At 45.1% G+C, this 55,715-nt stretch carries 73 protein-coding genes (1 of these 73 running past the window's edge); 57 read left to right on the plus strand and 16 right to left on the minus strand.

The genetic code is table 11. The annotated features are described in order from the left end of the window. The coding region (locus EAE91_RS17485) for a transposase (protein WP_214089593.1) at positions 1-230 on the minus strand (230 nt) is incomplete at its 3' end. Between the two features lie 253 nt (positions 231-483). On the opposite strand from EAE91_RS17485, the gene EAE91_RS17490 reads away from it, so the two are divergent. The 13 genes from EAE91_RS17490 to cdiI all read left to right on the plus strand — a co-directional run bounded on the left by EAE91_RS17490 (position 484) and on the right by cdiI (position 6,671). Further along, complete coding sequence (locus EAE91_RS17490) at positions 484-756, plus strand: hypothetical protein (RefSeq protein WP_214089594.1); 273 nt, start codon at positions 484-486, stop codon at positions 754-756. Then, the gene (locus EAE91_RS17495; RefSeq protein WP_214089595.1) at positions 753-1,097 is read left to right on the plus strand and encodes a hypothetical protein; all 345 of its coding nucleotides are present in this window, start codon (positions 753-755) and stop codon (positions 1,095-1,097) included. The genes EAE91_RS17490 and EAE91_RS17495 overlap by 4 nt, the downstream gene beginning before the upstream one ends. Before the next feature lie 46 nt (positions 1,098-1,143). Continuing rightward, positions 1,144-1,668, plus strand: coding sequence for a hypothetical protein (locus tag EAE91_RS17500; RefSeq protein ID WP_214089596.1), 525 nt, complete (start codon positions 1,144-1,146; stop codon positions 1,666-1,668). Beyond that, positions 1,658-1,858 carry a hypothetical protein gene (locus EAE91_RS17505; protein WP_036783417.1) on the plus strand — a complete coding sequence of 67 codons (201 nt, stop codon included), beginning with the start codon at positions 1,658-1,660 and terminating at the stop codon, positions 1,856-1,858. Before EAE91_RS17500 ends, EAE91_RS17505 begins: the two co-directional genes overlap by 11 nt. Positions 1,859-2,179: 321 nt before the next feature. Further along, complete coding sequence (locus EAE91_RS24330) at positions 2,180-2,803, plus strand: hypothetical protein (protein WP_244868910.1); 624 nt, start codon at positions 2,180-2,182, stop codon at positions 2,801-2,803. After that, complete coding sequence (locus tag EAE91_RS17520) at positions 2,796-3,173, plus strand: hypothetical protein (protein WP_214089597.1); 378 nt, start codon at positions 2,796-2,798, stop codon at positions 3,171-3,173. Before EAE91_RS24330 ends, EAE91_RS17520 begins: the two co-directional genes overlap by 8 nt. 234 nt (positions 3,174-3,407) lie before the next feature. Beyond that, the gene (locus tag EAE91_RS17525) at positions 3,408-3,686 is read left to right on the plus strand and encodes a hypothetical protein (protein ID WP_244868911.1); all 279 of its coding nucleotides are present in this window, start codon (positions 3,408-3,410) and stop codon (positions 3,684-3,686) included. Beyond that, on the plus strand, positions 3,679-4,056 hold the full coding sequence (locus EAE91_RS17530) for a DUF6853 family protein (protein WP_214089598.1): 378 nt from the start codon (positions 3,679-3,681) through the stop codon (positions 4,054-4,056). The genes EAE91_RS17525 and EAE91_RS17530 overlap by 8 nt, the downstream gene beginning before the upstream one ends. Before the next feature lie 130 nt (positions 4,057-4,186). After that, complete coding sequence (locus EAE91_RS17535) at positions 4,187-4,564, plus strand: hypothetical protein (protein WP_214089599.1); 378 nt, start codon at positions 4,187-4,189, stop codon at positions 4,562-4,564. 312 nt (positions 4,565-4,876) lie between these two features. After that, positions 4,877-5,089, plus strand: coding sequence for a hypothetical protein (locus tag EAE91_RS17540; RefSeq protein ID WP_214089661.1), 213 nt, complete (start codon positions 4,877-4,879; stop codon positions 5,087-5,089). 5 nt (positions 5,090-5,094) lie between these two features. Further along, positions 5,095-5,640 carry an immunity 42 family protein gene (locus tag EAE91_RS17545; RefSeq protein WP_214089600.1) on the plus strand — a complete coding sequence of 182 codons (546 nt, stop codon included), beginning with the start codon at positions 5,095-5,097 and terminating at the stop codon, positions 5,638-5,640. Positions 5,641-5,770: 130 nt separating this feature from the next. Further along, positions 5,771-6,088 (plus strand): Imm42 family immunity protein, encoded by a 318-nt coding sequence (locus EAE91_RS17550; protein ID WP_247983031.1) that lies wholly within the window; start codon positions 5,771-5,773, stop codon positions 6,086-6,088. Continuing rightward, positions 6,030-6,671, plus strand: coding sequence for a ribonuclease toxin immunity protein CdiI (cdiI, locus tag EAE91_RS24610; RefSeq protein ID WP_247983030.1), 642 nt, complete (start codon positions 6,030-6,032; stop codon positions 6,669-6,671). The genes EAE91_RS17550 and cdiI overlap by 59 nt, the downstream gene beginning before the upstream one ends. 360 nt (positions 6,672-7,031) lie before the next feature. On the opposite strand, the gene EAE91_RS17560 is transcribed toward cdiI, so the two are convergent. From EAE91_RS17560 to ompR, 10 genes are all read right to left on the minus strand, one after another. Then, entirely contained in the window at positions 7,032-7,775 is a 744-nt protein-coding gene (locus EAE91_RS17560) for an amino acid ABC transporter permease (protein WP_214089601.1), read from the minus strand. A 1-nt stretch (position 7,776) separates the two neighbouring features. Next, positions 7,777-8,514 (minus strand): amino acid ABC transporter permease, encoded by a 738-nt coding sequence (locus EAE91_RS17565; RefSeq protein ID WP_214089602.1) that lies wholly within the window; start codon positions 8,512-8,514, stop codon positions 7,777-7,779. A gap of 79 nt (positions 8,515-8,593) precedes the next feature. Next, a complete protein-coding gene (locus tag EAE91_RS17570; RefSeq protein ID WP_214089603.1) occupies positions 8,594-9,430 on the minus strand; it encodes an ABC transporter substrate-binding protein in 837 nt (278 codons plus the stop codon). A 167-nt stretch (positions 9,431-9,597) separates the two neighbouring features. Continuing rightward, complete coding sequence (gene phoU, locus EAE91_RS17575) at positions 9,598-10,317, minus strand: phosphate signaling complex protein PhoU (protein ID WP_214089604.1); 720 nt, start codon at positions 10,315-10,317, stop codon at positions 9,598-9,600. A 14-nt stretch (positions 10,318-10,331) separates the two neighbouring features. Further along, positions 10,332-11,108: a phosphate ABC transporter ATP-binding protein PstB gene (gene pstB, locus EAE91_RS17580; RefSeq protein ID WP_214089605.1), complete on the minus strand. Its 777-nt coding sequence runs from the start codon at positions 11,106-11,108 to the stop codon at positions 10,332-10,334. 26 nt (positions 11,109-11,134) lie between these two features. Further along, positions 11,135-12,019 (minus strand): phosphate ABC transporter permease PstA, encoded by an 885-nt coding sequence (pstA, locus tag EAE91_RS17585; RefSeq protein WP_214089606.1) that lies wholly within the window; start codon positions 12,017-12,019, stop codon positions 11,135-11,137. A gap of 1 nt (position 12,020) precedes the next feature. Then, positions 12,021-12,977 carry a phosphate ABC transporter permease PstC gene (pstC, locus tag EAE91_RS17590; RefSeq protein WP_214089607.1) on the minus strand — a complete coding sequence of 319 codons (957 nt, stop codon included), beginning with the start codon at positions 12,975-12,977 and terminating at the stop codon, positions 12,021-12,023. A gap of 131 nt (positions 12,978-13,108) precedes the next feature. Then, on the minus strand, positions 13,109-14,149 hold the full coding sequence (gene pstS / locus EAE91_RS17595) for a phosphate ABC transporter substrate-binding protein PstS (protein WP_214089608.1): 1,041 nt from the start codon (positions 14,147-14,149) through the stop codon (positions 13,109-13,111). Between the two features lie 216 nt (positions 14,150-14,365). Further along, positions 14,366-15,697 carry a two-component system sensor histidine kinase EnvZ gene (envZ, locus tag EAE91_RS17600; protein ID WP_214089609.1) on the minus strand — a complete coding sequence of 444 codons (1,332 nt, stop codon included), beginning with the start codon at positions 15,695-15,697 and terminating at the stop codon, positions 14,366-14,368. Beyond that, positions 15,694-16,413, minus strand: coding sequence for an osmolarity response regulator transcription factor OmpR (ompR, locus tag EAE91_RS17605; protein ID WP_214089610.1), 720 nt, complete (start codon positions 16,411-16,413; stop codon positions 15,694-15,696). Before ompR ends, envZ begins: the two co-directional genes overlap by 4 nt. 1,045 nt (positions 16,414-17,458) lie before the next feature. Between ompR and greB the strand changes: the two genes are divergently transcribed. The 5 genes from greB to EAE91_RS17630 all read left to right on the plus strand — a co-directional run bounded on the left by greB (position 17,459) and on the right by EAE91_RS17630 (position 24,124). Then, on the plus strand, positions 17,459-17,932 hold the full coding sequence (greB, locus tag EAE91_RS17610) for a transcription elongation factor GreB (RefSeq protein ID WP_011144611.1): 474 nt from the start codon (positions 17,459-17,461) through the stop codon (positions 17,930-17,932). 758 nt (positions 17,933-18,690) lie between these two features. Then, the gene (locus EAE91_RS17615) at positions 18,691-21,015 is read left to right on the plus strand and encodes a Tex family protein (protein ID WP_214089611.1); all 2,325 of its coding nucleotides are present in this window, start codon (positions 18,691-18,693) and stop codon (positions 21,013-21,015) included. A 261-nt stretch (positions 21,016-21,276) separates the two neighbouring features. Continuing rightward, positions 21,277-21,510, plus strand: a complete 234-nt coding sequence (gene feoA / locus EAE91_RS17620) for a ferrous iron transporter A (RefSeq protein WP_112879608.1) — start codon at positions 21,277-21,279, stop codon at positions 21,508-21,510. Positions 21,511-21,562: 52 nt separating this feature from the next. Beyond that, the gene (feoB, locus tag EAE91_RS17625) at positions 21,563-23,875 is read left to right on the plus strand and encodes a Fe(2+) transporter permease subunit FeoB (RefSeq protein ID WP_214089612.1); all 2,313 of its coding nucleotides are present in this window, start codon (positions 21,563-21,565) and stop codon (positions 23,873-23,875) included. 9 nt (positions 23,876-23,884) lie between these two features. Beyond that, positions 23,885-24,124, plus strand: coding sequence for a FeoC-like transcriptional regulator (locus EAE91_RS17630; RefSeq protein ID WP_214089613.1), 240 nt, complete (start codon positions 23,885-23,887; stop codon positions 24,122-24,124). A gap of 19 nt (positions 24,125-24,143) precedes the next feature. Here EAE91_RS17630 and EAE91_RS17635 read toward each other — a convergent pair whose 3' ends face one another. Both EAE91_RS17635 and EAE91_RS17640 read right to left on the minus strand, forming a co-directional pair. Beyond that, on the minus strand, positions 24,144-24,413 hold the full coding sequence (locus tag EAE91_RS17635) for a hypothetical protein (RefSeq protein WP_214089614.1): 270 nt from the start codon (positions 24,411-24,413) through the stop codon (positions 24,144-24,146). Continuing rightward, positions 24,397-25,575: an MFS transporter gene (locus EAE91_RS17640; RefSeq protein WP_214089615.1), complete on the minus strand. Its 1,179-nt coding sequence runs from the start codon at positions 25,573-25,575 to the stop codon at positions 24,397-24,399. The genes EAE91_RS17635 and EAE91_RS17640 overlap by 17 nt, the downstream gene beginning before the upstream one ends. A 562-nt stretch (positions 25,576-26,137) precedes the next feature. Between EAE91_RS17640 and EAE91_RS17645 the strand changes: the two genes are divergently transcribed. Beyond that, complete coding sequence (locus EAE91_RS17645) at positions 26,138-27,100, plus strand: Abi family protein (RefSeq protein ID WP_214089616.1); 963 nt, start codon at positions 26,138-26,140, stop codon at positions 27,098-27,100. A 147-nt stretch (positions 27,101-27,247) separates the two neighbouring features. Here EAE91_RS17645 and bioH read toward each other — a convergent pair whose 3' ends face one another. Further along, positions 27,248-28,024 carry a pimeloyl-ACP methyl ester esterase BioH gene (gene bioH / locus EAE91_RS17650; RefSeq protein ID WP_214089617.1) on the minus strand — a complete coding sequence of 259 codons (777 nt, stop codon included), beginning with the start codon at positions 28,022-28,024 and terminating at the stop codon, positions 27,248-27,250. Here bioH and EAE91_RS17655 point away from each other — a divergent pair. Continuing rightward, a complete protein-coding gene (locus EAE91_RS17655) occupies positions 28,024-28,308 on the plus strand; it encodes a hypothetical protein (protein WP_214089618.1) in 285 nt (94 codons plus the stop codon). The two genes, bioH and EAE91_RS17655, sit on opposite strands and share 1 nt — an antisense overlap. Positions 28,309-28,367: 59 nt before the next feature. Here EAE91_RS17655 and EAE91_RS17660 read toward each other — a convergent pair whose 3' ends face one another. Beyond that, positions 28,368-29,588 (minus strand): MFS transporter, encoded by a 1,221-nt coding sequence (locus EAE91_RS17660; RefSeq protein WP_181147919.1) that lies wholly within the window; start codon positions 29,586-29,588, stop codon positions 28,368-28,370. Between the two features lie 1,046 nt (positions 29,589-30,634). Then, complete coding sequence (locus tag EAE91_RS17665; RefSeq protein WP_214089619.1) at positions 30,635-31,267, minus strand: helix-turn-helix domain-containing protein; 633 nt, start codon at positions 31,265-31,267, stop codon at positions 30,635-30,637. Positions 31,268-31,414: 147 nt separating this feature from the next. On the opposite strand from EAE91_RS17665, the gene EAE91_RS17670 reads away from it, so the two are divergent. The 37 genes from EAE91_RS17670 to EAE91_RS17845 form a co-directional block, all read left to right on the plus strand. After that, complete coding sequence (locus EAE91_RS17670; RefSeq protein WP_036841422.1) at positions 31,415-31,633, plus strand: helix-turn-helix domain-containing protein; 219 nt, start codon at positions 31,415-31,417, stop codon at positions 31,631-31,633. A gap of 20 nt (positions 31,634-31,653) precedes the next feature. Then, positions 31,654-33,633, plus strand: a complete 1,980-nt coding sequence (locus EAE91_RS17675) for a transposase domain-containing protein (RefSeq protein ID WP_214089620.1) — start codon at positions 31,654-31,656, stop codon at positions 33,631-33,633. Positions 33,634-33,647: 14 nt separating this feature from the next. Further along, positions 33,648-34,601, plus strand: a complete 954-nt coding sequence (locus tag EAE91_RS17680) for an AAA family ATPase (RefSeq protein WP_113049616.1) — start codon at positions 33,648-33,650, stop codon at positions 34,599-34,601. Further along, entirely contained in the window at positions 34,598-34,858 is a 261-nt protein-coding gene (locus tag EAE91_RS17685) for a hypothetical protein (RefSeq protein WP_113049615.1), read from the plus strand. Before EAE91_RS17680 ends, EAE91_RS17685 begins: the two co-directional genes overlap by 4 nt. A gap of 12 nt (positions 34,859-34,870) precedes the next feature. Further along, positions 34,871-35,068, plus strand: a complete 198-nt coding sequence (locus EAE91_RS17690; RefSeq protein ID WP_036769232.1) for a hypothetical protein — start codon at positions 34,871-34,873, stop codon at positions 35,066-35,068. Continuing rightward, complete coding sequence (locus EAE91_RS17695) at positions 35,058-35,690, plus strand: DUF3164 family protein (RefSeq protein WP_214089621.1); 633 nt, start codon at positions 35,058-35,060, stop codon at positions 35,688-35,690. The genes EAE91_RS17690 and EAE91_RS17695 overlap by 11 nt, the downstream gene beginning before the upstream one ends. A gap of 1 nt (position 35,691) precedes the next feature. Next, positions 35,692-35,880, plus strand: coding sequence for a hypothetical protein (locus EAE91_RS17700; RefSeq protein ID WP_214089622.1), 189 nt, complete (start codon positions 35,692-35,694; stop codon positions 35,878-35,880). Positions 35,881-35,966: 86 nt separating this feature from the next. Then, entirely contained in the window at positions 35,967-36,395 is a 429-nt protein-coding gene (locus tag EAE91_RS17705) for a hypothetical protein (RefSeq protein ID WP_214089623.1), read from the plus strand. Further along, complete coding sequence (locus EAE91_RS17710; protein ID WP_214089624.1) at positions 36,392-36,742, plus strand: DUF4406 domain-containing protein; 351 nt, start codon at positions 36,392-36,394, stop codon at positions 36,740-36,742. The genes EAE91_RS17705 and EAE91_RS17710 overlap by 4 nt, the downstream gene beginning before the upstream one ends. Further along, positions 36,735-37,259 carry a gp16 family protein gene (locus EAE91_RS17715; RefSeq protein ID WP_214089625.1) on the plus strand — a complete coding sequence of 175 codons (525 nt, stop codon included), beginning with the start codon at positions 36,735-36,737 and terminating at the stop codon, positions 37,257-37,259. The genes EAE91_RS17710 and EAE91_RS17715 overlap by 8 nt, the downstream gene beginning before the upstream one ends. Further along, positions 37,256-37,765 carry a hypothetical protein gene (locus tag EAE91_RS17720; protein ID WP_214089626.1) on the plus strand — a complete coding sequence of 170 codons (510 nt, stop codon included), beginning with the start codon at positions 37,256-37,258 and terminating at the stop codon, positions 37,763-37,765. Before EAE91_RS17715 ends, EAE91_RS17720 begins: the two co-directional genes overlap by 4 nt. A gap of 1 nt (position 37,766) precedes the next feature. Further along, the gene (locus EAE91_RS17725; protein WP_214089627.1) at positions 37,767-38,231 is read left to right on the plus strand and encodes a hypothetical protein; all 465 of its coding nucleotides are present in this window, start codon (positions 37,767-37,769) and stop codon (positions 38,229-38,231) included. 10 nt (positions 38,232-38,241) lie between these two features. After that, positions 38,242-38,664: a Mor transcription activator family protein gene (locus tag EAE91_RS17730; RefSeq protein ID WP_214089628.1), complete on the plus strand. Its 423-nt coding sequence runs from the start codon at positions 38,242-38,244 to the stop codon at positions 38,662-38,664. 96 nt (positions 38,665-38,760) lie between these two features. Next, entirely contained in the window at positions 38,761-39,270 is a 510-nt protein-coding gene (locus EAE91_RS17735; protein WP_214089629.1) for a glycoside hydrolase family 108 protein, read from the plus strand. Beyond that, positions 39,270-39,527, plus strand: coding sequence for a hypothetical protein (locus tag EAE91_RS17740; RefSeq protein ID WP_113049607.1), 258 nt, complete (start codon positions 39,270-39,272; stop codon positions 39,525-39,527). The genes EAE91_RS17735 and EAE91_RS17740 overlap by 1 nt, the downstream gene beginning before the upstream one ends. Then, positions 39,521-39,781 (plus strand): hypothetical protein, encoded by a 261-nt coding sequence (locus tag EAE91_RS17745; RefSeq protein ID WP_049581984.1) that lies wholly within the window; start codon positions 39,521-39,523, stop codon positions 39,779-39,781. Before EAE91_RS17740 ends, EAE91_RS17745 begins: the two co-directional genes overlap by 7 nt. After that, complete coding sequence (locus tag EAE91_RS17750) at positions 39,774-40,370, plus strand: hypothetical protein (RefSeq protein WP_214089630.1); 597 nt, start codon at positions 39,774-39,776, stop codon at positions 40,368-40,370. Before EAE91_RS17745 ends, EAE91_RS17750 begins: the two co-directional genes overlap by 8 nt. Next, positions 40,367-40,594: a TraR/DksA C4-type zinc finger protein gene (locus tag EAE91_RS17755; RefSeq protein WP_214089631.1), complete on the plus strand. Its 228-nt coding sequence runs from the start codon at positions 40,367-40,369 to the stop codon at positions 40,592-40,594. Before EAE91_RS17750 ends, EAE91_RS17755 begins: the two co-directional genes overlap by 4 nt. Further along, positions 40,578-40,880, plus strand: a complete 303-nt coding sequence (locus EAE91_RS17760) for a DUF2730 family protein (protein ID WP_214089632.1) — start codon at positions 40,578-40,580, stop codon at positions 40,878-40,880. Before EAE91_RS17755 ends, EAE91_RS17760 begins: the two co-directional genes overlap by 17 nt. Positions 40,881-40,888: 8 nt before the next feature. Next, positions 40,889-41,176, plus strand: a complete 288-nt coding sequence (locus EAE91_RS17765; protein WP_214089658.1) for a VpaChn25_0724 family phage protein — start codon at positions 40,889-40,891, stop codon at positions 41,174-41,176. A gap of 2 nt (positions 41,177-41,178) precedes the next feature. Then, positions 41,179-41,751 (plus strand): DUF3486 family protein, encoded by a 573-nt coding sequence (locus EAE91_RS17770; RefSeq protein ID WP_214089633.1) that lies wholly within the window; start codon positions 41,179-41,181, stop codon positions 41,749-41,751. Next, positions 41,751-43,313, plus strand: coding sequence for a terminase large subunit domain-containing protein (locus tag EAE91_RS17775; protein ID WP_214089634.1), 1,563 nt, complete (start codon positions 41,751-41,753; stop codon positions 43,311-43,313). Before EAE91_RS17770 ends, EAE91_RS17775 begins: the two co-directional genes overlap by 1 nt. Continuing rightward, entirely contained in the window at positions 43,310-44,887 is a 1,578-nt protein-coding gene (locus EAE91_RS17780) for a DUF935 domain-containing protein (RefSeq protein ID WP_247983029.1), read from the plus strand. The genes EAE91_RS17775 and EAE91_RS17780 overlap by 4 nt, the downstream gene beginning before the upstream one ends. Next, positions 44,871-46,196, plus strand: coding sequence for a phage head morphogenesis protein (locus EAE91_RS17785; RefSeq protein ID WP_214089635.1), 1,326 nt, complete (start codon positions 44,871-44,873; stop codon positions 46,194-46,196). The genes EAE91_RS17780 and EAE91_RS17785 overlap by 17 nt, the downstream gene beginning before the upstream one ends. Positions 46,197-46,328: 132 nt before the next feature. Beyond that, entirely contained in the window at positions 46,329-46,799 is a 471-nt protein-coding gene (locus tag EAE91_RS17790; RefSeq protein ID WP_214089636.1) for a phage virion morphogenesis protein, read from the plus strand. 163 nt (positions 46,800-46,962) lie between these two features. After that, positions 46,963-48,171: a phage protease gene (locus tag EAE91_RS17795; protein WP_214089637.1), complete on the plus strand. Its 1,209-nt coding sequence runs from the start codon at positions 46,963-46,965 to the stop codon at positions 48,169-48,171. After that, a complete protein-coding gene (locus EAE91_RS17800) occupies positions 48,171-49,094 on the plus strand; it encodes a Mu-like prophage major head subunit gpT family protein (RefSeq protein WP_214089638.1) in 924 nt (307 codons plus the stop codon). Before EAE91_RS17795 ends, EAE91_RS17800 begins: the two co-directional genes overlap by 1 nt. 59 nt (positions 49,095-49,153) lie before the next feature. Beyond that, entirely contained in the window at positions 49,154-49,603 is a 450-nt protein-coding gene (locus EAE91_RS17805; protein ID WP_214089639.1) for an HI1506-related protein, read from the plus strand. Continuing rightward, positions 49,604-50,056, plus strand: coding sequence for a gp436 family protein (locus EAE91_RS17810; protein WP_214089640.1), 453 nt, complete (start codon positions 49,604-49,606; stop codon positions 50,054-50,056). It abuts the gene before it with no gap. Continuing rightward, positions 50,056-50,616 (plus strand): DUF1834 family protein, encoded by a 561-nt coding sequence (locus EAE91_RS17815; RefSeq protein WP_214089641.1) that lies wholly within the window; start codon positions 50,056-50,058, stop codon positions 50,614-50,616. The genes EAE91_RS17810 and EAE91_RS17815 overlap by 1 nt, the downstream gene beginning before the upstream one ends. Continuing rightward, positions 50,613-50,792: a DUF2635 domain-containing protein gene (locus tag EAE91_RS17820; RefSeq protein ID WP_065824580.1), complete on the plus strand. Its 180-nt coding sequence runs from the start codon at positions 50,613-50,615 to the stop codon at positions 50,790-50,792. The genes EAE91_RS17815 and EAE91_RS17820 overlap by 4 nt, the downstream gene beginning before the upstream one ends. Beyond that, complete coding sequence (locus tag EAE91_RS17825; protein ID WP_214089642.1) at positions 50,793-52,265, plus strand: phage tail sheath subtilisin-like domain-containing protein; 1,473 nt, start codon at positions 50,793-50,795, stop codon at positions 52,263-52,265. A gap of 12 nt (positions 52,266-52,277) precedes the next feature. Beyond that, entirely contained in the window at positions 52,278-52,637 is a 360-nt protein-coding gene (locus EAE91_RS17830; protein ID WP_036782269.1) for a phage tail tube protein, read from the plus strand. A 2-nt stretch (positions 52,638-52,639) separates the two neighbouring features. After that, the gene (locus EAE91_RS17835; protein WP_214089643.1) at positions 52,640-52,990 is read left to right on the plus strand and encodes a phage tail assembly protein; all 351 of its coding nucleotides are present in this window, start codon (positions 52,640-52,642) and stop codon (positions 52,988-52,990) included. A gap of 1 nt (position 52,991) precedes the next feature. Next, on the plus strand, positions 52,992-53,123 hold the full coding sequence (locus EAE91_RS24615; RefSeq protein WP_255562357.1) for a hypothetical protein: 132 nt from the start codon (positions 52,992-52,994) through the stop codon (positions 53,121-53,123). Further along, positions 53,124-54,953 (plus strand): phage tail tape measure protein, encoded by a 1,830-nt coding sequence (locus EAE91_RS17840; protein ID WP_214089644.1) that lies wholly within the window; start codon positions 53,124-53,126, stop codon positions 54,951-54,953. Next, on the plus strand, positions 54,953-55,715 hold the 5' portion of the coding sequence (locus tag EAE91_RS17845) for a DNA circularization protein (protein WP_244868912.1). Its footprint extends 596 nt past the window's final position; only the first 763 of its 1,359 coding nucleotides appear in the window; its start codon is at positions 54,953-54,955; its stop codon lies beyond the right edge, outside the window. Before EAE91_RS17840 ends, EAE91_RS17845 begins: the two co-directional genes overlap by 1 nt.

Raw genomic sequence — 55,715 nt, forward strand, 5'->3', positions numbered from 1 at the left:
TTGATAATGCCTGATTTTGACCAACGGTTAAATCGGTTATAAACCGTTTTCCAGGGACCGTAGCGTTCAGGCAAATCGCGCCACGGCGCACCTGAACATAACACCCAGAACATCCCATTCATCACACGGCGGTGTTCAACATGTGGACGTCCTGCCTGCCCTGAACGTACAGGGGGCAAACAAGATTCTATCAATATCCAAGCATCATCAGAAATGTCGTAACGTGCCACCATTTTGTTCCTGCATCGAAATCAATCAGATAATAATACTATTAATTGATATTAAGGGACACAGCCTAGGATTTTTTTAACTTTTGAACAATCATATGACCCGCTGCCAGCTTGGGAAAAAGATGCACTAATAGCCAAAGAGGCCGTAGAATCTGCCGGTATTGGTGGTGCTATCGGCAGCAAAGCTTCGGTTGCTTCGATTGTTGGGAAGAATAAACAGCCTTATCAGCCGAATAAGGGTGCAGTTGGTAATATGAATGAATTCCTGAAACAACCGGGTTTTGGGAACCAAATTAAAGGAAATACTCAAAAAACTAGTAAAATGTATGATGGGCAGAGTGTTTATGCTGCAAAAAGTGACATTGATAAATATATCAAAAAAGGCGATCAAATTTACTTAGATGGTGATCATAAGAATCATCTTGAAATTTTTGATAAAAGAGGAAATTTTAGAGTTGTGCTTAACTTGGATGGTTCCATTAATGATGCTAAAACTAAAGCTGCGGAGGGGAGGAAATTAAAATGATGAAAACTCTAAACAAACTTAGCTATTGTATTAATTTACTCTTACTTAGGAAAAATATCCAAGCTGAGTTAAATCTGAATTTAGATATTACCGAAAAATACAAGGAATATATTTATGATTTTGAACAAGCAGTGATGTTACTTAACAGAACTATTGAAGAGAATGATCAAATAGCTATTCAATGTGCTCTGACAAGAGTTCGGATTACATCATTGAATCTGTCTAATCTATATGCAGATATTATCGACGATGTTGTATCAATAAACAGTCAGGGCTTGTGGCCTGAGATTCCAGAAGATTACAAAATACCTGATCATTACAATTATCTATCTGAAAAATAAATCATAACCCCAGCCACTGCTGGGGTCTGAAAGATCCTAGCATTTAATGCTAGGATCTTTTTTAACGTTTGAACAATCATATGGCCCGCTGCCAGCTTGGGGAAAAGGTGCACTGATAGCCAAAGAGACAGTAGAATCTGTCGGTATTGGTGGTGCTATCGGCAGCAAAGCTTCGGTTGCTTCGATTGTTGGAGGAAATAAATCAACTAACATAGAGAAAGGAAGTAATGTACGTATTAATAGTGAATCATCTGTAAGACCAAATAATCAGGTAACTATTCCTAAGTCACGAGTTGGACATATTTTCCGCAAAGCGGAAGGACACATTGCTGACACTCCTGAAAATAGAAAATTAATATTGGATGCTGCAAATGATAAAACGGCTATTTTAGGTGGTGATCGTTATGGTAACAGTTGGTCTGCACGCACATTGCCGGATGGAACTCAAGCTTGGGTTCAAACTCGTGGGGATACAGTAATAAATGCTGGGATAAATAATCCACCTAAATCATATGACCCTCAAACAGGACTATCTTCACTAAAGCCAAGAGGTAGTAAAAATGGACAATAAGATGATTACAATAGAACAAGCTTACAAAGCTATGTTTTATTTTTTGGAGCATGAATACGAATTAACGAAGTCAGATGATATCGGTTGTTTATTGGGATCAATGGATTGGACGATCTGGGATGATTCAATTGGCCCAGCAGACCCAGCTATGTGGGAAGATTGGCTAGCCGCAGTTAAACGGACTTTATAATAGATTAGATCCCGACCAGATAGTCGGGCTCTTTCCCTTCTTTGAATCCAGTTGTTTTGCAGTCATTACGATTGCGGTGGCTACAGTGATAGAGGGAAACGGAATAAAGGTTACCGCCAGCACTGCCGCTACCATCGGTTCCGTGACTTATGGCGCGACAGCTTTAGCCTAAGTCGGAAAGAGGATAACGTCAAATGGATATAAGGTTTCCAATGGTTCTGAAAATGTAATTGCTAAAAGTAGGTTTAGCTCATCCAATAATTCAGTCGCGCATCAATCTGAAACAAATACAACAAACTGAGCGCTACACAACGGGCAGAAATGTTGTCTCACTGTGCCGGGAACGGTGGGTTATGCACACTGACCTATCAGGCTGAAATGGAAGGTGGGATAAAAACAGCGGATGCCATCAGTGGTCTGAGATGGATATTTGGCCTATCAGAAGAAGATTCCCATCGTATCAGTCAGTTTGTGACAACAGAAAACCAGAACGATTTAGGGCTGTTATATAACTCATTGCCAGCTTGGGAAAAAGGTGCACTAATAGCCAAAGAGGCCGTAGAATCTGCCGGTATTGGTGGTGCTATCGGCGGTAAAGCTTCGGTTGCTTCAATTGTTGGGAAGAATAAACAACCTTATCAACCGAATCAGGGTGCAGTTGGTAATATGGGAGAATTCTTTACTCAGCCAGGGTTTGGGAATCAGATTAAAAACGGCACACTTAAAACCAGCAAGCGATATCAAGGGCAGAGTATTTATCAAGCTAAAACCAAAATGGGTGACAATATTAGTAAAGGTGACCAAATATATTTAGATGGGTCACACAAGAATCATTTAGAAGTATTTGATAGTAAAGATAAGTTCAAGTTCGTTCTTAACTTGGATGGTACTATAAACGATGATAAAACTCGTGCAGGAAAGGGAAGGAGGTTGAAAGTTGACTAGAATCAGTTCATTGAACGAATTAAAAGAAGCGTTAGTTAGACTGGCTCGATTCTGTAATATTCCCCAACATGAATTATATGATGAAGGAAATATAGATTACACACTCAATCTGGATGAGGAACTGAATCTCAGTCTCAACCGATTATTGGATGATTTTTCTTTATTACAAAAAGCACTTTATCAGGAAGATATGATTGCTGTTCAAGCTGCTTTAAATCGAGCACGAGCTAACTCAATGGATCTAAGCAATTTTTTCGGGAATATATGTGAGGATATAGAAATGATCGGCTGGACAGAACAATATGATTGGCCGAAAATCCCCGAAGACTACAAAATCCCAGACCATTATAATTATCCTGAAAAAAAGTAATAACAACCACCCCCAGCTAAAAAGCGGGGGTTCAACTTATCAACAAGGGTACTGATTTTTAGTTTGTACTTTGCTCCAATAAGAATTTGCCTTTATGTTAGAACCATCCAAATTTTTCCTCCAAAGAGACTCTCTTAAGTAACTGATGGTGCTATCGGCGGTAAAGCTTCGGTTGCTTCGATTGTTGGGAAAAATAAACAGCCTTATCAGCCTAATAAAGGTGCAGTTGGTAATATGGGAGAGTTTTTTAAACAACCGGGGTTTGGGGGGCAGATTAAAGACGGCACACTTAAAACCAGTAAGCGGTATCAGGGACAAAGTATTTATCAAGCTCAGGGTAAACTGGGTGATATAATCAAGAAAGGCGATCAACTGTATTTGGACGGATCGCATAAAAACCACCTTGAGCTTTTTGATAGTAAAAATAATTTCAAAGCAGCCCTTAATTTAGATGGTTCAGTAAATGTGGATAAAACTAAAGCTGGTCAAGGGAGGAAACTTAAAATTGACTGAAATAAACAAGTTAAATGACATAAAAACGATTTTAGTCGAGCTAGCAGCAACCTGCAATATTTCAAAAAATGAGCTTGATAATAATGGCAGCCTTGATTATTCGTTAAATCTGGATGATGAACTGCAAGATGAGCTCAAAAAATTGATATCCATGTTTGCGGTATTGAAAAAAGCCCTTGACCAAAATGATATGGTTGCAGTTCAGACAGCATTAGTGATGGCTAGGATATATGCAATGAATTTACGTAATTTTTTTGATGGAATCTTTGAAGATATAGAAATGATCGGCTGGACAGAACGATATGATTGGCCGAAAATCCCCGAAGACTACAAAATCCCAGACCATTATAATTATCCTGAAAAAAAGTAATAACAACCACCCCCAGCTAAAAAGCGGGGGTTCAACTTATCAACAAGGGTACTGATTCTTAGTTTGTACTTTGCTCCAATAAGAGTTTGCCTCTATGTTAAAGCCAAGCCGCACAAGGGAGAAAACTTAAATGATCAATCAAGATAATCTAAACTCCATTAAAGAAGTAATAATGCTATTTGCTAAAAAGGAACATATCCCAGTTCAAAAACTTCATGACTATTGGAAAAGTGACTATAAAAACGACTGGGATATGAGTTTTACAAAAGATGTAGCTCTCCTGAATCGGGAGATATCTTTGTTAAAACAAGCATTAGAAAAAAATGATAAGGTTACACAAATTGCGGCTTTAGTTGTTGCACGAGGAATAGCTTTAGGAATTATGAATCAATTTGAAAATCTATTCGAAGATATAGAAAACATGGCTTGGTCAGATGAGTTTAAATGGCCGAAAATCCCCGAAGACTACAAGATCCCAGACCATTATAATTATCCTGAAAAAAAGTAATAACAACCACCCCAGCTAAAAAGTTGGGGTTCAACTTATTAATAAAGTGCTGACTTTTAGTCGGTACTTTGTTCCAATAAGAATTTGCCTTTATGTTAGAACCATCCAAATTTTTCCCCCCAAAGAGACTCTCTTAAGTAACTGATGGTGCTATCGGCAGCAAAGTTTCGGTTTCCTCGATTGTTGGGAAACACAGAGGAAGCGCAATACCAGTACCGGAGCCAATAGTCGCTTCTAATGGGCTAACACCCTAAACACACTCTTGGTCAGCAAGGTAATCGACCCAATGCAGGAATTGAACCTAAGGGCTCGGTGGATTTATTTAGTCATTCTATTTCTTCTGCTTCTAAAGAAAAGCAAAGATATTCCATTGATTCTGAAAAAAATGTTCATTGCTTTTCTTACAGTAATGATGGTACATGGCATTGGTCTGGTAGTACTGGAGATCAAAAAAATCCATTAGACAGACAAGAAATTCCTAATGATGTAAAGAAAAATTTTGGTTTACCTGGTAAATGGAGATAGAAATTATGATTTTTGGTGATCCATATCGTTTTGCGATATTAGTAGAATATATTCCCTATTGGAGTGATAGTTCATTTAAAAATGGGTTATTCCATTTTTATATTAATGGGAAAATGTTCCCTGATGAACTAACTACCGCAACATTAAATGTGGATGTTTTTTCTTTAGATGAAAAAAATGCATTAGTTTCTTTTCCTGAAAATAAAGAGCTATTTGATAAAGAAATTAAAGAAGCATTTAACACGATGTTAGGTATGATATCTCCTAATCTGGTAGATAGTAACCTAGAAGTGCCAGAAGATTTTGAATCGTCATATATTTATAAAGCTTCAACAGAGAATATTGATGATTTTGGTAGTTCTGTATTTGCTGTATCTTACGATGATATTGTTAGAATCATCGGAGCAAAACGACGTATCTTAAGATATGATAATAATGGTTGTGGTTATTGGGAAGATATTCCTAAACCTGATTTCTATGAAACAAAAATTTATAAAGATGAAGTTAAAGAAATAATTTCCAATATAAAAAAACATTATATATCATTGTAATATAGTCTCCATATATAACCCCAACTACAGTTGGGGTTATTTGGAATGGCAGCTCCGGAGATATTAACAATGCCTTAACAAGCAAACAGGTGCCAGGTGATATTCAGAAAAATCTAGGAGTGAAACTAAAATGATTTATGGTGATCCATTTTTATTTTCTCTTCAATTTGACATTGTTGAGTCATGGAACTCTCCAGATAGCTTCTGGAAAAATGGAATATTTTCTTTCTATTTAGAAGGGAATAAATTATTTGACATTGTTGATGTTTTCGAATTAAGAACAACAATTGACTTTTACTCAAATATGAAAATAGATGAGTTGGCATGTAATGATATTCCCTTTGATCCTATTACCTTATACAGAAATGCAGAAATGCAGAAATGCAGAAATGCAGAAATGCAGAAATGCAGAAAGTTATTTTACAGGAGAAGGAGAAGATCCTATTGATGGCTTGTTTGATATGACCTGTACTGCAATGGGGGATAATGGCTATTATATTTACTTTATGAAAACAAGCCAAAATGATCGCCTAATTTGGAGTGTTGATGATGGGAATACAATAAAGGAGACATTATTACCTGCTGGTACAGTTCATTCTGTAATTCAAAAAATGTCACAATGCCCATTAACTGAAATATTTACTAGTAACAAGAAAATAACAATGAAGCAAAAATTATTTGGTCAACCATATGATGAAAGTAATCCTGAGTGGATTCTGAAAGGTTATTTTGATGTGATGTACCAAAAGGGGAAAAATTATTTTTATGATGTTATAGAAAATATTATAAAAAGACATGGTTTTTCTACAGATGGTGCCTACTGTAATTTTCCAGATATGAATAGTTTTTTTGAAGAAGAACATTTTGAAGGGGTTGAGTTTACATGGGGCTATCCACCAGAACAAGCACCAACAATAATTGTAAGCGAAGCAACCTGTTTCAAATATGTAAAACTAGCCTGTGAGAAATATCTTCAATTACATCCAGAAGATACAGAGCAAGTAAAATCCTTACTTGTTCAACTCCCTTAAATCAGAATGATCCCAGTACCAAAAGCTGGGATCTTTTCTTAACATTTGAACAATCATATAATTCATTACCCGCCTGGGAAAAAGGTGAACTGATAGCCAAAGAAGCGGTAGAATCTGCCGGTATTGGTGGTGCTATCGGCGGTAAAGCTTCGGTTGTTTGGAAGAATAAAGAGCACAATTATTGTAATATTTTTCAAGCTAATTACCACCATATTATCTAAAAAGATTATTTATTCTGTTATTTTAATATTCTTTCCTTATTCTCATAAAGTTATTGATTTAAATTAACATTAACCATCTCCCTATCGTTAAAATAGGGAGATTATGCTTTAAATATAGATAATTAAGTAAAAATAAAAACTAATATTGGGGAGCCAAAACTAATTTTTCTTTCCGCCAGAAACGGAAAAGCGATATTTTCCTACGCTGTAGAGTAAAGCGGCGAACAAGGTAGTTTGCTGTCAATTCCAGTGCCAAGCACATCACGAAATAAATTAACGCGACAAATAAAAAGACTTCTGTCGGGTAAACCATGCTGCGGTTATTAACCTGAGTCGCCAGAAATGATAATTCCGCCACGCCAACGATATAAGCCAGAGAGGTATCTTTTATCAGCGCAATCCACTGATTAATAAAGGAAGGCACCATCATACGCAACGCTTGTGGCAACACAATGTACCAAAGCACCTGCCAACGGTTAAAACCTAATGATAACCCGGCTTGCCACTGACCGGCACCAATCGCAATAATCCCCGCTTTTACCCCATGAGCCAAGTAAGCCGATGTGATCAGCGCCAGAGCGCAAACCACCGTGGTAATTTCTGGAATTTCCACACCAAGCATCACAGGCAACAGGAAGTAAGTCCAGAAAATCAGCATAATGACGGGAATGGCACGGAAAAAGCCCAATACCGCGGCTAACAAATTAACCCAAAAGCCTTTCAGCATTGCCAAAGCAATACCAGCAACCGTACCCAATACAATAGAAATCGCCCCGGCTATCAGGCTAATAATCAATGTCAACGCCGCCCCTTCAAGAGGACCATCAGGATACGTACCTAACAGTAGATAGCGCCAGTTTTCTGCAATGACTGAAAAATCCACTTTAATGTCCTCTCGCTATAGCTTGTTGTTGACGCCATTGCCCCCAGCCTTCCATAACGGCAATGATGGCGATATATAGCACCGTTGCAACTCCGAATGCTTCAAACGTTTTTAATGTTTCGGTTTCTACTTGACGGGAAGCATATGACAACTCAGCCACGCCAATTGCCATTGTCAGTGACGAGTTTTTCACAATATTCATATATTGTCCTAGCAATGGCGGCGTTGCGATCTTCAACGCTTGTGGCAATACCACATAACGCATGGCCTGCCAGCCGGTAAGCCCCAGTGCATGAGCCGCATATTTTTGCCCACGCCCTATCCCCTGGATACCAGCACGCAGCTCTTCCGCCACGAATGGCGCTGAATAGAGGGTTAAACCAATAAATCCAGCCAGGAATTCGAATGAAGGCCAGGCCAATGGCAGACTTAATAGATTGATTTCATGAGGCGTGTTCAGCCAAAGCATCACCTCTTGCGGCAGTATTTGCCCTGAGGCGAAATACCAGAAAAACAGTTGCACCAGCAAAGGCGTATTGCGAAATAGCGTGGTGTAAGCGGTTACCGGCCAACGGAGAATTTTCAATTGGCTGTCACGGGCAGCCGCCAGTACAAACCCTAACAAGGTGGAGGCTACAACGGTACAAGCGGATATCCACAGCGTAATCAGGAAACCGTGCCAAAGCCACCCCAAATATTGGGGAGCAAGCAACTGTTCTGTAACAAATAACTCAAACATATCTTACAATTACCAGGTATTACCAATGACAAAGCCCCGCAACAACAGGCGAGGCTAGTTACCAAGGGCTTATCTCTTATTAGGACTCTGTTTGCTGCTCCAAAGGCGCAAATTTAAAGTCACCTCGCGGTTGGGCAGACTTGGTTTCCGGGCCAAACCAACGGTTATAAATTTCCGCTGCCTCACCCTCTTTTTCCAGTTTCAGCAAAGTTTGGTTCACCGCCTCAACCAAGCGCTCTTGTCCTTTCGCCGCAGCCACTGCCTGATATTCACGGGTGATGCTAAAAGGAGAGATCTCAAATTCAGCTTTTTGGGCTTCCGGTACATTAGCCAATAGACCGACTAACTTGGCATCATCCTGCGTGATGGCTTGCACGTTGCCGTTACGTAGCGCAGCAAAGGCCAGAGGCGTGTCGTCATAAGAGATAACTTTAGCTGTCGGATAATGCTCACGCAGTGTAATTTCCTGTACTGTTCCTTTGTCAGCACCAATACGTAAGTTTTTAATGTCTTCGGGCGATTTTAAAACCCCTTTACGGGCAATAAATTTTTGCCCAGTAGCAAAATAAGGGATTGAAAAATCAACTTGTTTAGCACGCTCATTAGTGACGGTAAAGTTGGCAGCTATCAAGTCAACTTTCTTTGATGCCAACAGAGGTAAGCGGTTTGCCGGATTAGTCGGACGCAGTTCTAATTTAACACCCAAATCATTGGCAATCGCGTTTGCAATATCTACATCGTAACCCGCCAATTTTTTGGTTTGTGGATCAATAAAACCAAACGGTGGGTTACTGTCGAAAACAGCGATCCGCACTGCGCCGACTTTTTTAATATCATCCAATTTATCCGCCTTTGCAGCACCAGTAACCAGTGTTAACCCGGCCAATAACGCCGTAATAAGCACGCGAGATTTCATTAAACTCTCCTGACAATAATTAATTCTTTATTAATCCAAACTATCAATTTCACTATAGTGCATGAAATAATATAAATAACTATATTTATAACTATCAGCAATTATAAGGTAAAAAAAATGCCGGTAAAAATACCAGCATTCAGATTATTGACCAAGTGGTTAGCGAGCTATTCGTTATCTTTCGTCAACAGTTTTTCCAATTCATCACCACCTACATGCCGGAAATCCTGCCCTTTTGCATAGTAGAAAATGAATTCACAGATGTTTTGACAGCGATCGCCAATGCGTTCAATAGAACGGGCACAAAGCAGGACGGTCAGTACACTTGGGATGGTTCGAGGATCTTCCATCATATAAGTCATAAGCTGGCGGACAATGCCTTCATACTCTTTATCCACCTTTTTATCTTCATGATAGATTCGAATCGCTTCTTCCAGATCCATGCGGGCAAAAGCATCTAAAACATCATGCAGCATCTGAATGGTATGACGGCCAAGGGATTCCAAACTAACCAACAGGGGTTGATGTTGATGTGAGAATTTCTCAAGTGCCGTCTGGCAAATTTTATTTGCCACATCACCAATTCTTTCCAGTTCAGCAATGGTTTTCGAAATTGACATAATCAGCCGCAGATCACTGGCCGTTGGCTGGCGCTTAGCAATAATGCGAACACACGCTTCATCAATAGCCACTTCCATCATATTGACTTTATGGTCATCCTCAATCACTTCACGCGCCAATGCTGCATCCTGATTATGCATCGCGGTAATCGCTTTGGTGAGTTGTTCCTCCACCAGCCCACCCATTGTCATCAGTTCAGTCCGAATATAGGCCAGTTCAGCGTTAAACTGACCAGAAATATGTTTATTGAGATTCAGATTGTCCATGTTACGCCCCGTAATCAACCATATCGACCGGTAATATAGTCTTCCGTTTGTTTCATTCTTGGTGTGGTAAACAATGTGTCTGTATCACTGAATTCAATTAATTCACCAAGGTACATAAACGCAGTGTGGTCTGAACAACGCGCAGCCTGTTGCATATTATGAGTCACAATTACCACGGTATATTCAGATTTCAATTCGCTGATCAACTCTTCAATACGACCGGTAGAAATCGGGTCGAGGGCTGAGCACGGTTCATCCAACAGTAAAACTTCTGGACGGATCGCAATGCCACGCGCAATACATAAACGTTGCTGTTGCCCGCCAGATAGACTGTATCCACTCTGATATAGCTTATCCCGAGTTTCATTCCATAACGCCGCTTTCGTCAAAGCCCACTGAACACGTTCATCCATTTCTGCTCTGGAGAGTTTTTCAAACAGACGGACACCAAACGCGATATTGTCGTAAATAGACATCGGAAATGGCGTTGGTTTCTGGAATACCATGCCAACTTTGGCTCGTAGCAGCGCTACATCCTGTTTATCAGTCAGGATATTATTGCCATCCAGCAAAATTTCACCTTCCGCCCGCTGTTCACCATACAGTTCATACATTTTATTGAACGTCCGTAACAACGTAGACTTACCGCAACCCGATGGACCGATAAAAGCAGTCACTTTATTCTTTGCAATATTCAACGTTATGTTTTTCAGCGCGTGAAATTTGCCATAGTAAAAGTTCAGATTGTGGACCTGAATTTTGCTGCTAGCGATATCATTAACTATGTTCATTTACTTCTCTCTGTTGAAAATATCAGTCAGTGCTTTTTCCTGGCAAACAGTACACGCGCCACAATGTTAATCAGCAATACACACAGGGTTATCAATAATACGCCGGCCCACGCCAGTTGCTGCCATTCGGAGAATGGACTCATAGCAAATTTAAAGATGGTGACCGGTAAGTTAGCAATTGGCTGGCTCAGATCGGTACTCCAGAACTGATTAGAAAGAGAGGTGAACAGCAACGGTGCTGTTTCTCCGGCAATTCGGGCAATGGCCAACAATACACCGGTGATAATGCCGGATATTGATGCTTTCAACGTGATGGCTGAAATCATCTTCCACTTCGGTGTGCCTAAAGCATAAGCGGCTTCGCGCAGGCTATCAGGAACCAGTTTTAACATGTTTTCAGTGGTTCTGATCACAATCGGCACCTGTAATAACGCCAAAGCAATCACCCCCGCCCAACCGGAAAAGTGCTGCATTTTCGTCACAACGACAGTGTAAACAAATAAACCGACAACAATAGAAGGGGCTGACAGCAAAATATCGTTTATAAAGCGGATCACTTCTGCCAGCCATGAACGGCGACCATATTCCGCCAAATAGATACCCGCCATGATCCCCAGAGGCGTACCGATAACCGTCGCCCACAGGATCAATAATCCACTGCCGACAATGGCATTTGCCAAACCACCACCTTCCGTATTCGGTGGTGGCGTCATTTCGGTGAACAGCGCCAATGACATGCCATCGAAACCTTTGGTGACTGTGGAAAACAGAATCCACACCAGCCAAAACAGACCAAATAGCATGGTCGCCATTGATAACAACAGAGCGAAGCGATTTTTTTGACGACGCCATGCTTGTTTACGGCTACGAACATCTGCCTCAATGGACTTTTGTCTATCTATGGTTGCCATATCAGCGCCCCTCATTTTTCGCCAGGCGCATAATCATCAATTTCGATAGCGCCAGCACAATAAAGGTGATCACAAATAGAATCAGACCAAGTTCCATCAATGCTGCGGTATGCAAGCCAGACTCTGCTTCCGCGAATTCGTTCGCCAGCGCAGAAGTGATGCTGTTGCCGGGCATAAACAGTGAAAAACTGTCGAGCTGGTAGGTATTACCGATGATAAAAGTCACCGCCATCGTTTCCCCCAACGCACGACCAAGACCCAACATGACACCACCAATCACCCCATTTCGGGTGTAAGGCAACACGATGTGCCAGATAACTTCCCAGGTAGTACAGCCGATACCATAAGCGGATTCTTTCATCATCACCGGCGTTTGTTCGAAGACGTCGCGCATAACCGAGGCGATATAAGGAATAATCATGATAGCGAGAATGACACCCGCCGCCAGAATACCGATACCAAAGGCAGGACCGGAGAATAATTCGCCCACGATCGGCATACTGGCGAGGAGATTGCCGACAGGCTGCTGGAAATAGGTGGCAAACAGCGGCGCAAAAACAAATAACCCCCACATGCCATATACAATACTTGGGATGGCGGCCAGTAACTCAATGGCGATACCAAGCGGACGTTTCAGCCAGTTAGGTGCTAGTTCCGTCAGGAACAGGGCAATCCCAAAACTGACAGGCACTGCGATGATTAACGCAATCAGCGAAGTAACCAACGTACCGTAAATCGGTATTAAGGCACCAAATTGCTCTGCCGGGGCATCCCACGCTTTCTGCCAAAGGAAAGAGATGCCGAACTGCTGAATACTAGGCCAAGAGGCAATAATCAGCGAGATAATGATGCCTCCTAACAAAAGTAAAGTTATCAGCGCAGCTAGCCTAACCAGTGCGCCGAAAATAATATCGCCATTTTTACTGGGTGCTTTCATTGCCGTTTTTTGTTCGGCCATAGAGCTTATTCTCATTCGGGGTTAACTCCCCCCTTAAATGGAGGGAGAATTAAAACGACAAATTTAATTGATATTTAAAGCAATCGATATTTAAAACTATCGATATTTAAAACAAGCACTATCAACACGACTTAATACAGGACCTTGCCATTGCTATCTTTTATCTGGGTTTTCCAAGCCGCACGAACTTTCTCAATCACCTCTTTAGGCAGAGTTGCATAATCCAGATCGTTTGCCTGTTTACTCCCTTTCTTATAAGCCCAGTCAAAGAATTTCAATACTTCCGCTCCTTTCACGGCATCCTTTTGCTGTGTATGAACCAGAACAAATGTGGTGGAAGTCATTGGCCACGCATTTTCACCTTGTTGGTTTGTCAAATCCTGAGCAAAGGTTTTATGCCATTCCGCTTTCTTCGCTGCGGCACTGAAACTCTCGCCTGTCGGGCTAACAACATTGCCATTAGCAGATACCAGTTTGGTATAAGCCAGATGATTCTGTTTAGCGTAAGCATATTCAACATAACCAATAGAGCCCGTCAGACGCTGAACAAATGCGGCAACTCCATCATTACCTTTACCGCCTAAGCCAATAGGCCAGCTTACGGTGGAACCTGCGCCAACTTTTTCTTGCCACGCTTTATTCACTTTAGAGAGATAGCTAGTAAACACAAAGGAGGTACCGGAACCATCAGCACGACGTATCACAGCAATATCTTGCTCCGGTAGTTTGACTCCCGGATTCAACTGAGTAATCGCTGGATCATTCCACTTTTTCACTTTACCTAAATAAATATCGCCTAAAGTTTTACCATCCAGCGTCAATTCACCGGCTTTAATCTCCGGGATATTAACCGCCAATACCACTCCTCCGATAACGGTCGGGAACTGAAACAAACCATCAGCAGCTAACTTTTCATCGGATAAAGGGGCATCGGAAGCACCGAAATCAACGGTATTTGCCAGAATTTGTTTTACGCCACCAGAAGAACCGATGCCTTGATAATTGACTTTATTACCTGTCTCTTTTTGATAAGAATCCGCCCACTTGGCATACACCGGTGCGGGAAATGTCGCACCTGCCCCGGTTAAGCTAGTGGCAGCAAATACAGACAAGGTTGTCAAAGAAAACGTCGCTGCCATTATGCCGGCTACGGTGGTACGCATCAGTTTCATAATCCCTCCTAATGGGATATTGAGAATCAATAAAGAAATCTATTCGTCAAATTCAAAAAAGGTGCAGGAGGGAAAATAGGTTAATTTAATTACAGCAAAATGTCTTAATTATGACATTTTTATGACAGCACAATGGGCACTTAACCTGAGACTGACATAAAACTGTCATCTCCATACACCATAAAAAATCAAATATAGGAGATGATTATCAAGCCGTTAAAAATTATCCTCCACGACAGGAATACAGACACGCATAGATAATCCCCCTCTGGGGCTGGTACCCACTTCAATTTTCCCATCATGAGCATCAACAATTCGCTGAACAATCGCCAAGCCTAACCCTGTTCCACTGTTGCTACGCGCTCTTTCGCCCCGCACGAATGGCTGAAATAATCGCGGTAGATCTTCCTGCTTAATACCGGCTCCATTATCTTCTACCTGAAACCAAGCAAATTTATTTGTCTGACCACTACTCACTTTAATCCAGCCGTTACCATAACGATTGGCATTAACCAACATATTAGCCAATGCCCGTTTAATAGAAATCGGATTGGCGTTAATGGTGATTGGGTGCAGAGATAGATGGTTTTCAATATCCTGCTCATAACCATTTTCGGCGGAAATAACCTCTTTGAGTATGGAATTCAGTTCACAGAATTCCATTGGCATCTCTTGTCCGGTACGGAGATAGTCAATGAATTGCTCAATAATGGCGTTACACTCTTCAATATCTTTATTGATAGATTCAGACAGATAAGCATCTTCCTTACTCATCATTTCTGTTGCCAATCGAATACGTGTCAGCGGAGTACGCAAATCATGGCTTACGCCAGCAATTAATATCGTGCGATCACTTTCCAATAACTTTATCCCGGCGGACATTTGGTTAAATGAACGAATGGCTGCGCGAACTTCCAGAGAACCCGATTCCCGCACCGCCGGCATCATAATACCTTTACCTGTTTGCCTGGCTGCATACTCCATTTCCAATAAAGGCCGGTTCTGAAAACGGATATAAAGCCAGATACAACCAAATACCAGTAATAGAATTGCCAGTGTATAGCGGAAAATAGGAGAAAATTGATTTTGTTCGATTTCAGTCAAAGGAACCCTGACCCAAATATCGGGAGCTAGATAAGAATTAAGCCAAAGTATCGGACTATCTGTGTTTATCTCCAGACGAAGATCAGCCTTGCCGCCAAGGTACTCGCCCATCTTCTCACTCAAGAAATCATAACGTCTGGCCCAACGTAAACCTTGTATCTCCGCATCAGATTCAGAATAGAGTGTAATACCCAACTCCTGATAAATCTCACGGCGAACGACTGGCGATATCACCAGAAAAGAGCCATCCTCTAGCTTCAACTTTTCAGCCATTAGGGTACGAACTTCATACGCTAATACTTTATTGAACTGCTGCAAGCTCGGCATGATAACGAAATTCACAACAACCAGGTAGCTGGTTACCAGGCTGATAAACAGCATAGCCATAATCAGGAATAAAGTATGGGTAAACGTGCTGCGAGGGGAGAATCGCAATAATTTCATACACGAATTCCGTCAGGCACAAAGACATAACCCAGACCCCAGATAGTCTGGATATAACGAGGATGTGTCGGATCTTCTTCAATCACACGGCGCAGGCGTGAAACCAAGACATCAATCGATCGCTTCATCGTACTATATTCCCGACCATGCGCTAAGCTCATCAGCTTATTACGGGACAGTGGCACGCCAGGATAAGAAACCAATACTTTCAATACGGCAAATTCTCCACTGGTTAATTGAATATGTTCATCTCCCTGAAACATTTCCCGCGTACTCAAATTGAGACTAAACTTACCAAAATTAATGATCGCATCATCGTCAGCCGGTAGGCCCAATAACTTATTCGCCTGACGACGTAATACCGCCCGGATACGCGCCAATAGCTCACGAGGATTAAATGGCTTCGGAATATAATCATCAGCGCCAATTTCTAACCCAACAATACGATCTACCTCTTCTCCTCTCGCCGTCACCATAATAATCGGTACCGGATTACTTTGGTTTCTCAGCCTTTGGCAAACAGAAAGCCCATCCTCTCCTGGTAACATTAAATCCAATACGATTAAGCTAACAGATTCCCGTGTCAGTAAACGGTCCATCTGCTCCGCATTAGCGGCACTACGTACCTGAAAACCTTGTTCTGTCAGATAACGCTCTAATAACGTTCGTAAACGCATGTCATCATCCACCACAAGGATCTTGTTATCTACTTGCATTATCAAACTCCAAAAAACACTACATGCTTTGATAAATTTATCATTTTGAAAGAGATTAACCCAAAGATAGAAACCAGATATCTGTATTTTGAGACTATTCCTAATAGGACTTATTTCCACTGTTATTAATTAGAATGATTAATTTAGTGGTTTATTACTGACAAAGAGAACGCAGTAATTCACTGTCAACTATCGAATTTCTATCGTTATTTTGCCATCGCCCCCCATCAATTAGCGTCCTGGCTCCCGGCAAATCGATAGAAATCCATTTATTAGCTAGATTAAATTCATCAGGCAGACTAAACGGAAAATGCCTTTTGCTGCATATTACCTTCTTATCTCTGCCACGGTTTTCAGTTTTTCCTGACTAACGAGGACCTGGATCGATAATGTTCAGCTCACCAACGTTTGGACAAGAAACCACTCGATGATCGATTTTTCGTCACCTTTCCTAACTATAGTAAACAATTTCGCTTGTTTTTTCTTCATTTGAACCTTAATAGCCTGTTTCATCACCAGCAAGATCCACAGCATACATACTATTCAGTACGCAGAACCATAAATTATATGATGAACATTATAAATATTAGAGCCAAATATCATAATGAGCGGACGGGTAAAGCAATCTTGTTACCAATAATGCTAACCCGAAACCGTCTGTTAACCCTTTATCTCCCGTTTTAACATCCGCGCTCACCGCAGTGGGAGCGTATCGTATTCTCTTGCCATGAAGCCGAATCCATCAACAGTGATAAATTTATTCAACCGATAACGACCCAAATGTCACAAATACGTTAATCTTGCAAAACAGCCGGAATTTATTGATTAATGACTAAAAACTAAGTCTTAATTTGACATCTACCGAAATGGGCTGTTTTATATACTCTATGGATTTCGAGATGCATCGCGACAGCAAGAGAGCGAATCCCCGGGAGCATAGATAACGATGTGACCGGGGTGAGCGAGTGCAGCCAACAAAGAGGCAACTTGAAAGATAACGGGTATACACTTATGAGATTAACGACGGTATCTACATCAAGATAAAATGAAAACTAAACTGATAACCCGTGAAGGCTACAACAAATTAAAGGAAGAACTGGATTATCTCTGGCGTGAAGAGCGCCCAGAAGTGACTAAAAAAGTGACTTGGGCAGCAAGTCTCGGTGACCGGAGTGAAAACGCAGATTATCAATATAACAAGAAGAGGCTACGGGAGATTGATCGCAGAGTCCGATATCTAACCAAGAGCTTAGAAGAATTGCGGTGTGTTGATTATTCTCCCCAACAAGACGGACGAGTGTTCTTCGGTGCATGGGTAGAGATCGAAAATGATCAAGGTGAGATTAAACGCTTCCGTATTGTCGGGTACGACGAAATTTTTGGTCGCAAAGACTACATATCAATCGATTCTCCAATGGCCCGAGCTTTATTAAAGAAAGAAGTGGGAGACAGTGCAATCGTTCATACACCAACAGGAAAAGTGTTGTGGTACGTGAATGAGATCGAATATACAAAATAGCCTATACCTTATGGATTTCAAGATGCATCGCGACAGCAAGGGAGAGAATCCCCGGGAGCATAGATAACGATGTGACCGGGGTGAGCGAGTGCAGCCAACAAAGAGGCAACTTGAAAGATGACGGGTATATATACTCTTTCGACATGATGTCGTTAGCGCTATATATCGAAGAATAACAACTGAATGAATCGCCGCTAACGATTCATTCACTCGGCAAAGCGCAATTTAATACAGGCGACCAGAATTAAATAAATGTGAAAATGACGCTGCTATTTTTCCTCTTAACATCACAACCAAGGTAATCAATTATATCGCCACATATTTTATAATTATAAAAATCAGTGTAAAAACGACTCCCAATTAGGAAGGCGTTTAAATAAAGACAAAAATAGTTAGGTAATCCCTCCATTTTTAACGAAAGTCAAAAGTAGAGTTGTAATTCATTAGTTACCTGCTCCTCGAACAACACGATGAAACTCAGGTTTTTCCTACTTTAGCCATTCTTTCAGTTTAATTCGGATATTCAGAAACAGCTCACAACAAATTCGGTAACCCACTTAGGGTTCCAGCGACAACTTCTCACATTTGAGTTCAATCACAGTTGCTATAGCGTTATAGCGTAATCGGCAACAAATTCGTTGAATGATATCGTAACTCGTCAGAATAAGATTAAACGTAAACTGGAAATTATTTCTCGCAAAACGTATAAAGGAGGTTTTGTGAATATTTGAAATTTACCCACCAGAAGAAAACAGAACATGAATGAATCTCTGAGCCAAATTATTGCAAGTGAGCTACAGGCGCAGCCACAACAAGTACTTTCAGCGATTAGCCTGCTTGATGAAGGGAATACTGTCCCTTTTATTGCACGATATCGTAAAGAGGTCACCGGCGGTCTGGATGACACCCAACTTCGCCAACTTGAGACCCGCCTTAGTTATCTACGCGAACTGTCGGACCGTCGCCAAACCATTCTTAAATCCATTGACGAGCAAGGTAAGCTAACCCCAGAACTGACCGAAGCAATTAATGGCACCCAGAGCAAAACAGAGCTGGAAGATCTTTATCTGCCATATAAACCGAAGCGTCGTACCCGTGGACAAATCGCTATTGAAGCGGGCCTTGAACCGCTAGCGGACTCCTTGTGGCAAGATCCACAGCAAGAACCGGAGCAGGTTGCTACTACTTTTATTGATCCTGATAAAGGTGTCGCTGATACCAAAGCCGCACTGGATGGTGCGCGTTATATCCTGATGGAACGTTTTGCCGAAGATGCAGCATTATTGGCAAAAGTACGTGACTATCTATGGAAAAATGCCCATCTGGTCGCTAAAGTCGTTACAGGAAAAGAAGAGGAAGGCGCTAAATTCCGCGACTATTTTGATCACCATGAACCTATCGCACAAGTCCCTTCTCACCGAGCATTGGCTATGTTCCGTGGTCGTAATGAAGGCGTACTGCAACTTTCCCTAAATGCTGATCCCCAGTTTGATGAGCCACCGAAAGAGAGTTACGGCGAACAGATTATTACTCAACATCTTAATCTGCGCTTGAACAATGCACCGGCAGATAGCTGGCGCAAAGCCGTGGTGAATTGGACTTGGCGCGTCAAGGTATTGCTACATCTTGAAACTGAATTGATGAGTACCTTGCGTGAGAAAGCGGAAGATGAAGCCATCAAAGTATTCGCCCGCAACCTGCAAGATCTATTGATGGCCGCACCTGCGGGCATGCGTGCAACAATGGGGCTCGATCCCGGTCTGCGTACCGGAGTCAAAGTGGCCGTTATCGATGCGACCGGCAAACTGATTGCCACAGACACCATCTATCCACACACCGGGCAAGCGGCTAAAGCCGCTGCAAGCGTGGCAGCATTGTGTATCAAACATCAAGTAGAACTGGTCGCTATCGGTAACGGAACGGCTTCCCGTGAAACAGAACGTTTCTTCGCGGATGTGCAAAAACAGTTCCCAGAGATAAAAGCCCAAAAAGTGATTGTCAGTGAGGCAGGAGCATCAGTTTATTCTGCTTCTGAACTGGCAGCACAAGAATTTCCCGATCTGGATGTTTCACTACGCGGTGCAGTCTCTATCGCCCGCCGCTTGCAAGATCCTCTCGCCGAATTAGTGAAAATCGATCCAAAATCCATCGGCGTAGGTCAATATCAACATGATGTCAGCCAGACTCAGCTTGCCAAAAAACTGGATGCCGTCGTTGAGGATTGTGTAAACGCCGTCGGAGTGGATCTCAATACCGCTTCTGTTCCACTGCTAACCCGAGTTGCCGGATTAACCCGTATGATTGCCCAGAACGTCGTCAACTGGCGTGATGAGAATGGCCGTTTCAATAACCGTACACAATTACTGAAAGTCAATCGCCTCGGACCAAAGGCTTTTGAGCAATGTGCTGGATTCTTGCGGATTAATCATGGTGATAACCCGCTGGATGCATCGACCGTTCATCCAGAAGCTTACCCGGTAGTTGAAAAAATTTTGGCGGCTACTGAGCAGAAACTCCAAGAATTGATGGGTAACCCTGCTTCACTGCGTGGATTGCAACCTCAGAATTTCACCACCGAACAATTTGGTGTTCCAACCGTTACCGATATTTTGAAAGAGCTGGAAAAACCTGGCCGCGATCCACGTCCAGAGTTTAAAACTGCGACTTTCGCAGAAGGAGTGGAAACCATGAATGATCTGCGTCCGGGAATGGTGCTGGAAGGGGCGGTCACTAACGTGACTAATTTTGGCGCATTTGTCGATATCGGCGTTCATCAAGATGGTTTAGTTCATATCTCTTCGCTGTCCGATCGCTTTGTAGAAGATCCTCACACCGTGGTAAAAGCGGGTGATATCGTTAAAGTCAAAGTGCTGGAAGTTGATCTGAACCGTAAGCGTATCGCTCTAACCATGCGCCTTGATGAGCAACCGGGAGAAACCCAATCACGTCGCAGTAACAATACGCAAACTGACCGCCGCCCTGAACGTAATGACAGAAACCGTAATGCTTCCCGTTCTTCTACCTCAGCCGGAAACAGTGCTATGAGTGATGCACTAGCCGCCGCATTCGGAAAAAAACGTTAAAATTCCCATCGCCGTAAACAGGTGCACTGCTTCGGCAGTGCACATTTCACCGTTTCTATCAGAAAGAAGATTCATGTCAACTTGAGTGACTAAGTGATCAAATTAACACCAACAATGAAAATACGATTAACATTGAAATTAATGATGGTTATTATTTTTATTTGCAATTAGTATGAATTGGATTAAAAATTACACTTCATAATGAATGAGTGCAACTAATTCTCGGTATTACTTTACTTATCACATATCCCGGAAGGTCATATGCAACTTCTTCCAGACCATAGCTACAAGATCATTGGTTTTTCTCCGAAGATCAGCCCGGCTTACCGACAGAAATTGCTGTCATTAGGTATGTTGCCCGGTTCTTCTTTTCATGTTGTCCGCTTAGCACCTTTAGGTGATCCGATACAAATTGAGACTCGCAGAGTCAGCCTAATCCTGAGAAAAAAAGATTTGGAATTTCTCACATTAGACAGCGTTCAATGCAACGCATAATCCGTTGCAAGCAACGAAACAGTTACTCTTAATTTAATCTGGCACCAAAAACATGAAAGCACTGACCATTGGCTTAATTGGCAACCCCAATGCCGGCAAAACGACATTATTTAACCAACTTACTGGCTCCCGACAACGTGTAGGCAACTGGGCTGGCGTTACAGTAGAACGAAAAGTTGGCCGTTTTACCACCGCGGAACACAAAATTGAGTTAGTTGACCTACCGGGAACCTACTCTCTAACCACAATTTCTGAACAAACATCACTGGATGAGCAGATAGCCTGCCACTATATCCTGAGTGGTGATGCTGACATGCTGATTAACGTCGTAGATGCTGCTAACCTTGAGCGAAATCTCTACCTGACGTTACAACTGTTGGAATTAGGCATTCCCTGCATCGTTGCGCTCAATATGCTGGATATCGCTGACAGTCAGCATATCCAAATTAATATTGCCGAACTGGAGCAACGCCTTGGCTGTCCAGTCATTCCAATGGTTTCGACCCGAGCAACCGGCCTGAATGAGCTAAAACAAGCAATTGACCGCCATCAGCAGAATTCCGTGCAGTCACTAATTCACTACCCTGACTGCCTGTTGCAAGAAGTTGAGACGTTATCTGATGTAATTTCAGACAATTTTCATGCTCAACAACGCCGTTGGTTAGCGCTTCAAATGCTTGAAGGGGATATTTACAGCCTGGAACGTTCCGGCCTTGCTACCTCAATGCTGACTGCATCCAAGGAACGCTTGCAACAACAGCAATATGACGAGCCCGAACTGTTGATTGCCGATGCGCGCTATCAAAGCATCAATACATTGTGCATGGCCGTGATTGATACCCAAAAAGCCATGCCAAATAAACTCACCCAAGCAATCGATAAAATTATCCTTAATCGTTGGTTAGGCGTACCTATTTTTCTGGCGGTTATGTATTTAATGTTCGTGCTGGCAATTAATATCGGTGGGGCGCTACAACCTATCTTTGACAGTGGTTCTGTCGCTATTTTCATTCATGGGGTGCAATGGCTTGGGCATACCTTAAGTTTTCCAGAATGGCTGACGATTTTCCTCGCGCAAGGTATCGGTGGTGGTATCAACACAGTTTTGCCGCTGGTACCACAAATCGGCATGATGTATTTATTCCTCTCTTTCCTTGAGGACTCTGGCTACATGGCGCGGGCTGCATTTGTCATGGATCGTCTGATGCAAGTTCTCGGGCTGCCGGGTAAATCATTTGTCCCGTTGATCGTTGGCTTCGGCTGTAACGTCCCATCCATTATGGGGGCAAGAACGCTAGACGCTCCGCGTGAACGCTTGATCACGATTATGATGGCACCCTTTATGTCTTGCGGTGCACGATTAGCCATCTTTGCCGTATTTGCCGCCGCATTCTTTGGCAAAAATGGGGCAACTTTTGTTTTTTCCCTTTATATATTGGGTATTGTCGTCGCTATTCTGACTGGCCTGATGTTGAAATACACCATTATGCGCGGCGAAGCTTCACCATTCATTATGGAGCTCCCGGTTTACCACATTCCGCATCTAAAAACTCTGCTTCTGCAAACCTGGCAACGCCTGAAAGGTTTTGTTATCCGTGCCGGTAAAGTGATCGTTATCGCCAGTATGTTCATCGGCGCTCTTAACAGCTTCTCATTTTCTGGTAAAGCGGTAGATAGCATCAACCAATCCGCTCTGGCTTCGGTCAGCAAGATTATTACGCCAGTATTACAGCCAATTGGCGTTCACTCAGATAACTGGCAGGCAACTGTAGGTCTGATAACCGGAGCAATGGCAAAAGAAGTGGTTGTTGGGACACTCAATACCCTGTATACCGCAGAAAGCATTACTAATGAGCCGTTTAATGCAAATGAGTTCAACCTGCTTGATGAACTGAAAGATGCAATTGGTGAAACCTGGGATAGTTTGAAAGATACCTTTACTCTGAGCGTGCTGTCCAACCCAATCGAAGCCAGCAAAGGTGACGGTGAGATGGATGGCGGTACTATGGGAACAATGAGTGCCAAATTTGGCTCCGCTATTTCAGCTTACAGTTATCTGATCTTTGTGCTGTTATATGTACCTTGTGTTTCGGTGATGGGCGCGATCGCTCGTGAAACAAGCCGTGGTTGGATGACATTCTCCATTCTGTGGGGATTGAACGTGGCTTATTCAATTTCAGCTCTGTTCTACCAGATGGTGACTTTCTCACAACATTCACAAAGCAGCCTGATTATCATTCTGACCGTCGTTACATTTAACGCACTGGTGTTCTACTTCCTGCGCCAGGCACGCAGCCGTGTGACGATGAAGTTAATCAGCAACCCGGGAAATAGCTGCCACTGCTCCAGTGGAAACTGTCACTAGGAATTGAAAATGATTAGCCTATTACAAGTAAGGGATGCAGTCGCTCTGAATGGGCGGGCAGATGCTAAGTTGTTGAGCCACCAGCTTTCTGCTTCATTATCGATGGTAGAAGCGATGCTTGAACAACTCACCGTAATGGGCAAATTGGAAAAAATCAATGCAACTGCCTGCCTAAGCGGCAGTTGCAAACAATGCCCAGAAACACAGAAATGTGATACAGCGGTTTATCGGATCGTTGGGGGATGTTAATCATTTAATTATATTGGTGTTATGCGTTTCGTTTAGCTCTTATTGCGGCTTTCTTTTCTTCCATTCGCAATTTTGCTTTTTGACGAGATAAAAATTGTGATTCACCCGCCACTAATTTCTCAAAGGCAGCATCGACTTCTGTCTTTAAATTCTCAGGGATCAAATCTCTCCCGGCCAAATTCCAATTCAGATTGCTATCCCATGTTTGCTTGGTTTTTCCTTTCAGGTACAAGCCATAATGTTTTGCATTGATAAAATCAATCTTGCTAAGCTCATTTGGATTGTACATATTTATTCCTTTCCCCAGTTAATTTATGCTTTTTAAATAAAAAATACAGGAATATCACCGCAAGCAGAATGCTTGTTAATTTGAAAGTAAACTCGATAGAAATGAGTTTTGCAGTATACCCACCAATAACCGGCATCAAAATTGCCACTACAGATGAAATTTTCTGTATATCTCCAGTCGCTTTCCCTACGTGTTCAAAACCAATGATATTTCTTACACCGTATCTAATTGCGAAAAATGTGACACCAGAGGCCATACCAACAAGGAAAACTAACAAATAGTATGTGGCATAATGATGTGTTTTTGCGTCTAAAAAACCAAATCCCCAAAAAGCTACAAAATTAGTCATAACGGAGAATAACAGGACATTCTTGGCTGACAACTTTTTAAGTAACCAACCAGAAACTCGTGTTCCTACTATGCCACCGACCCCGAGAAGTGAAATTATGTAGCCTATGCTACTTTCATTTTGCCCAATCCTCTCGAAGAAGATACCGAGCATATCGTTACTAAGAAAAAAGGCTAAGTTTGACAAAGTATAAGCCGAAACAAGTAAATATAAATCCGGTTTGTTTTTCAATTGCTGTATGAATGAGAAACGTTCTACAGCAGTAGGATTTATACCTTCATTTGCATCAAGCCTACAAGTATTATCAAAGTATGATGTCAACATACCGACTAGGTTAAATGTCATTGATAATAACAGGACAAACCATAATCCATAATTCGTGTTTAAATATACAACAAACAAGGGAATGACTATTCTGCTAAAGTTGATGATATATCCATAAATTTCATAAAATCGTTGAGACTCATTATCATCTACATTCAATTTTGTGTTTGATATTCCAAGCCCACATCGACAGGTTGTTTTGATTAATGTAATGATATAAAGAAATATAATTGGATCAGCTACAGATAAAAAAGGCATGACAATGCCATTAATAAAGAACAGCAATGTCCTCCAATTTAATACATTTCCGTTGTCAAACAGCTTGCCGAATAATCCACTGGCCACTAGAAATGGAATAGCGAAGCAAGCACCCAATATCCCCATTTCGGATGGAGTAGCATGCAGGCTATATATAGCTATGATGCTTAAAATAGCGTAATCAAGATAAGTATCAAGTTCATGTACACCTATACTAATGTATTTTTTCATTGGTTATCACCTACATGAGGCTAGCCAGAAGTTGATAGTCCATAATGTCTCCTTTTTAAACTTTAGGTTGATATTTACTTATTTCCAGTGAGGAAATTTAAATATAAGCAACAATCTTTATCCATGTAAATTAGGTGTTAAAGTGAAAATTTTATTATTGTGAAACAACTCATGTTTTTTAACCGCCTAATATCTTCATCATTGCCTTTAAAAATCATTTAAATACATATACATACCACATAAAAGATTGAATAATATTTTCTCGTATTAATCACGTTGCCTGCTTTGCTTTTATTTAGTATGTGTATTTAGTACAGAAATGTGATACGGCGGTTTATCGGATCGCTGGAGGACATTGAATAATTAAAAAAATAATCAATTCAATGTGAGGTGGTCATCACTTGACCTTGCTAAAAGATACTATACATTGTGGATATCAACACCCGCGATAGCGTCAATCCACCGACGAGATCAGCGGGTTTTTCTCATGTACAGAAAAAACTTAGTAGAGTTATTTTGTTAGTAACACTTTCTCAACACTAATCATATGAGATTCTATTAAATGTCTGTTTATAACAAGCCTTTTTTAACTCCAGCAGAGCTGGTAAATATTCATCTTGAAGATAAAGGTGTTTTATTTACTCATCCTTTTAATAAAGTCTTTGCTGAGAAAGCGCTATCCCTAATTAATTGGTATAGATTCAAATCATACTTATATCCTTATTTAAATCATTCAACTAAAGAATATTTACCCGGCACTGAATTTAAAAATGGCTTTGACTTATATTTGTTTGACTGTGAATTAAGAGAACTATGTAACAAATACATATTAAGAATAGAAGTTAAAGCAAAGAGTATTCTTGACCAAGTAATAACAAAATATCTAAACGACCCTTTTTGGTATCTCAGCGATGATGTATTCACACCAAATAAAGCACCATATCAAGAAAGAATGAAAATAAAAGCGCTCATGGAAAAATCTACTCAGGAATTCGCTGTTTACTATAAAAATAACTATACAAGCACAAAGGAATCTTATAGGCAAAATCCTCCATTTTGGATAGCTATAGAATTAATGTCTTTTGATTCAATGATGAAATTGATTGCTGCTTTAGACACGACAAAATTCACATCCTCAGGAAAAAATCATCTCAATGATTTTGCAACAGCTATGGGAGCCAATACATTTAAAGAAGTAAAATCGTGGCTTTACGCACTAAAGGAATTAAGAAACAAATCTTCGCATAGTTCCAGGACTTGGAATAGCAATTATCGTTTGCCATCAGGGTTCGTAGATAACAATAATAATATTGTTGGAACCAGAATAACAATCAGTCCAACAATGAAAAATAAAATCTATACTACATTGATTGTTTTAAAAATAATGTCTAAAACTTTGATAAGCCCATCAGAAAAATTCGAAGTTGAATTTAAAAATCTTATAAACAAATACAGTTATATAAATATTTTAACTCATTCAATGGGAATTCCCACAGGATGGGACAAGGAAAATATATGGAATTAAAAGGTAGAATTTGCCTTTCTTAGTAACAAATTGAATCCCTATGATTTATCTAATCGTCAGAAGAACTAATATCGAGCCGCCGCATTCACGCGGCGGATGCTTTACTTTTCCAAACCATGCCAATAAAAATCTGTGATCTCATCGACCTTACAATGCTTCTCTACTAACAAAATCAGTCAATAACCCAACAAACTCATCTGGATGAGAAATAAAAGGCGCATGAGCGGCATGGCGCATCATGGCTGAAACTGAACGCGGCCACTTTTCATCAAGAATGTTGAGGATTTTTCTTGGCACCAACCCATCCAGATAACCGTAAATCCGCAAGAACGGTATGGCAAGCTCAGTCAAAGGCTGCCTTAAATCTTCGGTACGCAAAATTTCCAAGCCAACATGCAGCACTTCAACAGAAGGCATCGGCTGCGCCAGCACAACAGATTTCAGTAATCGCGCATCTTGACGGGCGCTGTCAGTACCCAATGTCTGTAACGCAAGAAAACGCTCAACTGTGCGCTGGAAATCTTCACTAAGCTGATGTTCGAAATCGCGCAAAACTTCCGGCTTAATCCCCGGCCAGTCACTTTCTGCGCTGAAATGTGGTGAAGAAGCCACGGTAATTAATCCGGCAACTTTATCCTGATGGTCAAGCGCGATCCGGCTGGCAACCAGACCTCCCAACGACCAACCTAGCCATAACGCATTTTCCGGCGCATATCGCCAAACTTCATCCGCCATGTCAGCAAGATTCATCGGGCCATATTTCTGGCTACGGCCATAACCGGGTAAGTCCACCAAATGCAAACGAAAATGCGGAGCACATCGCATTTCAATGGAACGCCAAACTTCCGCATTCAGCCCCCATCCGTGCAGCAACACAAGATCACGCGAACCTTCATCAGAAGTCTGCCAAAACAGATCAGCCATTGTTATTCTCAACTTTATTTGCCATCAAGGAAGAAATCTATGCTAACAACGGTTGGGTACTGTTGGCTATGCCATCAGTCTCTTTGGTTGCCGCATCATGGAATATGCAGCCTTTGCAACAAGCGGTTGAAACGTTTGACAAACATGTGCCCGTGCTGCGCTCTGCCCTCAGAACTCCCTTCACTGCCTTGTGGACGCTGCCTCAAAAAACCGCCTCTATGGGAGAATATGATAGCGATTACCGACTATTGCCCACCACTGAGCGGCCTAATTCGTCGCTATAAATATCACTAGAGAATAGATTAAAAAATTCAAGTCAAAGAAAGTGTAAAATGAAAAATAATTACCACTGTTTTATATAGGCACGCTTTACAACTAGAAGCATAAGATAAGAAAAGGAAATTGCGACGATAAGAATGAGAAAAATATAAGGGGATTTATAATATGAAATTAAATATCCCATCAGAACAGGACTGACAGCTGCACCCAAACTGCCTAGGTTTTGTATTGCGAAGTAATGCCCCCTTAACCCCTCAGGTGCTATACTGTCAGTAAGCGCGTAAAGGACAGGAATAAAAATTATCTCTCCCAACGAAAAAGAAAATATTGCAATTATCCAATAAATCAAGTTCTGTTCAGAATAGATAAAACCCAAAATACCGAGAATAAAAAAAATTACTCCTCCCATCAGCCATCTTCCGATATAACCATCTTTAATATACTTTCCAACATGATATTGAAATCCTATAACAACCATAGCATTTGTTACCATCATTGCAGCAATAGCTGTATATGAAAACTCCTTATTTGTAGAAACAATTAAATATTGAGATAAGTAGCTAATGGTACTACCATATACAAAAGACCCGAGTACTGATGAAATTGTTATCAGAAAAAGCAAATAATTCTTCAAGGGCTTTATATTACTTAGGGTATCTGCCAGTAATCTATTATTTTTCTGTGATAATATAGGTAATAAGTGAAAACATGAAGAATAGTATATTATAATAAATATCATCGGGAGCAATGCAGTAAGACCAGATAATATGAAAGGGAAACTATTATTATAACCTGAAAGTAATGCACCAATTAATGGACCAACGGACCACCCTATGTTAATAAACGTGTAGTTTAAAGAAAATAATCTTATCTTAATACTTTGTGGTAAATAGTCAGAGAAATAACTCTTTAATAGCACCTCAAATAATGAGTAAGCTAAGTTCACAAAAGCCAGAAGAAAAGAAATAAGGATTATGTTTTCAAAATATGGAAAAATTAAAAAACAAAATAAAAAAGTTAAAAGCGATGATACAATAGGGAGTTTGAATTTCTTATTATCAGCAAACATGCCGCCAACTAGGCTGGTTATTATTCCGAATATCATGGATGAAGATATAATATATCCAACAATGATAGGACTAAAATTAAACTCCACAGATAAGTATATAGCTAAATAAGGAAGTGATACACCGCGACCAATCGTTAATAGTAATGACGAAAAGAGAAAAAAAGATATTGTCTTCTCATTTTTAAACACATGTAATAAACTAATATTATAATTCATGGTATTGATTAAATTCTCCCTTAGCTTATTTTCATATAACGATCTATAATATATTTTTATCATTATGAATACTATAAAGACTCTCTAAAATAACATACAAATCTGTTGTTAATTATTGGCAAGACTGCCAAAAACCCTTAAAGTAAATGGAAATGATTTTAAGGATAGCAATCTTTATTTATTTTCTTTAATATTATGAATAAAATAATCACCCTTCATGACTCCTCGTCGGTTACTGTCAGCTGATATCCTTTGAATAAGAATACAACGTACAAGATAAAACCTAGTGAAAAGTATTACTTGTGATTGTAGAATCTGCAAGCCATTTCTAAAGAAAATTATTCAAAATCAAAATTAATTATAATATTAATTCATTTTTGTGTTGTTTTTTTGCCACATTCACTCAGAAATTAGTATGATTACTATTATTTTTTATAATATAGTTATCATCAAAGGCACTTTTAGTCAAAATTATAATTTTAACACTAACTTACTGATATTTAAAAACAAAAAACTCAAAATAACATCAATCTCCGACAATATGAATAAATTTTATAAAAAAATTACATTAATCATCTATAATAATATTGTTATTAGAATGTGCGGTATGCAGTTCCTGATCTATACATTTTTATTGATTAATACAATATAACTAGTTGCATTGTAGCAATTTAAAATTCTTATACTCAATTATGATTTATCACAACCTGTACCGGTTTTTATGCTTTAAATCATACTATACCGAGAACATTGGATCATTTGATGTAAGTTGTAGCGTTGTATTGAACCACAAGTAATGAGAAACAAAAAGAAATAGGGAATTGGTCAAAATAAACGGGAATTCACGGGTGTAAATTCAGCGCTGGTGCGGTGTTGAGTGAGTGTGATAAGTTTATTCCTGCCCGTCAGGGCAGACTAACTAAAATGAGAAAATTTTTGTGGTTGCCGCTTTTGTGCCACTTATTTTAATAAAACTAGGACGCACACTATCAGTCATTTAAAACATCTTTAAATACGCTTTAAAACATAGGCTACTTTAGCCCATGTTAACCTGCTTTGCTGCTCATCTTGTTGTGGTTTGCCGGGACATGTTCTTTGTCATTAATAGACTCCAAAAATCTCTGTCGTTGTTCATCAGTTAAAGATGCATACAGTTGAGCAAACGCCAATGAGTTGTTAGACACTCCCAGTTTAGCTGGCAGGTCCTCCGGCCAGGGGAATTGTGACTCTTGCTGAATGTCCATCTGAGGTGGAGTTAGTAATACATTGATACCCTGCCTGAAAACACGGTCAATGACAGCTTCTCGTTCTTCTGCTGTCATTCTGTAAAGAAATGCCAGCCATGCCTTTTCCTGCTCCTCAGTGACATGCTTAGGAGTATCTTTATATACGGTGTTTTGCATATCATCATCCTTGGAATTTTTTCCAATGGCTAGCCACTCAATAGACACTTCGCATTTTTCCGCGAGAACTACCAATTTGTCTAAAGCGGGATATGTCTTACCTGACAGGTAAGTTCTCAGAGCTGCTTCTGATATTCCACATCTCTTTGCAAAGCTATTGCCAGATTCACCTCTCATAGCTTGCCTCAATCTGTCCTTAAACTGTGTTATTTCATCGCGTACAAAAACACGAGGTGTGTTTTTGTCATTAAGCACATGTTTTTCTTCTTTACTCATGATACTAGCTGCCTTTCGTTATCAAACCACATCTCGCATAAAAATACGCAATTGTATTGACTTCGTGTTTTTATGCGAATATATTTATATCCACACCGATAATCATTAACGCTTATCGGGACAGATAAACCTACTAAGGATCACATAATGCAACAAGACAGGCAAGACTGGCATCGCGCAGATATTCGCGCAGCATTGGAAAAACGCGGTACAAATCTACGTGCGTTGTCTGTTGAAGCGGGGTTGGCAAAAGATACTTTGCGTAATGCTCTAGTTCGCCCTTGGCCCAAGGGGGAAAGATTGATTGCTCAGGCAATCGGTGTTGATCCGGCTGTTATCTGGCCGAGTCGTTATCAAAATTCATAATGTCAGGGAGTATGAAGCTGATGGATATTTGGGTTACAGCGCAAGAGTGTGTCGGGCTACCGAATTTACCAACAGCCCCTTTTAACATTTCTAACCGCTTAAAGAAAAATGCAACAACAGAGATGATCCGTAAGCGTGAAGGCTCTAAGGCATTTGAGTTTCATATTAATTGCCTGCCGCCCGTGGCCCGTGCCGCAATACTGAAAAAACAAGGCACGATAGAAATTAACGATCGCCAGTTTGAAATAAAACAACGTCAAAAAAGCTACTGCCGGGAATCACTCTGGCAACAATTTAACGCCGCAAGCAATAAGCAGCGTGAAAAAGCACGCCAAAAGTGTGAGGCCGTGATTGCCGTGGCGGGTTTGATTGATACCGGTATTGATACCCTAACCGCTTTTGATTCTGCTGCGGACGCGCTACAGCTTCCTTCTGCTAGTGTGCGTCGTTGGTATTACCAGGCGAAACCCTTTGACCGGTCAGATTGGCTGGCGGCATTAGTGGGTAAACATGGCCACAGTATGTCAGCCCGTAAGAAGAAAGAAGCTGATTGTACGTCTGCGGCCTGGGATTTCTTGCTTGCTGACTATTTACGCCCAGAGCAACCGGCACTGCGGACCTGCTATGCCCGTCTGGAAGAAGCGGCGGCAGCGCACGGTTGGACGATACCGAGTCTGTCATCCCTGCGGCGGAAACTTGAACGTGAAGTACCAGCCGAACAAGTGGTGCTATTGCGACAAGGCGAGCATGCATTAATGCGGCTTTATCCCGCGCAAGAACGCACTGTGCTTGAACTGGATGCGATGGAATGGATTAACGGCGACGGTTATCAGCATAACGTTTTTGTGAGGTGGTTTAACGGTGAGGTTATCCGGCCCAAGACCTGGATTTGGCAAGATATCCGTACCCGCAAGATTCTGGCCTGGCGGACTGATGTGTCCGAGAACAGCGACAGTATCCGCCTGGCACTGGCTGATGTGATTGAGCAATACGGCATTCCAAAACACATCACTATTGATAACACGCGAGCCGCGGCCAACAAATGGATGACGGGCGGTGTACCGAACCGCTATCGATTCAAAGTTAAAGAAGATGATCCAAAAGGTATCATCCCGTTGCTGGGCATCCAGTTGCACTGGACAAGCGTGCTATTTGGTCGTGGACACGGCCAGGCAAAACCAGTAGAGCGTGCGTTCTCTCATGGGGGACTGGGTGAAGTCGTTGATAAGCATCCGGCTTTAGCGGGTGCTTACACGGGGGCTAACCCAATGGCAAAGCCCGATAATTATGGTGACCGGGTAGTCGATGCGGAAACTTTTTTAAATGCGCTGGCAGAAGGGATCGCTTTTTGGAACCGTCGGCCAGGGCGAGATACAGAGGTGTGCCTTGGTAAATGGTCGTTTGATGATGCGTTTGAACAGAGCTATCAGGAAAGCACAGTACGTAAGGCAACAGCGGAGCAACGTCATTTATTGTTGCTGCCTGCTGAGGCGGTCACGGTCACCAATGGCACCTTTACTTTAAATGCCGGCGGCAAAATACAGTCACGCCGAAACCGGTACTACCACGAGCAGTTACTGGGGGTTAAACCTAACAAAATTGTTATTCGTTTTGACCCGGCGGCATTGCATGACTCCGTGTTGTGCTACACGCTGGATGGCCGGTTTATTTGCGAAGCTCAGTGCATTGAGAAATCCGGGTTCGGGGATACCCAGGCTGCTCGTGAACATGACCGTAACCGGACCCGGTTTGTTAAGCGCACCAAAGAAGCCACTGCTGCACAGCGCCGCATGACAGCCCTCGAAGTCGCGGAACTGATGCCGGAAACCGTTCCTCCAGCACCGCCTGAAAGTCGGGTAGTGGAAATCTATCATCCAGTAGGTAATACCGTGCGCCGGGTGGTGGTGGATGAACAGGCCGAGCCGGATACCGATTATGACTATGCCTTTGAACATGCGGTGGCGCAGTTGCATGAGCAACAGCAGAAAAACACGATTTAATTTAGGAGAATACGATGACCAATATTATAGCGTTGACTCAAACACAAACAGAGCTGGCTGACGTTCGTGCCGCTATCCGAACCATTGTTGAAAGTGACGGCCTGACTTACAGCAATGTCGCCCGCGAAAGTGGCATATCCAGTACCGCGTTATCTCAGTTTATGAATGAAAGCTACAAGGGGGATAACAGCAAAGTGGCCAGTCAATTATCTGTCTGGCTGGAGAACCGCAGCAAGCGCACTAATGAAATGCCGGCAGCCCCGGATTTTGTCCAGACGAAGACTGTGCGGCAAATCTGGAGTGCATTGCAATATGCCCAACTGGCACAATGCATCAGTGTGATTTACGGCAGTCCGGGCGTGGGTAAGACCAAAGCCTTGCAACAGTTTGTTGCTGAGCGCCCTAACGTGTGGCTGATAACCGTATCACCCTCCCGTGCCAGCCTGAGCGAATGCCTGTACGAGCTTGCCCTGGAGCTGGGGCTGGGAGATGCGCCACGCCGGGCGGGTCAACTGGGGCGGGCAGTACGCAGAAAATTACGCGGTACGTCGGGGTTATTGGTGATTGATGAGGCCGACCATCTGGATTATCCGGTGCTTGAAGAGTTGCGGATTTTACAGGAGGAAACCGGGATTGGTCTGGCGCTGGTCGGCAATCATCAGGTCTATGCCCGTCTGACCGGCGGCAGTTCCCGCAGTGTGGACTTTGCGCGACTGTTCAGCCGAATTGCGAAAAAAGTCGCCATCTTGAAAACCAAAAAAGATGACGTTATCGCCATCGCTGAGGCGTGGGGGCTGGGTCCGCAGGAACGCGCTTTAGTTCAGCAGTTATCAGAACGTCCCGGCGCACTGCGTACCGTATCCCATACTTTGCGACTGGCAGCCATGTTTGCCAAAGGCAACAACGAACTACTTTCTGAGAAACATATCCGCGCCGCGGTTAAAGATTTAGAGGGGGCGACATTATGACAAAGGATTCACTGGTTTCAGTATTTAATCGTGCGGGTGATGCGGTATCCGCGCTGACAGCACAGGGGTTTACTGTGATGAGTATCATGATACGGGATAGTGCGCCGCGTATTCAAATTGCCCGCCATACGCATTGCGAACAGTTAATTCGTAACGGCAAAGCCACTTACCGATACCTGGGGCGCAATAGTGATTATCGGCAGGGGATGTTTATGCATTGTGGTTGTCAGGTCTTTTGGTCTGAATCATTACATTAATTAGGGGGATGTATGGCTGTTAAAATCGAAATTGTCATTACCACTCATCAGGGGAAATTAATGCATGACGTTAAAGCGTCAGGCGGTGCTGTCTACACAGCTAATGAAAAACAAGAGGTCATGGCGCTGGTGCAGGTGATTAAGCATCACCTCGCGCAGCAATACGATTTATGTTTTCACACTCAGGAGGTTAATCAGCATGTCCACTAAACAATACACAACACAGCAGGTACCGGAGAGTTATTGGGTCGATGCGAAAGGCGTACTGACGCCCGTCAGTATCATCAAAGCGATTGACCTGGAACGGGATAATTTAGTCGGAGAAATCGTTGAGCAGGCCATCACGGTTAACTCGGCATTAGCTGAGTTGAAGCTGCGTGCTTTTGCTGATATCCAGGCTTTTGTTGATTTGTCAGCAGAGAAATACGGTGCCACGAAAGGCGGGAAAAAAGGCAATGTGACACTCTACTCTTATGATGGCCGTTTTAAAATTCAGCGTGCGATGCAAGACCGTATTGCTTTTGATGAGCGTTTGCAGGCGGCTAAATCCCTGATTGATGAATGTCTTGCAGACTGGACGGAAGGGGCGCGTCCTGAAATCCATGCCTTGATTAGTCAGGCGTTCTCTACCGATAAGGAAGGTGACATTAATACAGGCCGTGTTTTGGGGCTGCGTCGGCTGGATATTGATGATGAGCGTTGGAATAAGGCGATGATTGCCATCGGAGAAGCTTTGCAGGTTATCGGCAGTAAATCCTATATTCGAATTTATGAGCGTGTAGGGGATACTGACCAGTACAAACCAATACCGTTGGATATCGCCGGGGTTTGATATGAAAGCAACACAGTTTAATCAACGTTATCGTGTTGGCAACAGTTTTATCTACCAGCCCAACAAAATATTACGTGGTGGAACGCCGGTTAAGACAGTGGATAAAGCGAAAGACTTAACCAATTGCACGGTAGTTGAAATTAGTACTGAACCTTATTTTGTCAGAACAGATTATTTAACTCCGGCGTGATTTAACACACCACAAAATTAAAGACGGTTTAAACATGGCGTAAACCCGCCAGGGGCGCGCTTACGCCAAAATTGAGGACAGCAACAATGAATATTGATAAACCCGGATGGAAAGCTATTGAAGAAGAGCTGAAAAGTCTATTTTGCCACGTTAGTTTTCAGTATCAAGGCGTTGTCATTAGCGTTAATAGGGAAAGAGTCAGCGAGAACAGGAGCCAATTATTTGTTTATTTCAATAATAAGGTGTGCCTTGCATGGGGTGACAAAGGCCATGATATGTATAACCCATTAACTGAATTATTTTGGCGTACGGTTACCAGGCCATTGTATAGCAAAACAAGAATTGCAGAAGTAGAAAAGTTGTTGGGTAAGCGTCATGCGAAAAAAGAATTGCCATATATCTATAAAACCCACACTTATCTTTCTCCTGGATTTATCAACGCCGTTCAATTAATCCGGCAATACAAGAAGATTGCAGGGCTTGAGTGGATTAACAAATCGGAGATATCACAATGACACCCGTTGTTTTTATTTCAGGCCCAATGACAGGCAAACCTGGCTTCAACCGCGGTGAATTTAATACCGTGGCAAAAATGCTAAAAAGTCAGGACCTGATTGTTCTGAATCCTGCTGTCCATCCTGATGGATTGACGCATGATCAATATATGCATATGTCACTGGCAATGCTGGAACAAGCTGATGTCATTTATCTGCTCGACGGCTGGGAAAGCAGCAAGGGCGCTGTCATGGAGTTTGACTGCGCAAAAATGCACAATTTGATGTTTATGTATAACTCGTGGGAAGCGTTCCGTACTGCGGTTGCACGAAGTCGCCAACAGCGTGGGAGAATGAACGATGAATAAACAACAGCTCATTCGTCTTATTCATATCGCCAAAACGACGCTTAAGCTTGACGATGACACTTATCGCGCGGCTCTGGCGACAGCAACCGGCGGGAAAACATCATGCAGTGATATGTCCCATTATGAATTAAAACAAGTGTACGCGGCGTTTGTTGAACGGGGATTTAAACGCCGTTTTAAACGTAATCATCAGCATGTTAAAGGCCGTGTACGTACGGCGGAAATCAACAAAATTCGGGCCATTTGGATCACAATGCATCAGCAGGGGTTTATTGATGATGGTTCAGAGTCAGCATTGAATAAATTTGTGATGCGACAAACAACTAAAATCAATGGTGCCGGGGTCGCAGAAGTCGGCTGGCTAACCCCCGCACTGGTTTATCCGGTTATTGAGAGTTTGAAAAAATGGCATCTCAGGTTGATGACAGAAGGCATGGCAGTCCGCAAACAACCACTGCCAGAACGCCGGGGATACGATGCGATATGTCACGCCTTTAATATGGGGAAATCATCATGAAAATAGCCCGTTGCCCAATTTGCCACTCTGACTGGCACTTAGAAGCGTTATGTGAAGATGACGCCAGCCGTCAGTTATTAAAAATGCTGTCTGAATTACCGGGCAGTTGTGCCCGGCATTTGGTGGCCTATATCGGCTTGTTTCGCCGTGAGAAACAAAACCTGTCCAATAGCCGGGCATTAAAACTGGCCGGGGAAGTGTTGGCACTTTACAAACCCGGCCGGGTATTGGCTCACGCATTAAGTGAAACTGTTGAACGTATCCGTGAAAAACGGGCACAGGGAGACAAGAAACCGTTATCAAACCACAACTACCTGAAAACTGTCTATCAGTCAGCCGAACAGATTATTGCCCAAAGCAGCAATATCAATGCACGGGAGAAACAACAAGTGTCAGGTTCTGATAGCCGTGATGCTTATTTCAGACAAATGCAGCAATTGGGTATAGATCTTGCTAAGATTTCAGGCGGCTTAGAGTGGTTGAAAAGTCAAGGTGAGGAAACATGAGATGAAAAATATTTTATTTATTTTCTTACTATTGCCGCTTTCTGCAATAGCAAACACGAAAGATACCGTTATGGAATATATGAGGGTTAGTGCACAGTATCAGGTAAAAGTAACTGATTGGTATAAAAAGAATGATACATGGATTACTGAGTTAACAATCCACCATAACGAAAAAATGAAAGTCACAATATCGGGTGATAGGGTTGCGGTTCATTCGCATTTTTCAAAACCCATTTCAGATATGTTTTCCTCAGGTTGCGCATCAATTTCTAAGGAAATTATTCCTGAGGCGGGTTACTGGGATGAAAACGCTACTGCCAATACCAAGGCTATAAACCAGCTATGGTCTGATAAAGATTGGCAGGAGAAGTTTCAAACTAAGACAGTGGTTATCGATGGTTGGAAGATTATTGCTATCAAAAAACCCTTAGAACTGTCATGTGTTATTGAGCCTGTATCTGTATAACGAGATAGCTATGAACCTAGAACTTTTCAACCACGACCATAAAGAACTTGGTGAATTATTAGATCAAATGGATGTCATCCCATCAGATGAGTTACAGACAAGGTGGCCGCAGCTATTGGCCGATATTGTTGATCTGTTTTCTTGTGAGCTACAACGGCAAAATACCAGTAGAGACAAAGCGGAACTCGCGGCGTGTAAGCTGGCAGGTGCATTAGCTCATTACTACGGTGGCAGAGCTGTTTATTTACCTACTGGTGATACATTGAAAATCGCATTACGTGATAACCAGTTATTTAATGAGTGGAGTTGTTCACGTGGTGAGGTTGTGCAGTTAGCAAAAAAATATCACCTTACCCATTCGACGGTATATGCTATTCTGCGTCAGCAATTAGCGCTCCACCGTAAACGTTATCAAGGTGAGCTTTTCAAGTAATCACCTGTTCTGATGGGGTTTGTTTGACTTCCCACAAACCCAATTGTCCCGCCTAAAACATGATGATGAGCTACCGATTATCAACAGGTAGCCATCATGACTTACAGTTACAGCGTTTCTTTTATCCATGCTATCCATTACTTATTGCCGGCGGAAGGCGGCTATGTCAATAACCTCCATGACACCGGCGGCCAGACAAAATTTGGTATCAGTCAGCGCAGCTACCCTCACCTCAATATTGCCGCATTAACCGAAGACGATGCCACTGAAATCTATTATCGGGATTTCTGGCTGAAAGCCGGTTGCGATAAGTTACCGGCGGGTATCTCGCTGGCGGTGTTTGATGCCGCCGTTCAGCACGGCATCAAGCCCGCTGTACAACAATTACAACGTGCAGCAGGTGTGCGGGATGACGGCGTTATCGGCCCTGTCACGCTGAATGCCGTTGAAACCTTTGCGCCGCAATATCTGTTTATCCGACTACTGAATCGGCGTGCACTGGCTTACGCCCGTATTATTGCCGTGAACCCGACACAAAAAGTCTTTCTTGACGGCTGGTTTAACCGCCTGGATAAGCTGACGCCTGCGGTGTTAGAGGTGTTGTGATGCTGCCGCCGCCGATTTCAGACCATTTATTAAAAAGACAAATTGCTGAATTACGTAACCCGCGCTATCTCAGTATCTATGAAGCCGGGCGGGAACGTTGTTTACAGCAGGCATTGGCCGGCAACGATATCAGCGACATTCCAATTTATAGCTATAACGCCACTTATCAATCGCTATTTTGCCGGGGCTGGCAATCCGTTTCTGCTCAAGATATCCGCTTATTGCGGGCTGAACGCGACAGGGGGCCGGTATGTTAGCGCACTTAAAGCAGCTTATCAGCAACCCGGCAACCGGTCGCCTCTCAACCTCTGATACCACCTTATTCGGGGCATTTATTGCCAGCACAGCCGTTTTATTGTGGTGTGCGCTCGCCGGCAAGATGGATGAATATCTGTTCGTCGGCTACCTCGCCGCATGGGTCACCCATTCCCAGGCATCAAAACAGGCCGCCATTAAGCGTGACAGAGAACTCAATGTGACAGAAAACCGCGAGGTGTTTGCTCGTGATTAATCTTATCCAACGTTATTGGCTCATTGTGGTATGGGGTTCGCTGTGCATTTGGCTGGGGGACAGGTGGGCCGGATCACGTTTGCAGCCTCAAATCAACCAGGAAATTGAAAACCGTCAAGAGGCGGAACTGTCTTTTTATCGGGCACAAAAAGCCACCGCCGAATTAAACGCCGGCGCTCTGCGCGATTTGATTGAAAAACAGCAGGCACAGCAACATGCAAATGAAAAGATGTCAAATGACTTATACGCCGCTATCACACGCTTATCGCAAGCCACACAGCGTATTGAACAAAGTATTCCTGATGCCCTTAGTCGCGATGGGAGTGCTTACACCGGCATTGGCCCTGACGGGTTGCGGCTCTACCAAACCGCGTTCGGTTACCACCACGCCGCCCCTGGTGATTTCAGCCTGCCCGGCCATTCCTCCCCAGTTGTTACAACTGCCCGTGAAACCGCCGATGCCGCGTTCCGGGGAACCACAGGCGCTGCTGACTCATGCCAGCCGGTACGGCCAATGGAGCCAGGAACTGGAGCAAAAGCTGCTGGCAATCAAAGCCTGGGCGGCCCAACAACAGGAGAAACAAAATGAGCAGACTGATTGACCGGGCATGTGAGTTAGAGCAATCCCCGCGCGAATTAGCCCTAAAAGCCCATGTTGAGCGGCCGATTCAGACAGGGAGCGGCATTTGCGGTCACTGTGGCGAGGTGATTGATCCCGCCCGGCTGGCCGTTAATCCTGCGTTTGAACGCTGTATTGACTGCCAAACACAGTTTGAATTATGGGAGAAAAAATTCGGTGCTGGCATTTCTTAAAGAAAACTGGTCGATGGTGTGGGCGGCGGTCACGGTCACCTTTAACGTGGTACTTGTGTTGCTCAGTAAAACCTACGCCAAACGTGATGATGTTGAATTACTTAAAGTGCAGGTTCGGCAGCTCGAAGGCTCATTATCCACTTTGCCGAATCAGAAAGAATTACACGCTTTGCAGTTAGAAATGGCAAATCTGCGCGGTGATTTAAAAGCGGCACTGCCGGAGCTACGCCAGTTGCGCCATATGAGTGATTTGTTATTACAAAATGAATTAAAGGAAAAGAATTAATGTCATCCATGCGTGAAATCTTAAATACCGACCAGCGATTGGTGATTTTACGGTCACTGGTTGAATGTGGCGGTGATGCCAATGAATCCGTGTTACAGACCTGTCTTGATGCCTACGGTCATCGGGTCAGTCGTGATGTGGTGAAATCACATTGCCACTGGCTGGCTGAGCAATCGCTGGTTTCGGTCAATGATGTCGCCGGTTGCCTGGTCATGACCTTAACGGGGCGTGGCGCAGATGTTGCTGAGGGACGCAGTACCGTACCGGGTGTGAAGCGCCCCCGGCCGAGGGGATAGTCATGAGTAATAAACAGACTCGTGGCCGTCCGTCGAAGATTGATTTGTTGCCGCAGGTTATTCGGGACCAGCTTCACAGTTTGTTGCGTGATAAACGTCATACACAAGAAGATATCCGTGCCGCGATTAATGAACTGATCGATGAAGAAGGCTTACCGGGCGACATGAAAATTTCCCGTACCGGACTGAATCGTTATGCTTCCCGGATGGAAACCCTCGGTGCCCGTATTCGTGAAGGGCGTGAAATTGCCGATGTGTGGGTCTCCCGGTTGGGTTCTGAACCCACGTCTGACGTCGGAAAGCTGTTGCAAGAATTTGTGAAATCCCTGGCGTTTGAAACCAGTATGCACCTGGCGGAAAGCGACAAAGTGGTTGAGCCGAAAGCCTTGTCTCAGTTAGCCCTGGTCGCTGCCCGCATTGAGCAGGCAGCGATGACCAGCACCCGGCGCGAAAAAGAAATCCGCGCGGCCTTTGCCGCGGAAGCCGCAGAGCAGACAGAAACCCTGGTCAAACAGGCCGGTCTCACGGCGGAAGCGGCGGCAGATATCAAGCGTCAAATATTGGGGATTGCTTAATGCTGGCACAGGAATTAAACCCGGCGACGGAATTTATTATCAATGCGGTTAACGACGAAACGTTTGATCCCAATGCGGTGCTGCTGGGTTATCAAAAGCGCTGGATCGCCGATGAATCGGTCTTAAAAATTGCAGAAAAATCGCGGCGGGTCGGGTTGACCTGGGCTGAGGCCGCCGACGCATCACTGACCGCCGCCAAAGCCCGTGACGCCGGCGGCACAAACCATTTCTATATCGGTTCCAATAAAGAAATGGCCCGTGAGTTTATTGATGCGGCGGCCGTGTGGGCTAAGGCTTACGGGCTGGCGGCGGGTGAAATCGGTGAAGAAGTCTTTGAAGATGAAGACAAAGATATTCTGACGTTTGTTATTTACTTTAGCAGCGGGTTTAAAGTCCAGGCATTATCCAGCAATCCGAAGAACCTGCGCGGGATGCAAGGGAATGTCACTATCGATGAAGCCGCTTTTCATGAGCGGCTTGCCGAAGTGCTGAAAGCCGCACTGGCTTTGACGATGTGGGGGGCGAAAGTACGGATTATTTCGACGCATAACGGCACTGAAAACCTGTTCAACGAGTTGATCCAGGACTCACGCGCCGGGCGTAAGCGGTACGCTGTGCATACCATCACGCTGGATGATGCTTGCAATGACGGACTGTATAAGCGTATCTGTCAGGTTTCCCGGCAAATCTGGTCGCAGGAAAAAGAAAATGAATGGAAAACCAATCTGCTCAAAGACACGGCGACGGAAGAGGATGCGCTGGAAGAATATTATTGCGTGCCGAAGCAGGGCAGCGGGGCCTATATCCCCCGCGTGCTGATTGACCGAGCAACCGATGCTCAGTGTGTTGTTGTCCGTTTTGCGATGCCAAAGGGACACATGAGCTGGACGGAAGACGAGCGTAAAAACACGGTACTGACGTTTTGTGAAGAGATGCTGTTACCGGCATTACAAAAACTTGATCCCGATACCCGCCATGCCTATGGGCAGGATTTTGCCCGTTCCGGCGATTTATCTGTTATCGGGGCTGGCAGTATTGAGCAAGACACTCGCCGCAGGCTGTTGATCACCGTTGAACTGCATGATGTGCCTTATAACCAGCAGCGCCAGATAGCCTTTTTTATGATTGACCGGCTCCCCCGCCTGGTGGGTATCGCCATCGATTCGACGGGGAACGGCGGTTATTTAGGGGAAGCCATGTTATTACATTACGGTGAAGATATGGTTGATGCTATCCATGTCACCGATAACTTTTATCGGGAATGGTCGCCGAAATACAAAGCACTGTATGAATCCAATGACATCAGCATCCCTAAAGATGAAGATATCATTACTGACCAGCGTCAAATTCAGAATATCCGGGGTGTCCCCAAAATTGATAAAACCCGCCGAGCCGGGGCAGACGGTAAAAAACGCCACGGTGACAGTGCCGGGGCGTATCTGATGTTTACCCGCGCGACTTATATGGATGGACAAATGATTGACTTTATTCCGCTGCCGGGTAAACACACCGCGGCAAATGACGACGACGATTTACCGACCTTTGAGCGAGGCTGCTGGTGAAAATATTCAACAGATTAGTGGATGCGGTAGGTCGCCGTTTCTGGTTTAAGCCTGATATGCAAACGCAGGATGATGAGTCCCGTGTGTCACAGTTGCGCCGATACTACGGTGATCATCCAGTCAGTGGTTTGACGCCCGCGCGCGCGGCTGACATTCTGATTGATGCCGAGCGCGGCCAGCTACTGGCACAGTGTGAACTGGCGGAAGATATGGAAGAAAAAGACGCGCATTTGCAGTCAGAATTGGGTAAGCGCCGGCGGGCTATCCAGTCTCTGGATTGGGCGATTAAGCCGCCGCCGGATGCCAGCCGGGAAGAAATCCGGGATGCGGAACTGCTGACCGAAATCTTATTAGATGCGAGCTGGTTGCCCGATTGTCTTTTTGATGCCACGGATGCCATTCTGAAAGGATTTTCCTGCCAGGAGATTGAATGGGAAAATGCCGGCGAGCTGATTATTCCGCGTGCGGTGGAATGGCGCGACCCGGCCTGGTTTCAGACGCCTCAGTATGAGCGCAATCAATTACGTTTACGCAACGGGACGGCGGACGGGGAAGATTTGCAGCCGTTCGGCTGGATACAGCATATTGCCAAATCCAAATCGGGCTATCTTGCTCGTACCGGATTAATCCGCACCCTGGTCTGGCCGTTTATCTTTAAAAACTATTCGGTTAGGGACCTGGCCGAGTTTCTGGAAATCTACGGTCTGCCTATCAGAGTTGGGCAATATCCGGCGGGCGCGACCGACAAAGAGAAACAGACTTTACTGCATGCGGTCATGTCAATCGGTCATAACGCCGGCGGGATTATTCCGCGCTCAATGTTGATTGATTTTAAAGCAGCGGCAGACGGCACATCAGACCCGTTTATGGCGATGATGAGCTGGGCTGAACTGAGTATGTCCAAAGCTATTTTAGGCGGCACACTGACCAGTCAGGCTGACGGCGCGACGAGTACTAACGCGCTGGGTAACGTGCATAATGAAGTCCGTTTCGAGGTGCGCAACAGTGACGCAACCCAACTGGCGGCCACGCTGACACGAGACCTGGTGTTTCCATTATACGCCCTCAATTGCAAGTCGTTCGATAATCAACGGCGTAAGCCGGTGTTTGAGTTTGATCTGTCCGAGCCGGAAGACGTGAGCGCCTATGCCGCCGCACTGCCGGGGCTGGTCGGTCTGGGGATGAAAATTCCGGTGCAATGGGTGCATGATAAGCTGCAAATTCCTGTTGCCGCCGATGATGAAGATTGCCTGAAAGTCCCCGAAACACCCGCCGCCCCGGATTTCTCTTCCGCCTTCTTAAACGCTAAAACCGGATGGACAGCATTAACGGCGGAGCCGGTGACATCGGTGAATACGATGCCGGGTGCGGTAAACGGACAGGAATGGCAAAACACGGTTGACCCGCTGCTGGTTCCTATTCTTGCGGCACTGGAAACCGGGGGCTATGAGGCGGCAAAAAATAAAGCGTCTGAACTCTATACTGACATGGACGATGAACAACTGGCTGATATGTTACATCGGGCGATGTTTGTCGCCGAACTTTGGGGACGTCTGAATGCCACAACCGGTTGATTTAGGTATTGCGGCTAAATTAGAGCCAAAACTGGCCGTGGATTATTTTCGCGCCAAGGGCTATGACGTCAACTGGAACTGGCAGGAAACCGATGCTGCCGCTCATGCGCGGGCGTTCACCGTCGCCAAAGCGGCGCGGATGGATATTCTGACGACTATTCGTGATGAGGTGGATAAAGCGCTGAGTCAGGGCACCACCGAACGCGATTTTATTAAAAGCCTAAAACCCCGTTTGCAAGAGCAGGGTTGGTGGGGTAAGCAAATTGTGGTTGACGGTGACGGTAATGCGGAAACCGTCCAGTTAGGCAGCCCGGCCCGGCTGGCAACTATCTATCGCACCAATTTAGCGACCGCCTATCAAGCCGGGCGATATCAGCAACAACTGGCAAGTACAGATACTCATCCCTACTGGCAGTACATTGCTGTCATTGACAAGAACACGCGGAAAAGCCATGCCGCGATGCACGGGCGGGTGTTTCGTTTTGATGATCCGATTTGGAACACGCTCTATCCACCTAACGACTGGGGGTGTCGCTGCCGCGTTCGCGCATTGACTGCCGCACAGGTTAAACGGATGGGGTTAACGGTCGAGTCCAGTCTCGGCGCGGTGAGCACCCAACTTGTTGAAACCGGGGTTGATAAGCGGACGGGTGAAGTTTATCAGTCAGAAGTCACGACGTACCGCAACGGCAAGCAGCGCATGACTACCGGCGCAGGCTGGTCAAACAATGCCGGGCAACTGGCTATGGGGTCGGATATCAGTATTGCGCGTAAGCTGATTGGGTTGCAAAACCGTGAACTCCGTCAGCAGGTTATTCAGTCATTGAATAACGCCCCGGTACGACAACAGGCGTTCGCGCAATGGGTCGGCCAGGTGCTGACGCAACGGCGTCCTGGCAACAACATTCAGCCGCTGGGGTTTATGACCGATGATATTGCCGTGGCCGTGGAGGAACGGACCGGCAAGCCTGCCGCGCGCGTACTGGCTATCAGTGAAAAAGACCTGGTACACGCTGACAGCCTTAAGCATCAGAAAAAAGGCGTCGCCCTGACAATGGCCGAATATCAGGCGTTACCGCGGGTGATTGCCAATCCCTCGGCTGTCCTTTGGGATAAGCAGAATCAGAATTTATTGTATATTCGCAGTGACGATGACCTCACCATTAAAACGGTGGTCAATGCGCCGTGGTCAGTACGCAAACAACCGGATGCCTTAGATGTGGTGATTAATACGTACCGGGTACCGTTAACTGAACTGAAAAAAGGCGTCGCCGGCGGGAATTATGAATTACTGAAAGGAGCGCTGTAACAACAAAGCCCCGAATAACCGGGGCTTGTCACAATGGCGGGAGTCGAACCCGCATAAACGTATGGCTTGCGCTGACGTCGAATTACCGTTATTCGTACACTGTTTAACCTATTTTACCATGAGTGAGAATGAATGCAACTTGACTATCAATTTGATGATGCGGCGATACAGGCGGCCTTTAAACGGGTGCAAAAGCTGGGGCGGGATACGACGCCGATCACCCGTGCAATTGCCGCGGTTCTCGCCAGTGAAAGCGAAGAGGCGTTTGCGCAAGAAGCTGACCCGACGACAGGCAACCCCTGGAAACCGTTAACCAAAAAGTACAAAGCCCGCCTGGCAAAAAAAGGCAAGACAGGCAGAATGTTACAGCGCTCACAGGGGGGGCTGGCGATGTCGTTGTCAACAGAGTATGACGCAGTGAGCGTGGCCATTGGCACTAACAAAGTTTACGCAGCGATCCATCAATGGGGCGGGTTGCCCGATATGCCGCCTGGCCCGGCTGCGGTACCCGCTCGCCCGTATATGGGGCTGTCAGCGCAAGGCGCGGCGGATATTATCGACATTATCAATACGCAGCATGCAGCCGCACTCAAGGCACGTTAGTATGTCCGTCTTACAGAAAAAAAGTTAAACGCCTCCTGAGATTTTTAAACGGGTTTTAAACGGGGTATAGTGTCACTGCTCTCCCCCGTTTTATCTTTTCTTTCCCATGCAGGTGTGATCCCCCACAAACCCACCTTCTTTTCATATTGCCCAGAATGGCAGCATGAAAAAGAAAAGCCCAACTCCCAACACCCGTTTAGCGATTCTGAATGCCTCGATGACTCAGGCCGCCGATGGCTGGTATCAGCTCCTGCCCGCGGGGCATTTTAGTGCCCGTGACGGCCGCCCGGACGATGTTGTCGGTGGGCAGTGGTTTATGGATGCCGCCATTGCTGAACAGTTTATTACGGCGACAGCCGCTGTCGGCCAGCCGGTGTTGTTTGACTACAACCATGTGACATTAAAACAAGATGACGATGCTGCTGCGTGCAAAGACGCTATTGCAGCGGCGTGGCTGAAAAATCCCGCAACAGATATGCAGTGGCGCGAAGGTTTGGGGCTGTTTGTTCGCCTGTCGTTAACGCCGGCGGCTCAAACCGCCATCGATAACCGCGAATGGGCTTATCTGTCCGCCGTATTTCCTTATAACGAGCTGGGCCATCCCCTTTATTTGAGGATGGGCGCACTCACCAATGACCCCGGTTTAACCGGTATGCGGCCTCTGGCTGTGCTGGCGGCGCAAACTCTTTCGGACTTTTTCCCTCCATCAAAACAGGACATTGTTATGAATGATCTTATTCTCCAGTTGCTGGAACAACTGGGTATTGAACTGCCCGACGATACCGCCGAACTCAGCGAAGAGGCACTCAGTGATTTGCTGAATCAGGCGCTGTCAGCGATTGAAGCATTAAAAGCCTCGGCGCAAGCCGCTGTTGATACACAAGAGGTGATTGAGAGTACGGCAGACCCGGACAGTGTGACCAGTGGCGTAACCGATATCGTTGATGATGCCGCCGCTGATATCACCGAAGCAGAGCAGATCCTTGAGGACGCAGCTTTGAATGGTGTCGATTTAACCCGATTTGTTCCCACTCGCGCATATCAGATTCTGGCCCGCCGCGCCGCGGTGTTAAGTGCCCGGTCGGGTGCACAAAGTGCGGAATCGATTATCACCAGTGCTCGCCGTCAAGGGCGGGTTGTCGCGGCAGAGGTGCCTTATTTGCGTGCATTAGCGAGACAGCACGGCATTGCCGAGTTAAAAGCGGCGATTGCAGGCCGGAAAGGCATTACGGCACTCACCAGCCGTCAAACCCTGAGAGCGAAACAACCGTCGCGTATGGCCGTCCTGTCCGCGTCTGAAAAAGAAGCGGCGAGGCTCCAGGGATTATCTGAGGCCGAATTCCTGAAACGCAAACAAAAAGGAGCCAAATAATGGCGATTGTGACCCCCGCGCTGATTAAAGCGTTATTTACCGGCTGGAACGGCGATTTTCAAAACGGGCTTGACCAGGCTCCCAGCCAGTATGAGCACATTGCGACCGTGGTGCCCAGCACGACAAAATCGAATACTTACGGCTGGCTGGGGCAGTTTCCGGGCATGCGGGAATGGATTGGTGACCGCGTTATTAAAGATATGCAATCACACGGTTATCAAATCATTAACCGGCCATTCGAAAGCACAGTGGGCGTTGATCGGGATGATATTGAAGACGATAACGTCGGCATTTACTCGCCGCTGTTTACTGAAATGGGACGTGCCGCCGGTGTGCAGCCAGACGAGTTGGTATTCGGTGCACTGTCAAACGGCTTCTCCAATCTGTGTTACGACAAACAGAACTTCTTTGATGCTGACCATCCGGTCTACCCCGATGTAGACGGTAAGGGTGATGCTAAATCAGTCAGTAATATCTTAACTGATGACAGTTACAAAGGGTTGCCGTGGTTTGTGCTTGATAACTCCAGAGCCATTAAACCGATTATTTTCCAGCAGCGTAAAGCGCCGGAAATGGTAGCGATGGATAAAGTCGATGATGAGCAGAACTTTATGCGCAAGCTCATTCGCTACGGCGTCGATACCCGCTGTGAAGCCGGCTATTCATTCTGGCAACTGGCTTACGCGGCCAAAGCGCCATTGACTGCGGATAACGTCTGGTCGGTGATTTCTGCGATGCGACAGTTTAAGGCTGATGGGGGGCGTCCGCTGGCAATCCGGCCCACTCACCTGGTTGTGCCGCCGGCAATGGAAAAAGAAGCCACCCAGCTCCTTGAGCGTGAACTGACCGTAGACGCCAAGGGCGGCACTATCAGCAATGAAATGAAAGGCCGCCTTGAACTGATTGTGGCGGATTACCTCTAATCACCTGTTAAACGGGGTGTTAACCCCGTTTAAACCCTGTTTAAAGGATGTGAAATGTTATGTCTGATAAAACAAACGCAGCAGCGCTGGATTCGATTGCCCTTGTTGAAATGGCGGGTATTCACGTTGTCAATACAGCGCATGATGGCTATCGGCGTGCGGGGTTTATTTTTCAGCAGGGGGGAAATGCCCTGCCGCCTGTTACGCTGGCGCAGTTTCAGACGCTGGAAGCTGATCCCCGCCTGTCTGTCACGGTTATTACGACAGATACAGATAATGACGAACCGGGGCGGCTGGCTCATCAAGATAACTTATCTCCGTTAACCGGGCCTGAGCAGCCCGGCCGTGATGAGCGGCTATTGAATGCTGTGATGTGTGCTGAACAGGAAACGGACCCGTTGGTCTTTTTCACCAAAAGCGGGACGCCTCGTATTGAGAAATGGCGTGAAATCGTCGGTGACGATATCACCGTTGATGAAATCACGGCAGCACTGGCGCGAGGTGAATAAATGAGTTACGCCCGGCTTGCTGATATGTACGCGCGTTACAGTCGTGACGGTCTTAACACGCTGACGGATGTCAAGATTGATAACTGGGCAGCATTAACCGATGACGAACTGACTCTTGCGCGTCAGCGACTGATACAAACGGCGCTGGATGATGCTTGCGCGACGATTGACGGTTATATCGACAGTCGCGCGACCTTGCCATTGAAAACGGTCCCGTCGGTTCTGGTCAGGGTGGCTTGTGTGCTGGCGCGGTTTTCGCTCGAAGACGGCGCGGCCACGGAAAAAGCCACGAAAGATAGCGAAGAGGCGATTCGCCTGCTGGAAAAAGTCGCCGCCGGGGATGTCAGTCTCGGACTCAGTAAAGAGGCTGAACGCCCGGAGGGCGGTGATGTTGCGCAAATCACCAGTGCCGGCAGTGTCTGGCAGCGCGAGAAATCACGGGGATTTATCTGATGAAGACACCGGCCTCTATCACCAGTGATATTTCGGACGCGTTACTGACGGGCATCCAACAGCTATTTGGTAAAACGCTGCGCAAAGTGGATACCCATCCCGGCCAGTGGAGCGACAGCGCTGTCAAGCTGATTATCAATACCGCACCGGCGGTTTATGTTGCCTGGCTGGGCAGTCGCCAGGGCGAGATACGTCATACGGCGATCAGCACCTGGGGCGTTTTTGTCAGCGCATCCGTGTTAAACGGTAAACAAACCCAGGTGCCAGGCATTTATCAGATTGTTGAACGGCTCACCGCCTGGCTGAACAACCGCCGGATTGCCCCGGCGGGTAATTTCACACTGACTCAGGTTGGCAACCTGTGGAGCGATACGCAAAGTCAGGCAGGCGTGGCGGTGTATGGGCTGTATTTTGATGCGCCGCAGCCGTTGCCGGACCCTGTCGCGATTGACGATTTAGACGATTATGAAACTCATTATCAGCAATGGGAGCAGCCAGCGGGGACGCCTGAACAGGAAGCCCTGATCCATTTACCTACTCAGGATAAATTAACACCATGACTGAATTGCATATTAAACCCACACCGGGGTGGGTTGTTCGTGACCCTGAAACCTATCAGCCCTTAGCGGAAAAAGGGGAAAAAAAGCCCCGTAACGCTTACTGGCTGCGTCGGTTGAAAGACGGTGACGTGATTGAAATATCCGCCACAGTACCAACGAAAAAAGGAGCGCAATAAATGGCTCTCTCATTTAATGAAATCCCGTCCAATATTCGGGTCCCGCTATGCTACATCGAATTTGATAACAGTGCGGCCGTCACCGGCACGCCGCAAATGTTGCATAAGACGCTGCTCTTAGGATTGCGCATGAAAACCGGACGGGTACCCGCCGGGCAACCCTTCCGTGTTACCTCTGCGAGTGCCGCTGAAACCGCATTTGGCCGTGGCTCCATGCTGGCTGAAATGGCCGCATCATTCATCAAAGGCAACGCGTTTGCCGAACTGTGGGCGCTTGCCCTTGACGATACTGACGATGGCGTCAAGGCTGAGGGGAAAATTCAGCTTATCGGCAAGGTGGCTCAGACCGGGCAAATTGCGTTGATGATAGCCGGCGTTCCTGTCCGTGTGACTGTCAAAGCCGGGGATGATGCGGTCACAATGGCCGGTAAAATCCGCGAGACGATTAGTGCACAGGAAAAACTGCCGGTCACAGCAAGTGCAGAAGCCCTGGCTGACACCGTGATATTGAAAGCCAAATGGGGTGGTGAAACCGGCAATGATATTGATGTCCGGGTCAACTACTACGACGGGGAAATGCTCCCGGCGGGCATCAATTTAGCGATCACCCCGATGGGTGGGGCTACGGGCAACCCCGATTTAGCAACCGCCATTACGGCGCTCGGTGATACCTGGTGGAACTATATTGTTAACCCCTTCACCGATGCACCGAATCTCGATTTACTGCGTGATGAACTGAAAACCCGTTGGGGACCGCTGCGGATGATTGACGGCATCTGCTGGATTGCGTACCGCGGCACATTGGCTAAAACCTCAACGTTCGGGACGTTACGCAATGATTATCTGTTTTCCACGCTGGCAACCGGGATTGCGCCACAGCCGACCTATATCTGGGCGGCCACCCTGGCGGGCGTGGCGGTGGGTTCACTGAGTATTGACCCGGCCCGGCCCCTCCAGACGCTGCAACTGCCTGGTATTTTGCCGCCTGCCGCCAGCGACCGCTGGGCATTGAATGAGCGTAACTTGCTGCTCTATGACGGGATATCAACATGCAATGTGGCGGCGGGTAATGTCGTGCAGATTGAGCGCATGATAACCATGTATCGTGAAAACAGCTTCGGCGACCCCGACCCCAGTTATCTGGATGTCGAAACTATCGCGACTCTCTCGTATCTGCGTTACTCAACACGGGTGCGTATCACGCAAAAATACCCGCGTCATAAGCTGGCCAATGACGGTACGCCGTTCAGCGCCGGACAGGCGATAGTCACGCCGTCCGTCATCAGAACGGAGTTGTTGGCACTGTTTACCGAACATGAATTTGCCGGACTGGTGGAAGATTTTGACGCGTTTAAAGCAACATTGATTGTGGAGCGCGACAGCAGTGATCGCAATCGCATTAACGTACGCAGCAATCCGAACCTGGTTAATCAGTTCCGTATTTATGCGCACGCTATCCAGTTTATTTTGTAATAAGGAAAAATGATGGCAAGCCCCTATCAGTACACCGGTATCGCGTATATCCGGCTTAACGGCAAAGAAATTCAGACCAAGGATGGTGCGCAACTGACGCCCGGCGGCGTAACACGCGACCCGGTTATCGGTGCCCGGGTTTACGGCTGGCAGCAGACACCGAAAGAAGCCCGGCTGAGCTGTGTTATTCCACAAGGCCCCGGCGTCAGTCTGTTTGTGATTAAAAATATGGTGGATGCGACTATCGAATTTGAATGTGACACCGGCGAACGTTTTATGCTCGCTAATGCCTGGTGCGACGGTAATGTGTCGCTCACCAGCAAAGGTGAGATATCCGCGGAATTTATCGGCATTGAATGTAAGGAAATTTAACCATGTTTCAGTTAAAGCACGGCCTGCAATACGGCCATGACGACGAGGCCGAAAAGCAGTTTGATGTGGAGCTGCGCCAGTTAACCGCCGGCGATTTGATTGATGCCGAAACCGCCAGTGAGCGGGTCGTGATGACGGAAAAAGGCCCGATGCTGCTCTCCAGTCCGGCGCTAATGGGCTATGAGCTGTTACGCCGCACTATCGCGCGGATTGGCAATATCAACGGTCCAATTCCCATGACATTGCTGAAAACATTGCATCAGGATGATTTGGAGTTGATTGCCAGCCAGGCCGGTTTACAGCGTCATGTCGCGATGGAAACGATGAGGCAAGTCGCAGACGAGGGGCGATAGTTTGCAGTGCGTTCGGGCTATCGAGCGCACTGCCTTATCCGTCGGTATTCGGCTTAAGGGTGGGCCAGCCTGGGCGCTGGCCTTACCGCTGCCGAAACTATTGCTGTACTCACACTGGCTGGAGAAACGCTAAATGACAACGAAAAATCGCGCCGAATTTATTGTTAATCTGGTCGGCAATGTAACACAAAAAGCCCGTCAGTTCGGGGCCAGTATCCGCCGGTTCGGCACGGAAGGCAGCCGCTCAATGCGGCTGTTTTCCAGTGCGGTAACCGGGGCTAACGGTATTCTGGATAAATTTGATAACCGCATGGTGGGATTTGTGACAGGCGGCGGGCTTGCAATGGCGGGCAAACAAGTTGCCGACCATCAACAGACCATCACTGAATTGGGTACAACCTATAATCTGACGGCGGACCAGGTGATGAAACTGGATGCCGCGGTAACCAAAGTCGCCGCGCATCGTAAACTCAGTACTTCTGATTTAACGACCGGTGCAGAAGCCTTCCTGGGAAAAACGAATGATTTTGAGGCGACCTTAGCGCAACTGGACAATATTGCACTAACGATTAACGCGATAAAACTGGAAGCCAGTGCTGCCGGGGATGAATTGGGCGGGATGTTTAATGTTGGCTTTAAGTCCCCAGAGAAAATGCGAAAATGGCTGGACAGCGTAGTTTCTGCCAGCAAAGAGGGAACGGGCAATATTGGTGACCAACTGGCCGCATTAAGGGGATTAGGCAAAGATACAAAATGGCAATCCCAGTTAGACCAACAGCAAATGCTGGCAGTGCTGCGGGTTGCCGATGCCGAATTCAATGATCCAGCGCAGGCTTTTTCTGCCATGCAAGGTTTTTACGACGTTATTAATGATAAAGAAAAGCAGAAAATTTTAAAACGAAAAGGCCGGATTAATGTAAAAGATAAAAATGGTCAATTTAAACATCCCCTCGATTTAATGTTTGAAATCGGCACGGCGGCCAAAAATAAAGAAAACAATTTAAAAGATGTTTTTGATGGCGATACCTTGAAACTGGCCATGGTTTTTGCTGATCCCAAAAAACGGGATTTGGTAAAAAAAATTGCTCACCCGAAAAATATTGAAGAGGGATTGCTGGAGAAAAAAGCCACCCAAAACGTTCAGACATTTAATGGTGCTCTGACATCATTAATGAATACCGGCGAGCGATTTGCGCAGTTAAAGCTGGCTAAGCCGGTTCAAGACCTGGCCGATGCCATTCATTCACTTACCCCTGAAGAGCTAGACAAATATGCCGCCGCGGTTGAAAAAGCCGCGTATGCCATCGGGGCTGCTGTAGCGGCACGATATACATGGCGCGGTTATAAAAAGTTATCCGATATGGTCAAAGGACCTGGGGGCGCAAATTCCACTTCCCCGTCTAATAATGGCAAACTGGGGGCGGGTGATTCGGATGTGGTGCCCGTTTATGTCACGAACTGGCAAGACCAGAACAACAATAATGCAACTGGCCCTGATGATATCTTTAAATCAAAAAAAGGCAGACTCCGTGGAGCGGCAATTGCATCAACCATTGCGCTGCCCGGGTTGTCATCTGAAGAAGTCAGTCAAAATCTTAATAAGCATTTCGAACGGATGCGTGAAGAATATCCCTATGCCTACGACGAAAACGGTAAAGCACGTGGCTCCTCAATATTCCCCGTCAACCTTACGAACTGGTATTACAAACATAACGATCAGATAGTGAAAGAAGGGATCAAGCCTTCCCCTTATTTAACCGGAAATTGGGAACAGAAGTCTCCTCCGTCGCTGGCAGAACCTGCAAGCCCGCAGCCGCAGCAAAATCAGCAAAAACCGCCGGAAGGCAAGATTACGATCCAGGTTGAAACGACCGGGGATATCAAAGCGAAAACGAAATCAGTCAAATCGGAAAATATCGATTTGCGGGTGAACACCGGTTACAGCTACGGGAGAAGTTACTGATGATGTCCGATTTTGATGACGTGTTAACCCTGTTTAATGATACCTCCTGGCGTTCAAAAGTGGGGACGGGTAAAGGGACATTTCGCGGTGCCCCATTCTATATTATTGATGATGCGACATTGACTGGCGGCCGTCGTGTGGTTCGTCATGAATACCCGTTGCGGGATGATGGCGAAACCGAAGACATGGGGTTGACCACACGCGAGTATTCATTTACAGCAGTGGTGTTTGGTGATAACTATTTTAGTCAGCGTGATGCGCTGATAACGGCACTTGAAGCTCCTGAACCCGGCGAAATCGATCACCCCTACTGGGGCAAGCAGCGAATTCAAATCGAAACCTACACCGTGCGGGAATCCTGCTATACCGGTGGGGTTGCGATGTTCTCTGTCACCTTTGTGCCGGCAGCGGATAAAACCGCCCCGGTTGAAGCGCACAAGCCCGAACTGAACAGTGACAGCCTGACAAATCGCGTTCTGTCCGATGTCACAGCAGCATGGGGCACCGTAACCGGCGCAATAGCTAAAGTCACCGATACGCTGAATACCGTTGAAGCGACGGTTAATACTATTGTTAACGGTATTCGCAGTTTGCCTGCCACATCAGGTATGAACCAATTATTAGGTTCCGCACTGGCGCTGAAAGGCTCCTTAAAGAATCTGATTAATGCCCCGCATCAGCTCTTTGATGATATCGCTAGTTTGGTCAGCGGCATGGCGGAAGTTGCTCCACCCGCCGTTGCCAGCCGGGCATTACGTAAAA

Origin of the sequence: Photorhabdus noenieputensis (assembly GCF_018448935.1) — a bacterium.
Taxonomy (GTDB): Bacteria; Pseudomonadota; Gammaproteobacteria; order Enterobacterales; family Enterobacteriaceae; genus Photorhabdus; species Photorhabdus noenieputensis.

Excerpts from the sequence above, each read along its gene's own strand:
- EAE91_RS17490 (WP_214089594.1), top strand. The coding sequence starts at position 484 with ATGAATGAATTCCTGAAACAACCGGGTTTTGGGAACCAAATTAAAGGA.
- EAE91_RS17495 (WP_214089595.1), top strand. The coding sequence starts at position 753 with ATGATGAAAACTCTAAACAAACTTAGCTATTGTATTAATTTACTCTTA.
- EAE91_RS17500 (WP_214089596.1), top strand. The coding sequence starts at position 1,144 with ATGCTAGGATCTTTTTTAACGTTTGAACAATCATATGGCCCGCTGCCA.
- EAE91_RS17505 (WP_036783417.1), top strand. The coding sequence starts at position 1,658 with ATGGACAATAAGATGATTACAATAGAACAAGCTTACAAAGCTATGTTT.
- EAE91_RS24330 (WP_244868910.1), top strand. The coding sequence starts at position 2,180 with ATGTTGTCTCACTGTGCCGGGAACGGTGGGTTATGCACACTGACCTAT.
- EAE91_RS17525 (WP_244868911.1), top strand. The coding sequence starts at position 3,408 with ATGGGAGAGTTTTTTAAACAACCGGGGTTTGGGGGGCAGATTAAAGAC.
- EAE91_RS17535 (WP_214089599.1), top strand. The coding sequence starts at position 4,187 with ATGATCAATCAAGATAATCTAAACTCCATTAAAGAAGTAATAATGCTA.
- EAE91_RS17545 (WP_214089600.1), top strand. The coding sequence starts at position 5,095 with ATGATTTTTGGTGATCCATATCGTTTTGCGATATTAGTAGAATATATT.
- EAE91_RS17550 (WP_247983031.1), top strand. The coding sequence starts at position 5,771 with ATGATTTATGGTGATCCATTTTTATTTTCTCTTCAATTTGACATTGTT.
- cdiI (WP_247983030.1), top strand. The coding sequence starts at position 6,030 with ATGCAGAAATGCAGAAATGCAGAAAGTTATTTTACAGGAGAAGGAGAA.
- EAE91_RS17565 (WP_214089602.1), bottom strand. The coding sequence starts at position 8,514 with ATGTTTGAGTTATTTGTTACAGAACAGTTGCTTGCTCCCCAATATTTG.
- EAE91_RS17570 (WP_214089603.1), bottom strand. The coding sequence starts at position 9,430 with ATGAAATCTCGCGTGCTTATTACGGCGTTATTGGCCGGGTTAACACTG.
- phoU (WP_214089604.1), bottom strand. The coding sequence starts at position 10,317 with ATGGACAATCTGAATCTCAATAAACATATTTCTGGTCAGTTTAACGCT.
- pstB (WP_214089605.1), bottom strand. The coding sequence starts at position 11,108 with ATGAACATAGTTAATGATATCGCTAGCAGCAAAATTCAGGTCCACAAT.
- pstA (WP_214089606.1), bottom strand. The coding sequence starts at position 12,019 with ATGGCAACCATAGATAGACAAAAGTCCATTGAGGCAGATGTTCGTAGC.
- pstC (WP_214089607.1), bottom strand. The coding sequence starts at position 12,977 with ATGGCCGAACAAAAAACGGCAATGAAAGCACCCAGTAAAAATGGCGAT.
- pstS (WP_214089608.1), bottom strand. The coding sequence starts at position 14,149 with ATGAAACTGATGCGTACCACCGTAGCCGGCATAATGGCAGCGACGTTT.
- envZ (WP_214089609.1), bottom strand. The coding sequence starts at position 15,697 with ATGAAATTATTGCGATTCTCCCCTCGCAGCACGTTTACCCATACTTTA.
- ompR (WP_214089610.1), bottom strand. The coding sequence starts at position 16,413 with ATGCAAGTAGATAACAAGATCCTTGTGGTGGATGATGACATGCGTTTA.
- greB (WP_011144611.1), top strand. The coding sequence starts at position 17,459 with ATGAAAACTAAACTGATAACCCGTGAAGGCTACAACAAATTAAAGGAA.
- EAE91_RS17615 (WP_214089611.1), top strand. The coding sequence starts at position 18,691 with ATGAATGAATCTCTGAGCCAAATTATTGCAAGTGAGCTACAGGCGCAG.
- feoA (WP_112879608.1), top strand. The coding sequence starts at position 21,277 with ATGCAACTTCTTCCAGACCATAGCTACAAGATCATTGGTTTTTCTCCG.
- feoB (WP_214089612.1), top strand. The coding sequence starts at position 21,563 with ATGAAAGCACTGACCATTGGCTTAATTGGCAACCCCAATGCCGGCAAA.
- EAE91_RS17630 (WP_214089613.1), top strand. The coding sequence starts at position 23,885 with ATGATTAGCCTATTACAAGTAAGGGATGCAGTCGCTCTGAATGGGCGG.
- EAE91_RS17635 (WP_214089614.1), bottom strand. The coding sequence starts at position 24,413 with ATGTACAATCCAAATGAGCTTAGCAAGATTGATTTTATCAATGCAAAA.
- EAE91_RS17640 (WP_214089615.1), bottom strand. The coding sequence starts at position 25,575 with ATGAAAAAATACATTAGTATAGGTGTACATGAACTTGATACTTATCTT.
- EAE91_RS17645 (WP_214089616.1), top strand. The coding sequence starts at position 26,138 with ATGTCTGTTTATAACAAGCCTTTTTTAACTCCAGCAGAGCTGGTAAAT.
- bioH (WP_214089617.1), bottom strand. The coding sequence starts at position 28,024 with ATGGCTGATCTGTTTTGGCAGACTTCTGATGAAGGTTCGCGTGATCTT.
- EAE91_RS17660 (WP_181147919.1), bottom strand. The coding sequence starts at position 29,588 with ATGAATTATAATATTAGTTTATTACATGTGTTTAAAAATGAGAAGACA.
- EAE91_RS17665 (WP_214089619.1), bottom strand. The coding sequence starts at position 31,267 with ATGAGTAAAGAAGAAAAACATGTGCTTAATGACAAAAACACACCTCGT.
- EAE91_RS17670 (WP_036841422.1), top strand. The coding sequence starts at position 31,415 with ATGCAACAAGACAGGCAAGACTGGCATCGCGCAGATATTCGCGCAGCA.
- EAE91_RS17675 (WP_214089620.1), top strand. The coding sequence starts at position 31,654 with ATGGATATTTGGGTTACAGCGCAAGAGTGTGTCGGGCTACCGAATTTA.
- EAE91_RS17680 (WP_113049616.1), top strand. The coding sequence starts at position 33,648 with ATGACCAATATTATAGCGTTGACTCAAACACAAACAGAGCTGGCTGAC.
- EAE91_RS17685 (WP_113049615.1), top strand. The coding sequence starts at position 34,598 with ATGACAAAGGATTCACTGGTTTCAGTATTTAATCGTGCGGGTGATGCG.
- EAE91_RS17690 (WP_036769232.1), top strand. The coding sequence starts at position 34,871 with ATGGCTGTTAAAATCGAAATTGTCATTACCACTCATCAGGGGAAATTA.
- EAE91_RS17695 (WP_214089621.1), top strand. The coding sequence starts at position 35,058 with ATGTCCACTAAACAATACACAACACAGCAGGTACCGGAGAGTTATTGG.
- EAE91_RS17700 (WP_214089622.1), top strand. The coding sequence starts at position 35,692 with ATGAAAGCAACACAGTTTAATCAACGTTATCGTGTTGGCAACAGTTTT.
- EAE91_RS17705 (WP_214089623.1), top strand. The coding sequence starts at position 35,967 with ATGAATATTGATAAACCCGGATGGAAAGCTATTGAAGAAGAGCTGAAA.
- EAE91_RS17710 (WP_214089624.1), top strand. The coding sequence starts at position 36,392 with ATGACACCCGTTGTTTTTATTTCAGGCCCAATGACAGGCAAACCTGGC.
- EAE91_RS17715 (WP_214089625.1), top strand. The coding sequence starts at position 36,735 with ATGAATAAACAACAGCTCATTCGTCTTATTCATATCGCCAAAACGACG.
- EAE91_RS17720 (WP_214089626.1), top strand. The coding sequence starts at position 37,256 with ATGAAAATAGCCCGTTGCCCAATTTGCCACTCTGACTGGCACTTAGAA.
- EAE91_RS17725 (WP_214089627.1), top strand. The coding sequence starts at position 37,767 with ATGAAAAATATTTTATTTATTTTCTTACTATTGCCGCTTTCTGCAATA.
- EAE91_RS17730 (WP_214089628.1), top strand. The coding sequence starts at position 38,242 with ATGAACCTAGAACTTTTCAACCACGACCATAAAGAACTTGGTGAATTA.
- EAE91_RS17735 (WP_214089629.1), top strand. The coding sequence starts at position 38,761 with ATGACTTACAGTTACAGCGTTTCTTTTATCCATGCTATCCATTACTTA.
- EAE91_RS17740 (WP_113049607.1), top strand. The coding sequence starts at position 39,270 with ATGCTGCCGCCGCCGATTTCAGACCATTTATTAAAAAGACAAATTGCT.
- EAE91_RS17745 (WP_049581984.1), top strand. The coding sequence starts at position 39,521 with ATGTTAGCGCACTTAAAGCAGCTTATCAGCAACCCGGCAACCGGTCGC.
- EAE91_RS17755 (WP_214089631.1), top strand. The coding sequence starts at position 40,367 with ATGAGCAGACTGATTGACCGGGCATGTGAGTTAGAGCAATCCCCGCGC.
- EAE91_RS17765 (WP_214089658.1), top strand. The coding sequence starts at position 40,889 with ATGCGTGAAATCTTAAATACCGACCAGCGATTGGTGATTTTACGGTCA.
- EAE91_RS17770 (WP_214089633.1), top strand. The coding sequence starts at position 41,179 with ATGAGTAATAAACAGACTCGTGGCCGTCCGTCGAAGATTGATTTGTTG.
- EAE91_RS17775 (WP_214089634.1), top strand. The coding sequence starts at position 41,751 with ATGCTGGCACAGGAATTAAACCCGGCGACGGAATTTATTATCAATGCG.
- EAE91_RS17785 (WP_214089635.1), top strand. The coding sequence starts at position 44,871 with ATGCCACAACCGGTTGATTTAGGTATTGCGGCTAAATTAGAGCCAAAA.
- EAE91_RS17790 (WP_214089636.1), top strand. The coding sequence starts at position 46,329 with ATGCAACTTGACTATCAATTTGATGATGCGGCGATACAGGCGGCCTTT.
- EAE91_RS17795 (WP_214089637.1), top strand. The coding sequence starts at position 46,963 with ATGAAAAAGAAAAGCCCAACTCCCAACACCCGTTTAGCGATTCTGAAT.
- EAE91_RS17800 (WP_214089638.1), top strand. The coding sequence starts at position 48,171 with ATGGCGATTGTGACCCCCGCGCTGATTAAAGCGTTATTTACCGGCTGG.
- EAE91_RS17805 (WP_214089639.1), top strand. The coding sequence starts at position 49,154 with ATGTCTGATAAAACAAACGCAGCAGCGCTGGATTCGATTGCCCTTGTT.
- EAE91_RS17810 (WP_214089640.1), top strand. The coding sequence starts at position 49,604 with ATGAGTTACGCCCGGCTTGCTGATATGTACGCGCGTTACAGTCGTGAC.
- EAE91_RS17815 (WP_214089641.1), top strand. The coding sequence starts at position 50,056 with ATGAAGACACCGGCCTCTATCACCAGTGATATTTCGGACGCGTTACTG.
- EAE91_RS17820 (WP_065824580.1), top strand. The coding sequence starts at position 50,613 with ATGACTGAATTGCATATTAAACCCACACCGGGGTGGGTTGTTCGTGAC.
- EAE91_RS17825 (WP_214089642.1), top strand. The coding sequence starts at position 50,793 with ATGGCTCTCTCATTTAATGAAATCCCGTCCAATATTCGGGTCCCGCTA.
- EAE91_RS17830 (WP_036782269.1), top strand. The coding sequence starts at position 52,278 with ATGGCAAGCCCCTATCAGTACACCGGTATCGCGTATATCCGGCTTAAC.
- EAE91_RS17835 (WP_214089643.1), top strand. The coding sequence starts at position 52,640 with ATGTTTCAGTTAAAGCACGGCCTGCAATACGGCCATGACGACGAGGCC.
- EAE91_RS17840 (WP_214089644.1), top strand. The coding sequence starts at position 53,124 with ATGACAACGAAAAATCGCGCCGAATTTATTGTTAATCTGGTCGGCAAT.